This window comes from Gordoniibacillus kamchatkensis (assembly GCF_000829455.1).
GTDB classification, from domain to species: Bacteria; Bacillota; Bacilli; order Paenibacillales; family NBRC-103111; genus Gordoniibacillus; species Gordoniibacillus kamchatkensis.
Genome location: NZ_JXAK01000054.1, coordinates 1 through 47,665, shown reverse-complemented (window position 1 = coordinate 47,665; position 47,665 = coordinate 1). Strand labels below are relative to the sequence as shown.

The 47,665-nt window shown below is 41.3% G+C and carries 49 protein-coding genes; 7 read left to right on the top strand and 42 right to left on the bottom strand.

Annotated elements, in window-relative coordinates:
• Positions 1–351: 351 nt before the first annotated feature.
• The 14 genes from SD70_RS24985 to SD70_RS24910 all read right to left on the bottom strand — a co-directional run bounded on the left by SD70_RS24985 (position 352) and on the right by SD70_RS24910 (position 14,761).
• A complete protein-coding gene (locus tag SD70_RS24985; protein ID WP_052487857.1) occupies positions 352–750 on the bottom strand; it encodes a hypothetical protein in 399 nt (132 codons plus the stop codon).
• A gap of 443 nt (positions 751–1,193) precedes the next feature.
• Positions 1,194–1,514, bottom strand: coding sequence for a hypothetical protein (locus tag SD70_RS24975; RefSeq protein WP_041050688.1), 321 nt, complete (start codon positions 1,512–1,514; stop codon positions 1,194–1,196).
• A gap of 11 nt (positions 1,515–1,525) precedes the next feature.
• Positions 1,526–1,948, bottom strand: coding sequence for a toxin-antitoxin system TumE family protein (locus tag SD70_RS24970; RefSeq protein WP_041050686.1), 423 nt, complete (start codon positions 1,946–1,948; stop codon positions 1,526–1,528).
• Complete coding sequence (locus SD70_RS24965) at positions 1,945–2,634, bottom strand: hypothetical protein (RefSeq protein WP_041050684.1); 690 nt, start codon at positions 2,632–2,634, stop codon at positions 1,945–1,947. Before SD70_RS24965 ends, SD70_RS24970 begins: the two co-directional genes overlap by 4 nt.
• A gap of 223 nt (positions 2,635–2,857) precedes the next feature.
• A complete protein-coding gene (locus SD70_RS24960) occupies positions 2,858–3,493 on the bottom strand; it encodes a hypothetical protein (protein ID WP_041050683.1) in 636 nt (211 codons plus the stop codon).
• Positions 3,494–3,807: 314 nt separating this feature from the next.
• A complete protein-coding gene (locus SD70_RS24955) occupies positions 3,808–4,023 on the bottom strand; it encodes a DUF4250 family protein (protein ID WP_041050681.1) in 216 nt (71 codons plus the stop codon).
• A 99-nt stretch (positions 4,024–4,122) separates the two neighbouring features.
• Positions 4,123–5,967 carry a TnsD family Tn7-like transposition protein gene (locus tag SD70_RS24950; RefSeq protein WP_041050679.1) on the bottom strand — a complete coding sequence of 615 codons (1,845 nt, stop codon included), beginning with the start codon at positions 5,965–5,967 and terminating at the stop codon, positions 4,123–4,125.
• On the bottom strand, positions 5,964–7,592 hold the full coding sequence (locus tag SD70_RS24945; RefSeq protein ID WP_041050677.1) for an ATP-binding protein: 1,629 nt from the start codon (positions 7,590–7,592) through the stop codon (positions 5,964–5,966). The genes SD70_RS24950 and SD70_RS24945 overlap by 4 nt, the downstream gene beginning before the upstream one ends.
• On the bottom strand, positions 7,576–9,729 hold the full coding sequence (locus tag SD70_RS24940; protein WP_041050675.1) for a Mu transposase C-terminal domain-containing protein: 2,154 nt from the start codon (positions 9,727–9,729) through the stop codon (positions 7,576–7,578). The genes SD70_RS24945 and SD70_RS24940 overlap by 17 nt, the downstream gene beginning before the upstream one ends.
• Positions 9,713–10,585, bottom strand: coding sequence for a heteromeric transposase endonuclease subunit TnsA (locus SD70_RS24935; protein WP_052487856.1), 873 nt, complete (start codon positions 10,583–10,585; stop codon positions 9,713–9,715). Before SD70_RS24935 ends, SD70_RS24940 begins: the two co-directional genes overlap by 17 nt.
• A gap of 9 nt (positions 10,586–10,594) precedes the next feature.
• The gene (locus tag SD70_RS24930) at positions 10,595–11,479 is read right to left on the bottom strand and encodes a tyrosine-type recombinase/integrase (protein WP_041050674.1); all 885 of its coding nucleotides are present in this window, start codon (positions 11,477–11,479) and stop codon (positions 10,595–10,597) included.
• A 359-nt stretch (positions 11,480–11,838) separates the two neighbouring features.
• The gene (locus tag SD70_RS24920) at positions 11,839–12,234 is read right to left on the bottom strand and encodes a four helix bundle protein (protein WP_041050699.1); all 396 of its coding nucleotides are present in this window, start codon (positions 12,232–12,234) and stop codon (positions 11,839–11,841) included.
• 761 nt (positions 12,235–12,995) lie between these two features.
• Positions 12,996–14,102 (bottom strand): hypothetical protein, encoded by a 1,107-nt coding sequence (locus SD70_RS24915; RefSeq protein ID WP_041050671.1) that lies wholly within the window; start codon positions 14,100–14,102, stop codon positions 12,996–12,998.
• Positions 14,103–14,263: 161 nt separating this feature from the next.
• On the bottom strand, positions 14,264–14,761 hold the full coding sequence (locus SD70_RS24910; RefSeq protein ID WP_082053639.1) for a helix-turn-helix domain-containing protein: 498 nt from the start codon (positions 14,759–14,761) through the stop codon (positions 14,264–14,266).
• 491 nt (positions 14,762–15,252) lie between these two features.
• Between SD70_RS24910 and SD70_RS36355 the strand changes: the two genes are divergently transcribed.
• Positions 15,253–15,513: a hypothetical protein gene (locus SD70_RS36355; protein WP_156158181.1), complete on the top strand. Its 261-nt coding sequence runs from the start codon at positions 15,253–15,255 to the stop codon at positions 15,511–15,513.
• 49 nt (positions 15,514–15,562) lie between these two features.
• Here the strand turns inward: SD70_RS36355 and SD70_RS24905 are convergent, their stop codons facing one another.
• The 4 genes from SD70_RS24905 to SD70_RS38610 all read right to left on the bottom strand — a co-directional run bounded on the left by SD70_RS24905 (position 15,563) and on the right by SD70_RS38610 (position 20,279).
• Positions 15,563–16,420 (bottom strand): hypothetical protein, encoded by an 858-nt coding sequence (locus SD70_RS24905; RefSeq protein WP_041050667.1) that lies wholly within the window; start codon positions 16,418–16,420, stop codon positions 15,563–15,565.
• 165 nt (positions 16,421–16,585) lie between these two features.
• Positions 16,586–19,588, bottom strand: a complete 3,003-nt coding sequence (locus SD70_RS24900) for a UvrD-helicase domain-containing protein (RefSeq protein ID WP_041050665.1) — start codon at positions 19,586–19,588, stop codon at positions 16,586–16,588.
• Positions 19,589–19,676: 88 nt separating this feature from the next.
• Positions 19,677–20,030 (bottom strand): hypothetical protein, encoded by a 354-nt coding sequence (locus tag SD70_RS38615; protein ID WP_231571519.1) that lies wholly within the window; start codon positions 20,028–20,030, stop codon positions 19,677–19,679.
• A 93-nt stretch (positions 20,031–20,123) separates the two neighbouring features.
• Positions 20,124–20,279: a metallophosphoesterase gene (locus tag SD70_RS38610; RefSeq protein ID WP_269432530.1), complete on the bottom strand. Its 156-nt coding sequence runs from the start codon at positions 20,277–20,279 to the stop codon at positions 20,124–20,126.
• A gap of 697 nt (positions 20,280–20,976) precedes the next feature.
• On the opposite strand from SD70_RS38610, the gene SD70_RS24890 reads away from it, so the two are divergent.
• The gene (locus SD70_RS24890) at positions 20,977–21,174 is read left to right on the top strand and encodes a hypothetical protein (RefSeq protein WP_041050664.1); all 198 of its coding nucleotides are present in this window, start codon (positions 20,977–20,979) and stop codon (positions 21,172–21,174) included.
• 391 nt (positions 21,175–21,565) lie between these two features.
• Here SD70_RS24890 and SD70_RS24885 read toward each other — a convergent pair whose 3' ends face one another.
• From SD70_RS24885 to SD70_RS24865, 4 genes are all read right to left on the bottom strand, one after another.
• Positions 21,566–21,907 (bottom strand): hypothetical protein, encoded by a 342-nt coding sequence (locus SD70_RS24885; protein ID WP_041050663.1) that lies wholly within the window; start codon positions 21,905–21,907, stop codon positions 21,566–21,568.
• Between the two features lie 294 nt (positions 21,908–22,201).
• Positions 22,202–22,435, bottom strand: coding sequence for a hypothetical protein (locus SD70_RS24880; RefSeq protein WP_041050659.1), 234 nt, complete (start codon positions 22,433–22,435; stop codon positions 22,202–22,204).
• Positions 22,436–22,454: 19 nt separating this feature from the next.
• Positions 22,455–22,832 (bottom strand): DUF6075 family protein, encoded by a 378-nt coding sequence (locus SD70_RS24875; protein ID WP_052487854.1) that lies wholly within the window; start codon positions 22,830–22,832, stop codon positions 22,455–22,457.
• 1,013 nt (positions 22,833–23,845) lie between these two features.
• Complete coding sequence (locus SD70_RS24865; protein ID WP_041050657.1) at positions 23,846–24,061, bottom strand: DUF4250 family protein; 216 nt, start codon at positions 24,059–24,061, stop codon at positions 23,846–23,848.
• A gap of 399 nt (positions 24,062–24,460) precedes the next feature.
• Here SD70_RS24865 and SD70_RS24860 point away from each other — a divergent pair, with 399 nt between their 5' ends.
• A complete protein-coding gene (locus SD70_RS24860; RefSeq protein ID WP_041050656.1) occupies positions 24,461–24,814 on the top strand; it encodes a hypothetical protein in 354 nt (117 codons plus the stop codon).
• Between the two features lie 248 nt (positions 24,815–25,062).
• Here SD70_RS24860 and SD70_RS38605 read toward each other — a convergent pair whose 3' ends face one another.
• From SD70_RS38605 to SD70_RS24845, 4 genes are all read right to left on the bottom strand, one after another.
• Positions 25,063–25,350, bottom strand: a complete 288-nt coding sequence (locus SD70_RS38605; RefSeq protein WP_231571516.1) for a hypothetical protein — start codon at positions 25,348–25,350, stop codon at positions 25,063–25,065.
• 237 nt (positions 25,351–25,587) lie between these two features.
• The gene (locus tag SD70_RS24855; protein WP_041050654.1) at positions 25,588–26,091 is read right to left on the bottom strand and encodes a hypothetical protein; all 504 of its coding nucleotides are present in this window, start codon (positions 26,089–26,091) and stop codon (positions 25,588–25,590) included.
• A gap of 236 nt (positions 26,092–26,327) precedes the next feature.
• Positions 26,328–26,969 carry a hypothetical protein gene (locus tag SD70_RS24850; protein ID WP_156158180.1) on the bottom strand — a complete coding sequence of 214 codons (642 nt, stop codon included), beginning with the start codon at positions 26,967–26,969 and terminating at the stop codon, positions 26,328–26,330.
• Positions 26,932–27,981: an OmpL47-type beta-barrel domain-containing protein gene (locus SD70_RS24845; protein WP_041050650.1), complete on the bottom strand. Its 1,050-nt coding sequence runs from the start codon at positions 27,979–27,981 to the stop codon at positions 26,932–26,934. The genes SD70_RS24850 and SD70_RS24845 overlap by 38 nt, the downstream gene beginning before the upstream one ends.
• A 227-nt stretch (positions 27,982–28,208) precedes the next feature.
• Between SD70_RS24845 and SD70_RS36350 the strand changes: the two genes are divergently transcribed.
• The gene (locus tag SD70_RS36350) at positions 28,209–28,355 is read left to right on the top strand and encodes a hypothetical protein (protein WP_156158179.1); all 147 of its coding nucleotides are present in this window, start codon (positions 28,209–28,211) and stop codon (positions 28,353–28,355) included.
• A gap of 371 nt (positions 28,356–28,726) precedes the next feature.
• Here the strand turns inward: SD70_RS36350 and SD70_RS24840 are convergent, their stop codons facing one another.
• From SD70_RS24840 to SD70_RS36340, 9 genes are all read right to left on the bottom strand, one after another.
• Complete coding sequence (locus SD70_RS24840) at positions 28,727–31,816, bottom strand: hypothetical protein (RefSeq protein WP_041050648.1); 3,090 nt, start codon at positions 31,814–31,816, stop codon at positions 28,727–28,729.
• Positions 31,817–32,072: 256 nt separating this feature from the next.
• Complete coding sequence (locus SD70_RS24835) at positions 32,073–32,702, bottom strand: isochorismatase family cysteine hydrolase (RefSeq protein WP_052487853.1); 630 nt, start codon at positions 32,700–32,702, stop codon at positions 32,073–32,075.
• A gap of 252 nt (positions 32,703–32,954) precedes the next feature.
• Positions 32,955–34,127, bottom strand: coding sequence for an S-layer homology domain-containing protein (locus SD70_RS33940; protein ID WP_052487852.1), 1,173 nt, complete (start codon positions 34,125–34,127; stop codon positions 32,955–32,957).
• 165 nt (positions 34,128–34,292) lie between these two features.
• A complete protein-coding gene (locus SD70_RS24825) occupies positions 34,293–36,197 on the bottom strand; it encodes a copper amine oxidase N-terminal domain-containing protein (RefSeq protein WP_041050647.1) in 1,905 nt (634 codons plus the stop codon).
• 66 nt (positions 36,198–36,263) lie between these two features.
• Positions 36,264–36,698 carry a hypothetical protein gene (locus SD70_RS24820; protein WP_041050646.1) on the bottom strand — a complete coding sequence of 145 codons (435 nt, stop codon included), beginning with the start codon at positions 36,696–36,698 and terminating at the stop codon, positions 36,264–36,266.
• Between the two features lie 3 nt (positions 36,699–36,701).
• Entirely contained in the window at positions 36,702–37,088 is a 387-nt protein-coding gene (locus SD70_RS24815) for a hypothetical protein (RefSeq protein WP_041050645.1), read from the bottom strand.
• A 96-nt stretch (positions 37,089–37,184) separates the two neighbouring features.
• Complete coding sequence (locus SD70_RS36345; RefSeq protein WP_156158178.1) at positions 37,185–37,370, bottom strand: hypothetical protein; 186 nt, start codon at positions 37,368–37,370, stop codon at positions 37,185–37,187.
• Between the two features lie 261 nt (positions 37,371–37,631).
• Positions 37,632–37,832 carry an AbrB/MazE/SpoVT family DNA-binding domain-containing protein gene (locus tag SD70_RS24805; protein WP_041050643.1) on the bottom strand — a complete coding sequence of 67 codons (201 nt, stop codon included), beginning with the start codon at positions 37,830–37,832 and terminating at the stop codon, positions 37,632–37,634.
• 218 nt (positions 37,833–38,050) lie between these two features.
• Positions 38,051–38,227: a hypothetical protein gene (locus SD70_RS36340; protein ID WP_156158177.1), complete on the bottom strand. Its 177-nt coding sequence runs from the start codon at positions 38,225–38,227 to the stop codon at positions 38,051–38,053.
• A 158-nt stretch (positions 38,228–38,385) separates the two neighbouring features.
• On the opposite strand from SD70_RS36340, the gene SD70_RS24800 reads away from it, so the two are divergent.
• On the top strand, positions 38,386–38,736 hold the full coding sequence (locus SD70_RS24800; RefSeq protein ID WP_041050642.1) for a helix-turn-helix domain-containing protein: 351 nt from the start codon (positions 38,386–38,388) through the stop codon (positions 38,734–38,736).
• Positions 38,737–38,857: 121 nt separating this feature from the next.
• On the opposite strand, the gene SD70_RS24795 is transcribed toward SD70_RS24800, so the two are convergent.
• Entirely contained in the window at positions 38,858–39,277 is a 420-nt protein-coding gene (locus SD70_RS24795; RefSeq protein WP_041050641.1) for a hypothetical protein, read from the bottom strand.
• Positions 39,278–40,387: 1,110 nt separating this feature from the next.
• Between SD70_RS24795 and SD70_RS33935 the strand changes: the two genes are divergently transcribed.
• The gene (locus SD70_RS33935) at positions 40,388–41,347 is read left to right on the top strand and encodes a hypothetical protein (protein WP_052487851.1); all 960 of its coding nucleotides are present in this window, start codon (positions 40,388–40,390) and stop codon (positions 41,345–41,347) included.
• Positions 41,348–41,453: 106 nt separating this feature from the next.
• Here the strand turns inward: SD70_RS33935 and SD70_RS24785 are convergent, their stop codons facing one another.
• Positions 41,454–42,512, bottom strand: a complete 1,059-nt coding sequence (locus tag SD70_RS24785; protein ID WP_041050640.1) for a hypothetical protein — start codon at positions 42,510–42,512, stop codon at positions 41,454–41,456.
• Positions 42,513–42,598: 86 nt separating this feature from the next.
• On the opposite strand from SD70_RS24785, the gene SD70_RS24780 reads away from it, so the two are divergent.
• Positions 42,599–43,321 (top strand): hypothetical protein, encoded by a 723-nt coding sequence (locus tag SD70_RS24780; protein ID WP_041050639.1) that lies wholly within the window; start codon positions 42,599–42,601, stop codon positions 43,319–43,321.
• A gap of 45 nt (positions 43,322–43,366) precedes the next feature.
• On the opposite strand, the gene SD70_RS24775 is transcribed toward SD70_RS24780, so the two are convergent.
• The 5 genes from SD70_RS24775 to SD70_RS38595 all read right to left on the bottom strand — a co-directional run bounded on the left by SD70_RS24775 (position 43,367) and on the right by SD70_RS38595 (position 47,422).
• Positions 43,367–44,527, bottom strand: a complete 1,161-nt coding sequence (locus SD70_RS24775) for a hypothetical protein (protein ID WP_041050638.1) — start codon at positions 44,525–44,527, stop codon at positions 43,367–43,369.
• Positions 44,528–44,543: 16 nt separating this feature from the next.
• Positions 44,544–45,146 (bottom strand): hypothetical protein, encoded by a 603-nt coding sequence (locus SD70_RS24770; RefSeq protein WP_041050637.1) that lies wholly within the window; start codon positions 45,144–45,146, stop codon positions 44,544–44,546.
• A 561-nt stretch (positions 45,147–45,707) separates the two neighbouring features.
• Positions 45,708–45,962, bottom strand: coding sequence for a hypothetical protein (locus SD70_RS24765; protein WP_041050636.1), 255 nt, complete (start codon positions 45,960–45,962; stop codon positions 45,708–45,710).
• Between the two features lie 111 nt (positions 45,963–46,073).
• The gene (locus SD70_RS38600) at positions 46,074–46,337 is read right to left on the bottom strand and encodes a hypothetical protein (protein WP_231571514.1); all 264 of its coding nucleotides are present in this window, start codon (positions 46,335–46,337) and stop codon (positions 46,074–46,076) included.
• A gap of 302 nt (positions 46,338–46,639) precedes the next feature.
• A complete protein-coding gene (locus SD70_RS38595; protein WP_052487849.1) occupies positions 46,640–47,422 on the bottom strand; it encodes an SIR2 family protein in 783 nt (260 codons plus the stop codon).
• Positions 47,423–47,665: the final 243 nt, after the last annotated feature.

Genomic DNA, 47,665 nt, shown 5'->3' with positions numbered 1-47,665 from the left:
TGTCAGGAAATAATCCTGGATCTGCTCGGCTTCCATACGGCTTTTAATTGCTCAATACGAGTTTAATTTGCTGGCAAAGGACTTTATTTGCTGGCTACACAGAAGAGCAGGGCGTTGGCGAATGGGGTTTGGGTAGTTAAACCATTGATACTCAACCGTTAATCAGATCGAGCGACCTCAGCAGATTTTTTAAATGTTCTGGACTAAGAACCTCTTTTGATGAAGAAATGTTGCAACACAATCATTTACCTTATCTTCATCTAACCAAAACGGATCGGGTTCTCTTATATTCTTGTGTAACACAGGCATGTATTTCAACTCCCAACAGATTGCTTACACCCCAATTAAATATCAAAGAATCTCGGCATAATATGAACCATCGCTCCGCTTCCCAAATTCCACTTTTGCTGGGAGCATCTTTATCCCCATCACACTTGCCTCACGCAAATGATTAATCCAATTAACATAATCTTGAGGCAATCTGTAAACTTGAACCAAATCCCCTACTTGCACTGTTACAATCGGATGCCCTTCCTTCTGAAGACCGACAGAAAGAACCTCATAAACTTTACCCTCCATAGAATCAGGAATTTCAAGAAATGAATGCTTGGTAATGTCATGATACACTTTCCCGCCGCGAGCATTAATGATGTGATCGTTGTCATTTGAAGCGTGGACCAAATCAATTCCGCCTATTTTCCCAGAGACAGCTTCATTGTAGCGTTGTTTCCGATTTTTTCTGTTAGCCATTGTTGCAACTCCTTTTTTCATACTGTATCATCTGTCGGAGAACGTTAATAACGTGTTCAATGAATTCAGGAGACATCGTTTCAACTTCTCTGAAAACTTCGCTTAAATTTGTTCTCTCTGATATCAATCCATTTATGTATGTAACCATATCCAATAACAAAGAATCCTTCTCCGTTTTAGAAAAGCCTTCCGATAGTCGTCGCAGATATTTTGTCGGCACTGCTTTAAAAAGTGAGGTTAGCTCTATCCCTGATTGCACATCCATCTCGATAGGCTCAAGTAACTCGACCCCATACAAATGAGTCCACTTTCCCTGCATAAAATCGTCTCCAAATTATTTAATCCCCGAACGAATTGCCGCAGAAATATGCGATTAAAAACAAAAAATAAGCCGTCATCTCCAACTTTGAACGGAGAATAGTGCTTATTTTTCTATTTAATACTTATGCAAAGCTGAAGTCGGTCAGATTCTCTTTAATCTCATCAAGTGACATCGAGGAGATTGACGAATGCCTCAGCTTATACTCATCCCACTGCTCGTTTAACTCCTTGTTTTCGTTCACACAGCTATCAACAATCATCAAAAAGATCCCGCTTGTAAGAAAGCTTAAAAACATTTTTTTCAACAACCAAGCAAATACATCAGACTGGGTACGAGAAACAGCGTACATCATAGCGAACATCGGTACGACAAAAATGCTTACAAGAATTTGTTCACATAACCACATTAATGAGTTAAACAGGAATTTTCCGACAACTTTCATAGAACCCCTCCTCATTTTCCTTGCTTCGGCAATAAATGAAAGAAATGAATCCCCTCTACAATTGAAAATAAATCATTGTAGAAATAGTTAGGATATCTCTTGGCGTTATTAAGTTTGGCATGTTCAGGCGGATGAGTGTGATAAGGCTCAGTATCCGTTTGGTAATCCTTATCAGTATGAGGCTCTGAATGGAACTTGGCGAGCACCGTTGTTTTATCTGGTGATATCCAATCATAATTGAATCGTTCAATTAACTGTTGTTTCGACAAATATTCTGTTATGTACAACAGGGAACCGTCTAAAAACACGATGGTCGCTCGTTGGACGAGAAATGAGCTGGTTAGACCCGTGCTGTCGGTTTCCCTAATGGTTTGTATGGCTTCCCCAAATATCCTTTGAAGCTCAATGAGGTTTGTTTTTGGATTGCCAATCATAAATCTCCGATTTCTTTCAGGAGATAATACCACTCTTTACCTTCTCGTCCCCACTGCCAATCATCCGTCAAATAAGGATCGCCTTTTTGCTCCACAACCTTTTGATACGTACCGCCATAACGTTCTTCAAAGAAGTTAATTGTCTTGACAATTTCTTTGACTCGTTCAATCTTATATTCCTGTTCGTCCATTTGAGATGTCTTCACATCTTGATTTTGAATATATCGCTCGACAACTTCTCGGACGGGAATTTGCTCTCCAGTTGGAGATATCCATATTGTATTCTCCGATATACGTGCTTGCTTGTTACGAGCGGAACGTTCAATCCCAACTAATCTTCCCGTTGCAATCCATTTATTAACCGTTGTAATACTTACCCCAAAGAATCGTGCTAATTGACCTGTAGAATACGATCTACCTACTTCTTCTTCTTGAGCAACAGAAGCAACAATGCTCCAACATTTTTTCAGTTCCTTGAAAACATCAGTATGATTCTGGTTGTATACGTGTTGTTCAAGAATGTTCCGAACATCACTTTGAAGCTCAACCTTAAAAGGCGTTGTTTTTTGCAAGAAAGTAAACAACACCTTTAAAACGACACCAGTTTCTTCAGGCTTTCCTTTCAAAGTCTCCAGCACTTGTTCAAATGATTTTCGATCTTCTTGGGAAATTGCCATATATTTCACCCTCTCTTCACCTCCATTATATCAGACATGACATGAAACTGCAACTAAACTGAAACCCCCCATTAAAAGTTTAGTCAGATTTCCTTGAAAGTATACTTAGTGTTTGACATTGAATTTTATTTAGTCTGCATACCAAAGATGCAGGGGGCGATTACACTACCTCGCTCCAACAAAAAAAGAACTGGTTTTTCGCCAGTTCCTTTGTCGGTTTTACACTTGCTCCTTACTTGTGCTTCATCTCATCAACACAATCAATCAATGCCAAATCTTTTTCATAGACCCTGAATACGCCTGGACTATTTGGAATAGTTATGAGTTTACCAGTATATTGTTGCCTAATCGTTAACATCTCAATCTTCGCGTTTGCATTAATCATTACTATCTCTTCATTCACCACATCATAATGTCCCTTTTCAATGACTCCCAATATCTCTCCTTTGAATGCAACCCTATCTTCGAAGATTTCAACACGTTTCACTCGAACCGTTTTCTGTACATCAAATTCGCCACAATAATCATATTCGTGTTTCCAGATATCCCATCCGAACGCTCCTTCTTTGCAGATAAGCAAATCATGATTACTTTTCCCAATCGAGTCCTTTAGTCTTGGTCCTTCCAAGAACTCATCATGTTCGTCCTCTTCAAATATTACGAACCCATATTGTTCATTCAACTCTTTTTTAAGTGTTTCAATACTTGCAAATTCAAGACCTGGAATAATTGTAGTTGATTCAAATAACCCCGTTTCAGGAGTATCATACATGTACAGTACGTTCTCGTAGCCACTGTAATCAATTATTTCTTGTGACCCGTGGTTACTCGTGTTCTCCGCCTCAATGTTACTCTTTATGTTGTCCATTTTTCTTCGACCTCCAGAAGTCTTTGCAATTATTTTGTCGGCGTTTTCAAACATCAACTTAATATTAAGGTATCCCCAACCTCTCTACAACCAGCCATGACATTGAACAAACCTGCCGCTCAATTATCCTTGGCATTCGCCTCATCCTGCTCTACATAGCATAGAAGCCTGCCTCCTGTTTTCTAAAGAATTTTTATGTTATATGCGTCAGTACAGGGGAAAATAAAAGATATGGGAAGGGCATAAGAACCTTCACCCTCCCCCCGTTCTTCACATTCTGATAATTATAAAACCGTCAAGAAAGTGGCGGCTCGTTACCCCGCCTGCCCCATTTCAATCCTTACAAACTGATTCAAGTCTGGTACAAAGAAATATCCATCCTTCCTCAGCTCTTCTTTCAGATCTTCGATATCAATAAAGATATCCGCCGCTAACTCATTTAGAGAATTATATCGACCTGTACGCAATTTAGCATTCAAAAACTCAATTCGTTTTTTGATCGGATGCTGATAAAACTGATGACCATACATCTATTTACGCCCCCCCCTATGTTCATTTCGTAGTTGCTATCATTTTACATAGAGGGCGTTTGAGTGCCTACCCTTTTGAAGTCGAAGGTAGGTTGAGCTTTAGCACGATAAAGTGGTTGAGGTATAGTCTTGTATTCTTATCAACTCTTCGATGTCAGGCGGGCAATGCTCGGTTCGAATAGATGCTTTCCGCAGTACCCTCCAAACCGAAAGTTCTACACCATCTCTTCCCAGTTCCTTTATTGCCCAATTTATTTTTCGAATACGAAACTGCTCTTCCGTTTCTGTCACAAGGTTAAGATACGCCTTGGTTTCGGGTAATCGATCCAAATGTTTCTCCAGTAGAGCCTTTGCTCCGCTTAAAGCTCCAATTTTGCTCATAGTCAATCGTCGCGGCTTCCCTGCGGCATTCATGATTTTATCAACAGCAGTTTGAACCCTCTGCAAAATGTCCTTGTCTCTTTGGCTCCAATCCACTCGTTGATTTGGGGTCACTATCTTTGAAGCAGGAGAATTTTGCTCTAACCAGCTTCGGTCATTTCTATACAGTCGTGCATATAAGCCAGGATTCAACTTCCGCAATTCCGTTTTGGACAACTCTGGATGCTCTTCTTGAAGCTGAAGCCAGTTCATGCAGTCAGTCGCTCTTTGCTCACTCTGCTTGTTTTCCCGTCCCTTTCCACTCCCTTCCATCCCATTCTCCAGGCATTTCTTCACCGTCATCGGGTCAGCCTGTAGCCTTCTGCCGATTTCCCGCAAACCAAAGCCTTCGGCGGCTAATCGTTTGCACTCACTCTCCCACAGCTTTCCAAATTCCTTGACTCTGGATTTATTAAGTGGGTCGTCGCCAAGCTTTCGCGTATAAATGAAACCGCAAGAACAAGCAAATGTACCGATTATCTTTTTGGTTTTTTCACAGGTCGTCAAGGTTATGTCAGTGATCGCCTTCTGTAGATAATGCTCCGCCGCTGGGTTGAGACATAACCAAGGGGGATCACCAAATGGTTTGAATGATTCTCTCCGATAGAAGATCTCCTCCAATGTGACATCAAGGAAATTCATTAACAACAGATGCCGCAAAAAGGAAAAACTTTTCCTATGAAATCTGGTTATATCCGATAACCAATGATGATTACCCGCCAAGTCTGACTGTAAAAGACTAAGAAATTCATTGCCGTAAAACAATACAAAATCCTGCTCAAGCCTTAGCTGATCCACCCTGCCTTTTTGACTGGCATAGCCCCGGTTTTGAAGCCTACTCACATAAAACTTCCCAAACCATTCAAACGGTCGGTTGGGAAATGTATAGTTAAGTAGGCTTTCAATGTTCTTGCCAAGAAAACGATATTTCTCCAACAGTGCCAATGGTGTTTTGGTTATAACGCTATCGACTTTGCAATTTTCTTCATTGGGCGGGATATAGACATGCTTGTTCAATTGATTGGTTGGTACTTTGCTGTCCTGGAGCCATTCTTCATGCCTCATGCAGATATCCAGCCCAGGAATCTGATGCATACGATGCCAGTAATACTCCCCGTACACCGACTTGTCGATAAGATTGCATTGGCGACAAAACCTTAAACGACTGTTTATCTTAATGGAGCTTGCCATAATTCCAGCAGTCGTATGAATCCCCTTTCCATCCAAACCCTTCATTCCTTCATAAACCTTTTCCCTTTGTTTGGGTGACAAGAAGGCTGTTAGGAGGGGAAACATGGTGTGTTGAAAAATCAGTTGATCGGATGTGATCGTTGAGCTTGGCGGCAAATTAGACACCAGATTATCGATGCCTGATGGCAGGAACACACTTGCGGAAATCCCGCTATGACCAAATGCATCCAAAAGAAATGCTTTGTGACTTAACGTTCCGTTTCGAATACGACTACGTGCCAAAACGGAATAAAGCAATTCGTCTTCATAGGGCGTGGGCAGGTTGGGAATCATCCAGCCACGCTTCTTCCTGTGTCATAATCTGCTTTGATATATCCAGCTTGTCTTAATGCGTCATACGCACTTAGCCCCTTTTCTTTCCCCGCTTTTACAATTTCCCTCAAATCATTCCCTCTGTTAACCAGTTGCATTTTTTCGCATTTTGGTTTTTCGGAAATATGTAATTTGTATGCTTCTTGCACAATATAACTTACATCGGTTTGTTCAGGATTTTCCAACAAGACCTGTTCAACCAGATTTTCCGCATCCTTTTCAGGAACCCCTAAAAACTTTAACCGAAGAACCGTATCCTCTTTCAACTTCGATAATTGCTGAATACGGGAGGTAGTTTCTTTTCTCATGAGCATGCCAATGTCCACCTTGATTTGTTCCTTGGCAACAAAGTCGGAAATGTCGGGGATCACAATATCTTCATATGCCGCTAATTTCGAGAGTTTTCCCGATTTCAATGCCTCCATCATCGGCTTGAGTAATTTGAACTGTTCGTCGGCTACTTTACGAATCAGTGACGGTGTTAATTTTTCTTTGCCTGTCGAAATGCTTCTCATCTGGCTTGCCGCGAAAATTTTGCAAGCGAGATCAACAATCCCCATTGAAGTCTCATATAGAGCGGCACTAAGTTCTTCATCAATTTCGACCACATGTTTTGTCCATTGATATCTCCCCAATCCGTGCACAAGCAAAGACCATGCATCGTCTTTTGGCAAGCGATCCATCATTACATCACCTTGCCCCGAAGATCTTCGAGCTTGCCGAAATTCCGATTGGAGAATTCCCATCCCTTTCGGTGTTGATATTAGGATAATTGGGATACCGACCTCATTTACGAGCGTCACAAAGTAATTGAGCACTTTTTCTGCACCACTGCTTGATGTCGTAAGATGTTGGATCTCATCTATGATAAGAACGCCCAAATTGATTGAACGTGCAATTTGTCCCATGAGTGGCAATAATACATTTGTGCTAAGTCGGGATTTTTTCCCGTACTTCCCGAAGTAATTGGAGCCTATAAGCTGATCTACTTTTGCCATAAAATCGAGGGACAGCGATTTCAATGACCCGTCAAATGGCGTTTCCAGTTTGATCCACGGAATTTGTATCATGCTCAGTTCTTTTCCTTGATAGCTGGAGTGGACAATCACTTGTGGAATTAATCGTATGATCCGATTGACAGAGGTCGTCTTTCCCATGCCTGAAATTCCTACGATTGACATGGCAAATGCCGTTGCGTTTCGTACATAGTTTTGGAACACCCCTCGCTCAATATCTCTCCAACCTTGTTGAAAGGATTGAGCATACTCTGGAGAGAATGGATTCCGCCCCACATAAGACTGCCGTAAGATTCGTGATATCCGTTGCTCCAGCTCCAAATGTATAGGAAGAGGTTGAAAGTATTGAAAGATACGCTGAACCAGATGCATCCGATACAAAGCATCAAGATTTCGCTCTTCTTCACCAATATAGGGATAATTACCGATCTTCTCGGCAACTTCAACTTTGTTGTAAATAAGCGGGAGTGCCTCAATGAGCGGATTATTTTGATACTCCAAAATTGGCTGTTCTTTGTACTGAGCGGCAACCGCCAATGTTCCGTTTGAAAGCTTAATCATGGTTTCCATGCAAGCCCTCCTTTTGCTTCTTCCTCAACAACTGAATTTCATCAAGCATGAAATCGTCCTCTTCGGAATCATTTGGCTTCCTTGAATTCTGAGGCTCTTCACGCCCCAATACGAACATTTCTGATTCTCTGTTCCTCTGCTTTTCAGCATCCCGATTCGTTCGAATTCCTTTTAATCTGGCAGTCTTGGATTGAGTAGTCTGTTCACCACGTGTTTTTCTTGTGGCGTCCTGAACAATGGATTCAATCTCGGCGGCAAGCGAGATCCGATCCCCTAATTCTTTTTCTTCATATGCCGCGTGTTCTTTCTGTTCCCATTCCAATAAGTAACTCACATCATCCAAGGTCTGATCTTTATAACGAGATTGTGATTCCAACAAGTAGCAAACTTCGAATTCCGTTCGGCTCAGACGCAAATATATATTCGAAACGTTCCGAGGATCGTAATTAACAGGAACTTCCCATAGCCCACTTGACCGAGCCTTTGTAAACCACCTCTGCTTGAGGGCGTTTTCCGATCCATAATACATACCGTTGAAGCGGATTCCCCTTTGAGTCACTACTGCAAGACCTTGGGGCATTAAGTTGAAACGAAGCACATCTTGCGGTACATGACGAAGTTTTCCAGAATGATTTTTCATGCCGAATTCCCAAAGTCGAATGGGGATGGGCGGAACATTTTGTGCAATTTGCATGGCATCTCGTTCATAACCAGCCATATGATGTTGCGTGTTAAAATACAGAACCGTCTTAATGACGATTCGAGAATACTCAAATAATGTCAATGTACTGTGCAGTCTGTAATCGGTTGCCCCGCGTTCTCGGAAGTCGCTCTGAATGCCGCCCTTTAAGAAAGGGGCGATGTGCGATTGGATCAGGTCGAATTGCTTCTCGACGACGGATTTAAACTCAGGACGGTAACTGGGGGTATTTTTCACAGCAATATTGAGATTTTCGATGACCGATAATGCTTTATTATTAGAGAGTAATTCAGCTCTGTCGGCAAGAATGGCGGTCGGGATTCCACCAGGCCAGTCTTCTTCCTGAATATCAATTCCATAATTGCGACAAAAGTCAACTTTCGATTTGGAAAAAGCATTTTCCATTGCCATCATCGCCCCACTCCACGAGGCATTTTCCAGCCCGATATACACACCGACCACAAGCCTGGAGTACGCATCGCATATGAAGTAGATCGTCGGACGACCGATTATTTTTGTGCGGTCGTAGGAACTCACCAGATAGATGTCGCCTACCGTGCTGTCTATTTGGTACAGCGAGCCAGGTCCCATAACGTCTTGCTTTGTCGAACCCAAGACGGGACGATATTGTTGTTCATATTTTTTCTTTCCGTCTCGCAGAATGACTTCTTTCTTTGCATCCCGCCAGCTCTCGAACCAATAGCGAAACTGCCCAAAACTCGGAATTTCAGTACCGTTTTCAATAACAGGAATCTTTACACCGTCTTCCATTCGATATGCAGTAGCAAAATTCTCCCGTATCATCTGTTCGTAAGTATAGCGAAGAGAAGGACGATTCTTTTGATAATAATGCTTGTCCAATGACCGCCTAAAAATATGTTTGACCTCTTCATTGATATTCATTTCGCAGTAAATGGAGGGGGTTTTCCGTTTACGCCCCCTCTTGCTCCCCTGTCCATCCCCGCGTCGTTTCCCTCTGCCTCCACAGTTTGACAGATCGGGGAGCAAAGCATATCTCGATAAACCCCTGGCATAGTATCTCTTTACGTATTTACTGATCACTATCTCCGATAAACCAAAAACCTGCGATGCCTGCTTAATTATTTGTGACCGCTGTTCTGGAATAAAGATGCTCGGTTCGAACCGATTCTGAATCATCCATTGCATCACTTTCCAAGCCCGATCCCAGGCATCTTTTTCCGATCTTGATATTGATTCTTCATCAATAATCCGCACCCACGGATCAGTTTCTTCTATTATATATGTGCCACAATTCAGACCTTCGAATATCTCCAGGAGTGACATATAGGTTGGATAGCAGTTTCGATTTATATCGGCAATAAAGCTTGCTTGATTGCTTTCATCAAGCCAAACAATTCGTTCAATTTTTGTTGGATCTTCTCGATGTCGAAACAAGGTGTTAACCGCTACGTACATCTCGACCAACTCCCGTGCTTTCCCTGACAACGACTTCCATTTGCTCAGGTGTATGGATTATATTGATTTCTTGATCCAAATTGATTTCGATTTGCTTACTCGCAATGAGATAGCGAAACAAGAATAACCCCAAACCCTTTTCCCGTTTCGTTTCGCGTTCAAATGCATCCAATATTCCCCTTACAGGCTCCCTTTTTGAACGTAAAGCTTCCATTATATATGTGCTGTAATACTTAACTTCTTGTTCTGTCAAACCAGCATCTTCGATATATAAGGCAGGAAGAACCCACTCAATATTTCGTGATCGCTGATACGGAATCTCTTCGGAAGTCACGATTGCATATTCCATTTTCAGGCTTTCGTAGTACCGCCGCTGTATCTCCAGGCGTTCCAACGTATCTTTTTTCTCCAACTCAGTCCGATCTTTTATAGACCGTGCATATGTGCGAAGTTGCCCTTTTTCGTCCTTGGCAGTTATCAGAAATGTCGTAACAAGAACATGCGGGGTGCCATCCCGATTTTTCAATCTTTTCACCAATGATTCGTCAAGTTGATCCATGATATCTGCAATATTTAACAGCGGATATTGCTCCTTAACGGAAACCACACGATCATCAAATTCCAGAAGGTAAAAGTACCTTGTTTGCGAGTCAGTGAGCAGGTGAATGGTTCGGTTAAGCTTCCTGGAATAAAGCCGCGTCACCCTTCCTTTTGAGGAAATGTCCGAGACTTTGAGCCAAGGCTTATAATCTTCTTCACCCTGTCCTCTTCCTTCATCCAAAAATCTCTTTAATGTGGAGTCCTTCCACTGCTGGCTTCTCCCTGCCAAAATCATCGCCCCCATTAACCCAGCCATATCATCTGATCAAATTTGCAATCCATCGACCGCCCGTTGCTTATCTTCGGCACTTGAAGACACATAATACTGATAGATGGTGTTGACGGAACTATGCCCTGTCAACAATGCGACAGTCTTCGGGTCACTTCCATTCTTAATGAGGTCTGTACAGAAAGTGTGTCGGCAAAGGTGTGGTGAAACCCTCTGTTCCAATTGAGCTTTTCTGCTGTACTTGTCTAAAATCTTGTTGATAGCCAATCTCGTTAAAGGACCACGTTGACCGATGAGAAGTTTATTTGAACCTGTATTGGGGCGAACATCTAAATATTCTTTGATTGCAGTAACAGCGGCGGCGTTGAGATTAACCTTACGTGATTTATTGCCTTTTCCATTCCGTATGAGTACGTAACTGTAATTGTTCTTGCCATTCCTATCGGTCAAGTGGATATCATCAAGTTCGATGGATATCAATTCTGAGCATCGAATCCCTGTTCCAAATAGCAGGTAATAAATGCAAATATCCCGCTTATTGTTCTCCGCTTCGATGGTTCGTTTTAAGCGATACATATTTTGTTTATCTACGACTTTGATTTCGTGATTCAAATCGATGGTATGTTTCAGCAACACCTTCTGCAACTTGATTTCTTCTTTGCAAATTCCTTCCCTTACCAAAAATCTTTGGTAAGCCACTACGCTCTTCAGCTTTCGATTAATACTGGTCGGTTTAAGTTTCTTTTGCAAATTCAAATATTGTCGAAATTCCCGTACATCGGTTTCGGTAATCGAGTCAGATTCAAAACCCAGGGAATCCTTTAACCAATTAAAGAATTGCCGAATATCGTTGATATAAGCCTGAATCGTCAGCACGCTTTTTCCTTCTGCTAACAGGGCTTTCTCAAATTTGTCGATCATTCCATTCCCTCGCTTTCCAAAAGTTTTTCTTCCTAACACCAATCATTACTCATTGCCTTTCAGTCAATAAAAAAAGTGCCTTTTGCCAATAGTGAACGTGATTGCTTTTTTTGAAAGCAAAAACGTTTCTACGAGCAAAAAGCACCTTATGTTCATGTAGACTTGGTTCAATAATCTATTATAGTGATTAGCCCACCGCATGACAAGGCATTTTTTTGCTCGGTATATAACCTGTATTCAAAACTGTTAGTTATGCTATCAGTTTCCTTCGCTTCGATTCCAAAAACCCATCTTTTCGTCGATTTAGCTTTGAAAAAACTGGTGACGTAACTTTTTAAGCCGATTTTCATGACGCTTCCCTAACCTGCCCTCTTGTTTTCACCTATTTCCAATTTGATTTTTCGTATCATGGCAACAAGCATTTTCCTGATTTCAACCGCTTCGTTATCCAAGTGCTCGAACATCTGCTGGTCAATCAGTTTTGCGTTACGGGCTTCCTCTAACCACATTTGACTCTCTCCAGCCGATCCGAGTGCATTGTTGAGAAATGAGATTTCTTTTTGAAGATATAACTGCGAGTTCGATTCTGAAATATTAGCGGCCACAGATGTTGAAGCCCTCAAAATCTGATTGCCGATTACCTGCCTATCCTCCCATTTCCATGCCTTAACGATCTCCCTGATTTTCCCGATCCATTCCATTGCTTTTTGATATACCATCAGCCTTCGAAAATCCCGAACTTGCGGCTCCCGCATTGTTTCCACTAACATCTTCCCCTTTCAACCTAACCCCTGTCTCAATGTTACCCTGCATTGCAATAGCTATGTTGCAATTTTCGGTCGAACCACGTTTGAGCTAAGTCCATGTGTTTATTCCACATCTGTGCAAACCGAACAGTCTTGCTTCTGCCGCGTTATGAAATGTGAATTATTTCACTTTCAACTTTCGGAATACATATACCTATATTATTAGCGACAAAAAGTTTTCGAAAAGCAATGTGGACTTGCCACATCGCTTGTAGATTGGCGAATCTCTTTGTTTCCGCATCATTCGGCTGACTGACAGTGACCAAGATAAAGTTTCATTAAACGCCCTCGCTAAAAGAAAATGTGATGCCACTACTTTCGGCAACGAGTGAAAAGTTTTGTTCTTCTGTCGATTTCATGCAACAACAACTTTCGGAAAACATAAGAAGAATCCTGCTATTTGTAAATTTATGGTTGCATTTATTAAGTGTCTTAAATTATTGCTCAAAATCATCAGAGCGACATGCGATTTTGCCAATTTGCTCGGTGCGTGCCGTCGCACGCCTGACAATAATCATGGAATTCAATGTTTCGCCTTCGCTTTGGCTTTAATGCGAATACTCATCGCGACAGGCATTTGCAATATCACTCAGCTTTTAGGCAAAAATCAGGTGATTTCACAAATTCGCTTGGCAATCAGAATTCGATTTTAGTGCGTTAAACCAAGAAAGACAGTCGGCATTAAAAAAGCGAAGTTTCGCGGCTTCGCTTTAAAAGGGTATGTAATCGTAACCGTTTGCCCACTCTTTATCGATCTGCATGTCTGACTCATCTTCTGAAGCGGCAATATCGACTTCTTTTATTACGTAATCAGCAAGAAACACTTCTTTCGCTTTTGCTTCACCAAAGAATTTGATAACTTTTTCCTTTGTGATGAGACTACCCCAACTTCCAGCGTCTTGAAGCTTTTTCACAACCTCTTCAGCCGATTCCAACGTTTCTTTGTTGTACTCCGGCACCCCATAAAGAGTGATTCTTTTGCCGCCCTTGTACCCTTTGCTTGCCCGATGCTCCAAAATTCGACTTGAAATTCCGAGCAATTGAACAGGAAGCTTGTCATGCGGAATCTTTTCAATCATGCCGATTAACGTTAGCATATTGACCGACCTTGAAGCTGTTGATTGACTGATCCCAAGTTTTTCTTTTAGGCGATATGTGGAAGCAAAGAAAATGTGTTCGCCCTGGTAGCTGAAAACTCGAAACAACCCTTCTTCCTTGTGGCTGTTCATGTATTCCAAAATTGGTCGATATCTTTGAATAAATTGAAAAACTTCGGGATACTCTTGTTCCAGTTCAGCTCTTCCGCCGCGAATATACATCAAATTGTTTTGGTACTTTTCAAATTGTTGAACTCTCCATTCATCCCTCAAATCCTCAAGCCCTGCTATTTTTGCAAGTCTGTTTCGTGCATTTTGAAATGCATCCCCATTCTCTTTTTCGTCGCAATAAAGAATTTCAATGACATCAAAAATGTTTAGCCCAATTGTGCCGCCAAAATGTATTTTCGAAAAGTAGCGGTAGATCCCACTTTCATCCTTCGAAATCCAGGCATCGTTGCCGAATATTAACTCGCAATGATACCAAACTTGTTCTTCCATATCCAGATTGATGAATATTTCACCGAACAGCTTTCGTGTCTGGACATACCGATCAAACTCTTGGATCGTCTTGATGTTCTGGAAGCTCTCTTTGTTTATGTTCTTCTTGAGTTGGAAGCGATGTATCCGGCCAGTCTGAATCAGATATTGTCTTATTATTCTCTTCTCATGGGTTTGCGGCTTTACGTTGCCGCCGCTGAAGATGCTGTATATGTTCATCTTGCGGAACTCCTGCGATTATAGTTGCTGTTACTACAATGATAATCGTTTTTCAGGTCACAATAAACAAGTTATGTATCGAGTGACTTTCAATGCGGTTTGCTTGTAAACAAAAATGAACGAAGGAGCAATAACAACTCGCTCCTTCTCCATCCCCTATTTTATTGCATGGCCTCTTTTAGCTGATCGATCAATTCCGACAGCTCATACATCTCCCGCATTTTACTCCTCGGCGACCATTCCGCTTCTGCAATATATTCGACAATTTGGACAAGCCTCTCTTTGACCTCCATGCTGATTGCTTTTCTGCCAACAAAATATTGGTTTTGGATCAATACCTCCGAGAGCGACAATGTTTTCTCCTCTTCGTTGGCATCTTCGACAGAGTTTTTGATAATCGTCGAGATCAATACCGAATCGGGTATTCGCAATGCTTTTGACAGTTGCAGGAGTTTCCTGATCGTCGGACTTGTTCGTTCGCCGCTCTCCAGTCGATGAATATACGCCGAACTGACCTCGCCCCCGCTTGCATCCTCCAAATCTTTAAGCGACATATTCCTCAGCTTCCTGTAATACTTGAGCAACAAACCAAAATCTCCTGAACTATTTCGCTCTTTACCTTCCCTGCTCCGACTATCCGCAACAGCTCTCTTATTCATTCTGCCCCTCCTCGCCGATATTTCTCAAAATACGAGAATCCTGGTTGTATTTTTTTGTATTATAAGCACATCAGCACTCAAGCATAATTGACTGGAGCGAGCACAATATTTATCAACTTATACCTTTCCCCGATGTTCCTGCCCTTTCAATACGGCAAAATCAAAATGTAAAAAGGGCATCGTCCATTATAACGGAGGCGATGCCCTTGCTATTGCTATTTGTACTGATGCAGTTATTCAGAGGTTATCCACACGTTCTTTTGTGAACTTTGTGGATAACAACATTATCCCCCACTTGCTTGAACTCAGCTTCATAGCGTTGCTTTCCCAATATGAAGGCAGTAAACTACAGGAAGGGACGCAATACATTGAAGGAGAGAACCAAGGTGCTACATTTTAATCTCTCTTCCATCACGCTTAGCCTGTAAAAGTTAGAACCATCCCTTGGAGCTTTTGCAGGCTAAGCCTCTTTCCAAGGGAGCGTGATGGAGTTGAAGCCAAAAAGAACTAACCGAAGCCGCGATTACTATCGGCATCATCGCAAACGTGTAATCAATCGCAAACGCAAGATCATCAAGCATTTCTGCTGGAATGTAAAAAAGAATGAATATGGAAGATTAGCGAAAGGGAAAATCCACTGTTCCTGCTGGTGGTGTAGTAAGAAAACGCAACGTTTAGGATTTCCAAAGTCAGAAAAAACAAGAATTGAAGGACTTGAGGAGCAATTACTCGATCAGGATTTCGGATTCTAAGAAAAAGGGGAGTGGATAGCTATCCACTCCCCTTTGTTTATACCCGAAATCATGGATCTATTTTCTGGACTGATATTATTTGATCAGCTTGAACACTGTAATCATCAATTAACCGTATGATTGGATTATCATGTTCACTCCAAGAACGGCAATACTGCTTGCTCAGGTAATGCAAGCAATAGCGAATAATTCGAAATCGAGTCTGCTTGACTGTCAGTTTTTTAGATCCGTCAAAAATGATTTTTCCTATAGGAGCCGCAAATGAAATCATGTACGGCTTAAAAACCTTGGTCAATTCGTTAATTGCCTTTTGCTCACCCAAGACACGAAGCATATTTTCAACAATCTCTGGAAGATAAAGAATATGTCGTACATTTCCATTCTCATAGATCTTTCCGCCGAATAGAAATCCATTCACACACTTATCGGCAGATGAAAAACGATTGCCTTCGAATCGGTTTATGATCATTTGGGCTGTTGGATATTCACTACCATTTAAGAAGGATTTCCAATCCACAAGGTTTCCCCGAAACAACGTTCTCAGTTTACCCCCTGCCTTGAAAAAGGTTAAGCCGACCCGCTCCAAATGATACTTCATTTCTGTATTTTCAGTCAGAGCATCAAACAAATTGTAAACTGGCTCCTTCTCCAAGTTTTCTCCCGTTACTCTTGTTGTCAAATGCGAGATCGCAACCGACTCGAAATCTGGTATCATTACAACCTGCTTAGTTTTATCGGAAAGGAAGTTGAGAAAGTGGGGAAGGTCTATATTAGAAGGATGCTGGTCTTTTAGAAGGAACAGGTGTCTAACGACATAGTATTCAATGATCTCTTTCTTTACTCCAAACAAATTTTCAAGTGAAACATACAAAGTATCCTGATTTATACCATTTAGGAGAGATTCCATTTACTTTCCCCCCGAAAATAAATAAAAGTCCAGAGGTGCTTCCTCATGGACTTCTTCTGCACGGGTGCTTCCCGATACAAGGACAGTATAACACAGATGGAAGGAGTTTACAACAGAGTGCAAGGAAATACAAGAGTATAGGGATAAGTTTTGTTCTTACAGCTCCTATCTTATCTGTTTTACTCTTTTATAAGCGTTTCCGATATTTATTGTATTCCTGCAATGAGGGAAATTTGAACAACCATAAAATTCTTCGCCGTTGCTCGTTCGCCTTACCATATACCCGTTGCATCGATTACAAATTACCTGATTGTTAAGCAGGCGAACATCGCTATAAGTTTGGTTGCATTGCGGGTAATTACTACAACCCAAGAAACTTTTCTGAAGTTGATTCTTACGCTCAACTAATAGTCCAGTTTTACATTTTAAACACCTTGGGTTATTGGAAATCGAATTTTCTATAAAGGTTGTTTCAAATCGTATTCCATGGTCTTTCATCAACTCTTTTACAAAAATCGATGCATCCTTTTCAGGAGCAAGAATATACAGGTTGTTTTTAGTCCGTGTTAGTGCCACATAAAATAACCTTCGTTCCTCCGCAAATTCAAAAGCATCCTGATCCGTGAGAACCCAAGATAATACCGGATCATCCGAGATACGGTTTGGAAATCCCAACAAGCTATTTTTTGCATTAATCAAAATGACTTGATCCGCTTCTAAGCCTTTCGATTTATGGGTGGACATGAAACTGATGTTTGCCGACTTATATTTCTTATACTCCACCTTTACCAATTTCTTGCCCTCAATGACTCTAAAATCTGCCTGATCTTTTAGGAAATTGATGTCGAAATTATTTCTCCCTAAAAGCATAATGTCCTGATCCTGACCACCCTTTTCAATTATTTCATCAAGGATCGCTTTTGTAACCTCTACCATATTTTGGGCGTAACCAATAACCCGGATCGGCTGCGGATTGTCTTTGCCTGAAACCAAATTCTTTCTAAATTGACTCTTGTTTTTCATGACAAAATTTCCGGCGATATTAATCAATTGCTGCGAATTTCGATAAGTCCGCTCAATTCGAAGCAACTCGTACTTCCCGAAATAATCGCCGAATTTGGTAAAGAGCTGTACGTCACTGCCTGCAAAACGATAAATCGACTGCCAATCATCGCCAACACAGATTACCTTTGCATTGGTCTTATCCTTTATTGCTTTAATAAGCTTGTAGCGGCTCTGCGAAATATCCTGATATTCGTCAATGATGATGTATTTGTAGTTGAAAGTGGCCGATTTGCCTTTCGCAATATCGGTTGCTATATTAATCATATCATTGAAATCAATTTTATTTTGTTTCCGCAAAGTATCCTGATAATACTCATATACCGGTTGAACCAAGGATAGGAAAATTTCATTTCGCGTTTTCAGAAATGTATTTTGGCTATATAAACGTTGGTTTTCTTCTGCAAATTGAGAGAACTGCTCCTGTTTGTAGCCGTTCGACTTAAAAAGGTTGATAAAGCTGCTGACAAGCTTAATGAACTCCTCAAAATAATGATCGCTTTCTTTGATGCAGATCGCTTCATAAACTGCCTTCACATCGATTTTCTTGAACTGAACCCCGTGCTTCCGCAAGTTTTCTTCCAACTTCTCAAATAATACCCCGTTCTTGTTATAGTACGAATAAGATTCAATCAAAACGGTGTTCTTTTCTTTGTGCAAGGCCCTTTTCCATCGGATCCCTTGCAAATACTTTTCTTCCTCAATACTGCTAAGCCACGGGGTTCGAAAATCTTCTGTGATTCCGAAGTGCTCAATATATATACCGTAGTCTGGCAGATAAAAGTCAGGCTTGTACTGCCGATAATATTTCGAAGCAGTAGGGTACTCATAATCGTTTTCGTATATGTATTCAATACCGTTCAGGAAGAGAAAGTTTGCAATAAGCGTTTCTTCCAGGCTTTTCATCGTCTCCCCTTTCAGCGATTGCAAGTTTTTAGTTACTCTTTGCAGTTTTCCTTTCAACGTTTCAAAATCAAGGCTTTTTTGATTCTCGTGATATTCCCCCAAGCTATCAAACTGTTCGAGATCCTTCGGGATGTTTAAATATACACCGAAGAACGTGACGATTTTTTCAAGTTCCTTCGGATTCGAGTTAATGACGGAGCGGAAATACTCCTGAATAATTGGTTTGCTATCGTCTAAAACATCCGGTTTTACATCCGAATGCCTTGTAATGATCCCCATGCCAAGCTTATGAAACGTCTTGACATCGACCTTTACACCAAGCCTTTTTGCAATACGCTCATGCATCTCTTCCGCCGCTTTGTTCGTGAATGAGATGAGCAATATTTCATCGGGGAAAATCCCCCTTTTTTCGGTTAGAAATTTCACCTTGCCCGATATCGTTAACGTCTTGCCGCTTCCCGCACCTGCTAACACCAAGTTATTGTCCTCATCGGTTAGAACAGCAATCCGTTGTTGTTCATCCAGTGATTTTCCATCAATATTGTCAAAGAACTCTTTGTTGTTGATTAGCTCACGCTTTACATATTCCTGATTCCATAAAACCACATGCTTATCAAAATCGTTCATCAATGTTAAATAAGATTGGACTGACGGATCGTCTATCTCGTTTAAAGCTGCATCTTTATAAAACAATAACGGTTCCTTATGTCGCTCGACAAAATTGTTCTTGGTGGATTCAGCTATGTAATCTTGCCTTAATGTAGCGAGTTCTTCGAAGAAGTGCTGCACTTTAACATTGATTTGCTGTACCAGCTTCGCCATTTCAGCGGCACGAGTTTGAATGCTTCCGCATTGAACTTGGAATTGGCTTTGAATCGATGCGTATAGTTGGCAAAGCTCATCATATTGCGGCAATGTAGCAATTACAGGAACGAGTTTTTTATACCGCAGCTCAAAGTCAGGGGTTATCCGAAACGGAAAATCTCCCACTAAATAAGCCCGATCAATATCGCATTTTTGAAGCAGCCCTTGAAAGTACGAATTGGGAACATAGCGATCCGCTGTAACTTGATTTAATTCAAGAGCAATTTTTTTGTATTTTTCTTGTAACTGCAACAAATATATTTCGATTTTATGAATGAGCTTCAGTGCCTTTTGTTTTTGGAAATATCTCGTTATCTTTAGAATCCATGCAAACATACCTATAAACTCCTATGAATAGATTGGTAATAGTAATATTGTACCATGTTTAACCGAATAGGAGCCAAAATATGACAAAACTATTCGCTTAATAACGCGATATCTTCCTCCGTTCGACCTTCTTAGAGGGCTGCTTATAGACGAAATAAACCATCTCTGACAGATTCACCAGCCCTAACCCTCGCTCTTCCTCCACCCAATATGTATTCGCTCCCATGTCGGCATTAAGCCGAACACCATCAAAGTAGCTCCGTTCAACTGGTGTATGGCCGTGGATTACAGGTTTGTTTTGGGTAAAGGTGCGGAGGATTTGTTTCGGAATCGAATAGAATTCGCACTCGGTCATCCAAAGGATATCCCTACTCTGCGAATCGAGCGGCTCAAAAGGATTTAAGCCCGCATGCGTATAAACATATTCGTCATCCTTGAAGATCAGCGGCAAGGAAGTTGCCCAATCTATATGAGTTTGCCGATCAGCTTCAATTGAAAAGGTCTTATTAAAACTTTGAATGGTATCATGCCCACCGTGGCTGAGCTACAGCTTATCTCCTCGCTGATAATGCCAGCCCATCATCTCTTCGTGATTGCCAATGACGGCATGAACGTTGTTCGGATACTGTTCACAAAGCAACTTGATTGACTTAATGACTTCGCCGCTATCCTTTCCCCGATTAATCATATCTCCGCCAATGACAAGCTAATCTTTTGTAAAATCCACTTCTGCATGCTTCAGCAATAATTTGAATCCTCTGTATTCCCCATGGATATCGGTTATAAAATACTTCAAAAGTTTCACCACAAAAACATTAAAACAGCCAATCTCGTTGGAATATTCAGGAAGTCCCCATTCTGTATTTATTATAGCATTGAAGGGATTAGCTTTCTCCCAAATCACGGTTTGTACTAAAAGTTCCAGACAGGCTTGCTATCTTCCTGCTCTATAATATGGGTTTGCGGCATTTTCTTGATATTATCGGACTAAGTCAATCCTCACATTAAACAATCCATTCTGAATACAATGGGTATACAGTCATCCCTTCTTTCCCCTGCCCCTTCGCATGGGGCTTTTTTTTGTTACGTATAGGTAATGGCAAAAATGGGGAAATTGTAACCTGTTAATTTTTCCAGTATGGGAGGAACATTCAATTGTCAAAGCAAATGATTCCAAATTATGAGTACAAGCCAAGACAGCCGGAGCTGTGCAAAAATTGCATATGGGGCTGTTGGGATGGGATGAAACAGTTTTGTTCCAAGCCCGAGTGTATTAAGAAATCCTTAAGCCCAAACGCTGAAAAAATGGGTTTACGCCGTGCTTCCCTTGTGCCAATGCACATAGACTGTTGCTGTGATTCAAATATCACGCATAAACAAAGTTCAGGAGGAATGATATGAGCAACTTCACTTACTATGCAATGCCAACGTATACCCGTGACCATGAAACGTATTGCAAGCAAATGTACGATTGGCACATGAAGATGCACCATTATCGGGAGCAACAAAGAGCGTATCACCTTGAACAAGCAAAACATTTTCAAAAGCTTACTGGCGAAAAAGCTCACGTCTCCGACAACAACAACGTTGCCTGAAACGGAACGGTTGTCATGGAGCGATATTCTGAACTGGAACATTTCCGGTTAAGGTTATGGGATATATTTCTCTCGATTCGTTCAATGTATGGCAATATACATGTTCCATTTGATGACCTTTGGACTGAATTTCTTGCACGTCATGCAGTATTGAAAGAAGCTCCGGCTGAAAGGATTTACAATGATATTTGTAATAACTTTGAAAAGGAAGTGATAAGCCGAGTCAAACGAGTTCAATAACAAAGGCGGGGAGAAATCCCCGCTTACGTATTTTGAACGTAAACATGCGTTCTCCCTTATTCCCACAATCGATTTTTCGCAAACTGACTTGGCTATACTGCGAATACTTGGTAGGTTTGAGTTAATGTTTGCCTAATCCCAATCTCCTGCTTTACCTGCCCTTAATTGGGGTTTGGTTGATCGGGAAAAGTGAATTTCGTTTCGTTTGTTCTTGATGATAACGCTCGATGCAATTAAGGATCCGTTCAAAACCTTGGCGACATGGCTCGTTTGAATAGGCTTCCTCATGCAACTGTTCAACCAGATCGGCATCTTTGATCGCGTAAAGCAGATCGATATATTCCAATTCGATCTGCCTAAGCCGAGTATCAAAATATTTGGCAAGCCCCAGACACATGCCAAATGCCATCGCTTTCCTCCGCTCCCCCTCTTCAACTCCGACATTTCCAGCCATCTCTTCTGTTAAACTTACTTCGCATCTTTTCGCAGTCATTGCCATTCGCCTCCCTTTCTGTACCAAATCCCCCAATCCCCTATAATGTTCTCTTGTGAACACGATTCAAAAAATGAAAAACACTCAGTCATTTAGACCGAGCGTTCGCAAAATCCAGTTATACAGTTATAGGATTGATTTATAATTGGTAACATATTATTCGACTCCTGATTGGTATCGTACAATTATCATACTGCCCAGCACACATGTTCGTCAACAAAAAATGCTACTTCCCAAACAATATATTAATTGGGAATGGACAAAAATGGGTTAGGAATCCTAACCCGCGACTGTTTATTTCTTGGAGATCGTAACCCAATTTCCATCTCCATATTCGAACCCGATATTATCATATCCGTTTTGCTTCAAACGCTCCTGAATGGCTTGTTCCCATTCCACTCCATTGATTTTAAAATTAACGTCTTTTAGGTTGACCGTGACGGAGTTATAGTAATATTCCTCAGCTTCCACAACTTCGTCGCCCAAAAAATCGAGCACCAATGATACAAATTTTTCATGCTGGTCCATGCCTGTTCCCCCCTTTATATTATATTGGCTTTGCTTCCTTGCATGATGCGATCTGAAATCTCAGCTTGATTGCTTCAATCGCCAGCATGCTATTTCTTTTATCAAGTGCACTGAACAAGTGATGAACTGAACATTCCGTACTTGCCGCGTTATACAGATTGAATGCCAAGTCAATGAGACTGCGAGTGCCGCCAGTGAGGAAAGGCTCGTTGAATGCTTCCAATCGGATTGCATTTTCTTCGAAATCGTAGATCGAATCTACATTCCTATATAGCGATTCGTTTCCTGAAATCACATAAAAAAGTGATCGTCTTTCAATGTCCTTGCTGTGCGTGTTATCTCTTTTGCAAAGCTCTTCAAATCTTGATTCATGTTCGCTTGTCAGAAATTGATACATGCTAAGTACCTCCTTTTTTGTGCTTTTTCTTTGTGATATGCGGATTCGGTCTATATATGCAATCTAAAGCAAAAACAAGTGTTCGTCTGCACATAATTGGTCGAATACTGTTTGAGTATCTATGACTGTCATTTCCTTTAGGTTGTTTGCCTTGCCCCTTCGTTCGCCGTTTGTCTTTTGTTGTTTGGCAATTGCGAATTCACTGGTTGATTTTGCAAAAGCGAAGCCGACATGGTAGGTGGTGAATTAGGCAAACGGCTCGCTCCCCCCCCTGTTACCGAAGAGATGAAAAAAAACTCTTCGATAACAGGAGGGGGATTAAATCACAACGCATGGCAGTATGGAGCCATCAGGTATCCGTGTCGAATTTAACCCCTAAGACTTATTTATGTCTTACATCGCTCGTAGCTTTTTATCGCTAACACGTCCAGGTCTGCTATTACCGTGCTGACAACCAACGTCACTTACGATGCCCCCCAAACAGGACAGGTCAATCACCGATGTTTCTGGAATTTCCCGCTATGTGGTTGTTACCCCAGATAGCGGGAACGCCACCCTCTTACGGCCAGTAACACTCGATGGTCAGTCGAGCAGTTGTTTTAATGTGATCCTCCTCAACACAGAGGTTTTTTAGTTTTGCGTCTGAAAGCTCTTAAACAGACTATTGAGTTTTTCGAAAATAAAAATAAGCCCCCCTTTCTTGGAGGCTTACCACTCGCAATGCTTATTCTCTTTCATCCACTTTTTTATGTCTCAAGCATCATTAAACCGATTTGGCGATTATATTTTCTGCTCATACAGTATAATATGAAACATAAGATTTTTCTGTGGAGAAAGAGAGCTTGCATGTACACTAACTTTGGTCGGTTGGGTGTGGTAAGCTCTCTTTTTTTGTTTTCATATCTTAGTTAAGATAAATCGATTTGATAACCCGACAAGCCTTTTAGACTTGCTTAATCAAAAAAGAAAAAGACAGACCCGAATTGTTGGGATCTGCCTTTTTCAATTTTAGCTTACAAGGAAGCTTGTTCTGCTTCGACTTTTACGAAGCGATTCAGTTCAATAATGTAGTACCAACCGTGCTTCGCCATGTCCTCTCTGATTTCCGATTCATCGGTTTGTAAATGATCTGCCAGATACTCAAGGATTTGAAACTCGTCCTTCCGCAATTCAGTGTTCAAAACCTTTGCTCGTTCATCCGCCGCGAGCTTTTTAAGCTGATGGTACACATTGCACCTCCATGGTTTTTAATCCCTTTATGATATGCGGAATGCAGGGCTTCATTAATTGAGAGCAAAATACCATGGAACTAAGGGGTTAGGGGATAAGCAGTCTCGTCAATATAGTTTTCTTGATAACACTATTGGGTTTTATTTTCTTTTATGGCTGTTTTTGATTGAAAATCGTTTGTTCTTAGCGTAAAATAAGAACGAACGTTTGGAAAAAGAGAGGGTCTGTTATTTTGTCATGAGCAAATGCCTATGATACAGCAGACCATATAATAAAACAGGTTGAGCGAGCAAAGGGCGATGTTAAAATCTCTAAACAAAGGAGAATGCCTATTCGGTCAAAATCAAAACTGGATGTCCATCAATCGGATTTCTATCTTTAGTAGGAGGCGTTAAGCTGTGGAGAAACTGATTATGTATAAAAATTACTTTTTCTTCCTTCGTCCAGTGAATCTCGACATGTACGACACGGAATTCGAGATTTATGACTTGGGTGGCACAAACATCGGAAGCACGGTTTGGGGAATCAAGAATGGAACAAAGCTTTTTTCGTCTGAGGCGGAAAAGGACGAGTTTATGGATTGGCTCCAGATCGAAGCTCATAAACTTGAGGCAATGATGAAATTTACATTAGAATTCAATTGTCCGGTCGAAAATGCCGATCAACTCGGCATTTCAACAGAAAAAATCGTCCAGATCATGATGGAGAAATGGTCTATTCCAATGGAGATCATTGACGCGGTTTTGCCGTAGAAATGAAAAACAGAGCTGATTCGCGGCTCTGTTTTTTGTTTGCTCTTTTCGTAAATTTTGTTGCTAAATAAGCTGACCAGAGGCTAATTCTTGTCGAGATTTCGAATGAACTTGACCACATTCCCCAAACAACAGGCTCCTTGTGGGTTATTTACATCACAACCACAGCGATTCGCTTGAACTTGTTCACGTATATCTTCAATAGGACGTTGATTTTCTTGAACCGCTTGTATTAAGCGTTTTCTCGTTCATCCAAAACAGTAGCCAACAGGCACATCCAATGAATCGTCTTTCTGAAATACCGAAACTTTCAGCGTATCTTTACCATAGGTCTGCATATCGCTAAAATAGACCACTTCACAAGATGGGTTAGAGCAAAATGCGTAAGACGATTCAGGATGAAGGGATTCTAATGCTGTTGGTTGAAGTAATGCTTTGAGCGTAATTAGTTGAACGCTTTTGCCCTTTTGATGATAAGTAGGGCATTGGGGAATCGGTACTTGCTTTTCAGCGGGCGTTTGACAACAACTATCCATTTCTTGTGGGTCAGCTCCTGCAAGCATTTTACTACTATTATTTGAGTTTACCCGAAATAGCAACAATCATTAAGAAAACAGTCTTTTTGTTTGTATGAAATGATTCGTGGCAACAGTTGTGTACCAAATCATAACTGTTTCACAAACTTTTTGTGTATGAGTTCATACATTAATCACAACTCTTATGTAAAAGTTATGCAACTGTTGCATAACTGTTGTGTACAACATGCACAATAGTTACACAATATCGAATGTAACAGCAAATGGATTAATCGGATATTCAAAAAAAGAAGACAGATTCCGCAAAATGTTTCGGATCTGTCTTTTTTGTTCACCAAGCATTCCGGATTGCTTGGTAAAAGGTACAATATAAATTGATTTCCACTTTTTCAGGACAAACCTGACGATTTCCCATAATACATATGTTGCCACCGCTCCCCCAATAGCGTACAGCAACGTATTTACCAATGTCCAGAATATCGTCTTATGCATCATCACGATGACAACACCAGTGACCAAAACAGAAGTCCCCGACACTTTTTTGATGCGAGGCATTTTCAATAAAGATGCCATGCCTATTTTCCAGTTTTTTTGCTGTCTAACCGCACCAAAAATCGGCATAATCAGAATCACAACCAGCATTAATTTCGGCACATAATGTAATACAAAGGAAACGATAACCCCTGCAAGCAACGATATGAGCAAGAGCCCGACAAACTTACTCATTAATTTTCCGATCATTTCAAATCAGTCTCCTTTTTCATTAATGTCCCTGCAAATATTCTTCCTTGTTCTCAAAATGAATACTTGGATTCGCCTGTGTATTCGTTCTGAAATATTATAGATTTGAATCGCCATCGTAATAACGGAGGAAATCAGGGAGTGGGAGTTTGAGGAATGGGGTTTAGAATGTAACGGCATTAAAAAGAGGAAAAATTAACCCCCTGAAATATCCATCCAGGAGGTTTAGTGGGACTTTATTTTAACGTGACAGCATCAATGCGAGCCTGAAGAGCCGTTTTTTCAGGAGTATCCGGCAAGGCATTGACCGCATCAATGGCTCTTTGCTTGTAGATTGCTTTCGGGAATCGCTCAAACAACTTCACCGCATTGGTTGCCTTGTTCAATGCGAGCTGTGCACTTTGATCGGCTACGTTTTGGTTGAAATTGTTTTTCAGTTTATCAGCTCGTTCCTGCAAATCGGCTACATTGCCTCTGTTCACCTGATTCGCTTTGATATCCGTTGGAAGAGCCGCGAGCTTGTTCAGTGCAGTCAGGATGTTCGAGCGACTTGGATACTTTTCAGCTCGAACGACTGCATTTGTCACATCGGTTAAGAGCGAGTTTGCCTTTGCATCTTTGATCGCTTGTTCAATAGCATCCAAGCGAGCTTGCAAATCGTTCTTAGCTTGACCATCGGGTAATGCATTAACCTTCGCTCTCGCGGCATTGATTATGGATTGCGTTTTCGCTGTTTCTGCAAAATCAATAGCGGCAGTCGCACGATCCAAAGCGACTTGTGCGTTGATTGCTTGCTGAACGGCATCCAAGCGATTAAGCAATTCCGTCTTCGTTTGACCATCAGGCAAGGCTATTGACCATTGCTTTCGCGGAATCAAGAGCCGCCTGCGTTTTCACCGTTTCCACATATGCGACGGCGGAAGTCGCATCGGCAGGAAGTGTGATAACGACGACTTCTCCATCAACTGATTTCGAGATTGACGTATCGATGATTTGCTGGATAGCATCCAAGCGACTTAGCAACTCCGTTTTCGTTTGTCCGTCCGGCATTGCATTGACTTTGGCTTTCGCCGCATCGACAGCCGCTTGCGTCTTGACGATTTCGGCATTTTCCACTGCGACAGTCGCATCATCTAACGCCGTTTGTGCGTCGATCTCTTGTTGAACCACATTCAGACGATTGAGTAAATCCGTTTTCGCTTGGCTGTTCGGCAGTGCGTTAACCAACGCGAGAGCCGCATCCACATCGGCTTGCGTGGCGGACGATTCAGCTTTGGCAACCTCGTTTGTCACATCGTTGGTAACAGTTTGGTTTAACATCGTGAAAGCTTGAGCCGCGACCCCGCTTGTATTGCCTGCATTGTCCACGGTTTTCACCTCTACCGTATAACTGCCATCCGTTAACGTGAGCGGTGAGACATATGCTGTCCAAGCTCCCCCATTCACAGAAACAAACGTTTTGATCACTCCGGACTGTGCATCCGTCCCTGGTTGAATCGTCAACACATTGTCGCTGATCGAGATGATCGGTGTCGTTGGCGGCGTTTTGTCGATATTCGTTACCTCATAAGAATCTTCCGCATACCAGTTGCCAGAGGCATCTTGCGAGCGAGCGTATACAGTTCCGTTTTGCGTCATCGTCACCGTGCCGCTGTAATTTTGCCACGCTCCGTTATCGATGCGGTACTGCCTAACAACTGCATCATTCGGGTATTGAATCGTGACATGGACATCTTTGTTTGTCAGAAAGAATTGATCGAAAATAAATCGATATTGTGTTGTAGCCGCATGAGACGTAACGGCAAATTCGGGCATAATCGGGACAATTGCACTAACTATCAGTGTAGCTGCGGCTACGTGCAAACTCCATTTTTTGAGTTGTTTTATCATGTTTTTCTCACTCCTTCGCTTTTCTATGTTTCTTTGGATTATAGCTTTGTCCGAAATGAAATATTCTTGAAAGGCAGGGCTATGGGGAGTATAGGGATAGGGTTTGAACTGTAACGGTATTGATTGGGTAAGTTTGTGGATCATTTTATTGCGGAAAATCTTTGATTGGCTCACTCTTCATGATATAAAATGAAGCTTATGGCTACATCAAACAAAGGTGTGTGATAGTGATGAAAAGAGAGCCAAAACAAGACACCGAAAACAAAATGACCAACGCTAACAAAAAACGGGCGTTGCTGGCTGGAGGTTCAGTTAAAACGAAGCACAATATTGATGCACAGGCAATCTGTCGCCAGGTGCGAGGAAAAGAATAAGAGTGCCGAAAAATCCATTGGACATCATCGACACTCTGAGGAGATTATTTTCTTGCTTTTTATACCTTTTTAATTCTCTTCGTCTTTTTCGAGTTTCTCTATCTCTTCCAAATCCTTCAAATCATATTATTCTTCGCCGCACTGAGAGCACCTAAAACCTTTGACTTTAACGTGTCGGACTTCCAGTTCAGCAGGAGGAACATCGGTGCAACCGCAAAATACGCAATGCTTTATAACATTCAAAACTCACGCCTCCTACAATCAATTTTCATTAGTTTAACACAGAAGCCGACGAGTATGGTAAATCCAAAGAATGAAAAGGGGTTAGAAGCTTTTTGCTCCTAACCCGCTTAAACCTATTTCCAATTTTTTTACTGAACCAAGTGACTTTTCACGTCATCGTGATAGCTCCCCTGAACGCGAATCGTGACCTGCTTGCTGTCACACAAGAAATAAGGCGTTCGAGGTTTATCATAGCTTCCGTAGAAATACGGATAGGTATTGACCTTTATCTGGTAGTCGCCGTCTCTTGCCGTTTCATTCACAAATACTTCTCGGGTATTCTCCAGATTGAAGGCATTGTGATACGGCATTTCATAGGTTTGCGTCAAGTTGTCCCAAGATCCAGAATTGGAACCATACAGCGTGTACGTTACGTTGTCTCCATAATTGTCTTTGAATGGCATCGTCACGTACAGGATATTGGGGGCTGAAACGTAACTGCCGTAGACCGGAGATACCGATTTTCCGCTACAACCGCTGTACCAAGGCTTCGGCGAAGCAGAGTAGGTGTTCGTCTGGTATTGGGTTATAAACTTGATTTCGAAGCCATAACCCGCCTTGACCTGTCCAGGTTGATTCGTAATATCAATCCAACCATCGCCACCGTACTTGTCTTTCGTCAGTTTGCTACGGAAAAGTACCTTTGTGATTTGGTAGCTTTCGTAGTAGTTGACGGTCTGCGTATAATAGTAGCTATACGTTGTTACACAATAACTGTAAGAATAACAACCAAGCTCACCGCACCATGAAACAGTCTGTAAATAACCGTACCATTCATGAATGTAATGAGTGGTTGTCCAGTTATTTTGCGTATGAACCGTCAGACAAGCATGCGATTGAGCACTCGCTTGGTGTCCCATGACTGAATTGTAAGCTACGTTATCGAGATAGGGGTCAGTCCCATCCGTTGACGTTTCTACATACTGTCTTGGAGCCGGATTGATCTCAAGCATGAACTGATTTTCCGTGCCGTTGGAGCTGTTTTGAATAGGAACATTCGAAACGGTCCATGAGATCGGATATTCTTCATTCGCAGGCAAATTTACAACTTGGCTTTTTACAATCGATCCGTATTTGTCCTTGATTTGAATCAAAACGTTTTTAGGTTGAGACTCAGGGTTCTTGTTGTTTGCAATGAAATCAAACGTCAACGTTTCATAGGACGTAGAATTCGGCGAAATCACGGATGAAGGTTTGATTGTAAAGTTGCTCACACTGAAATTGTTTACAGATCTCCATGTCTTCGAAGCGTCATCGTTTGTCGGGTCGGAACTTTGATTCGCATATTGAGGCGATCTGTTGAACCAGTAAATGCCGTAATCGACATGAATGGTCGGAACGCTTGGAACAATCGCATCTTTGAGTTCAATGACAACCTCATCGCCTTCTTTGTACAACGTTTCCGTTGCTTCTACCTTATCATATCGCTTGTAAACGGCGGCGTTATCCGTAACGTTGACATACAATGCCGCAAACGGGTTGTAGTAGTTGCCAGGTTCACCAACAGGCGTATTGCCTTTGTATTTCCTGACCGTAAACCGGATCGTGTAGGGAACGCCGGGTACAACGTCATTGGTCACATTCCCGCTTGGATCGATCAATTGGATCTTCTCAGGCACAACGCCAATGTCTTCCGGCTTAACATGGAAACGCAGTCTGCCGATGTTGTCATCCGTATACGAATCGTCGCCTTTGAGATAGAAACCTTGCGAAAGAGCGGCGGCATAAACGAATTCATTTTTCAGCTCCGCAGGGGAATTAGGAACGGTAAATTCCCAGGTTTGGACGTTGGTATTGTTTGAATCGTTGTCGTCCTTGGTTTTATCAAATGTGACTGAACCGCCGTAAGAAATAGAATATATTCGCGTTGCCGGATCGACGTTGATTCCAGGGATGACGTTCTCGTTGGGTTCGGTCGTCCACTTGCCGTCGATGTGCGAATCATCATCGTTGGCGACCATGGAACGCATGCGTATTGGTGTCGTATAATTCGTTGGATGATTACCTAAGCCATCCACAACCATGTTTTTGACGGTTGCTGTCACGACATAGGTCTTGCCTCGTTCAACTTCCTGATTGTTGATTTGCCAGTAAGTTGTTGTATCACTGTTGTCGTCTGCATTTCGTGTCATTAAGCCAACGACTTTGCCTGTATCCTTTTCTGTGACCTTAAATAAAGTTAAACGCAAATTCGGCTGAGGCGGAGATTTTAGTACAAAACTTGCATAATAGCCGTTGGTTTGGAACCCCGTGACTACTCCGGTGCTAACGCTCGGATCGTTATGGAGCGTGAACTTTCTTGCCCAATCTGCCGCGTCATCCCATAAATCCATATCTGGTCTTCTTAATTCAGGATTTGACGGAAAGAGGTATTTGATGAAAAGTTGTACTTTTCGTTCGAATTTTGCCCATTCTATAGGATCATTTGGGTCGTAATCAGCATCATATTCCGTCTTAATTGTTTTTCCGTGGTTCCAAGGTTCATCAATCCAAGCCAAATTAGCGGGTCTCCAATCCGAATCGAATTTAGTTGGGTAGTCTGCGGGAAAGTACGGATTCGGGATCGGGTATCCACTTTCACTCACTCCGGCATATCGGAATTCAAGCATCTTTCCATATAAATCAGGTGCTACTCCCTGGTTCGTAAATTTTGTTGTACCTGATGTACCAAGAACACCACCAGATTGAGCAAGAACACGATTGAAACTCTCAATGGACTGCTTTCCAGGTTCTACAGCACCCCACTTCACATTTTGCCAAAGACCTTTTATGCCCGGTTTCACAAGTTGATAATAGTTCGTATTATTACGATAAACATTATTCTCATACATTTGGGTGAGATCCATATTAGCATTGTTTCTAAGCACAGGATCCGGTTCAGTAATGGAATACCAAAGGAACTTATTTTGGAAGTTTTGCTCCCAAATTTTACGATCACCGTATCCAAATTGGTATTGTTTAGTCTCCGGCTTAAACGTGATGTAAGTTGGTAAATCCCCTTTTGCTGGATCTCGCACTTGATGTCCATTGCCATCGTCATAGTGTTTTGTTACCAAAGAATTACCGATATCCCCTATTCCAGCCGCATGAGATGGTACAGATACTTCGCTTTTGCTAAAAAAGCAAGTCATTAAAACTAACACAGCTATTGCAATTGTCGTAATAACTATCTTCTTCACAGAACCCCTCCCTTTTGCTTGTTTCCATTAATTATGTTGTGAAAAATCGAATTCGGCGACAGCTTTTTGGTTCGAGCCTGTCGAAGTCTATAGCATTATATGCAACTTTTTTGTAAAAAAAGAGAGAGGCGATATTCACCTCCCTTGTAAAAAATCCTTTTATTTTGGCTCTGTTAAACTTCATTGTTGTTTTTTAAATACGACTGAGCAGGAAAAGGGAAAAGAAATCCATTATGGTATAATCATATTTATACTTTTATAAATATGAAATAGCTTCCTGTGTTGTCCAAGTAGCACTGGCAAATGCTTTGTAATTGGTAACGGCTGCTTGGAAATCCCTTTCACTTGTCGCTGCTGTGGCATCGTATACAACAGCTGTTTCAAACCCATTTTCGATTAAATGCCTCATATGGGACTCTACACAAATGTTGGATAGGACCCCAGCAATAATCGTTTTCTCTTTTCTCTGTTGTCGTAGCTGGTAAATCAAGTCATTTGTTTGTGGACCAGCAACCTTGTGTGGGGTTGAAACAATTGTTCTCCTATCAAAAATGTAAGGTTTGAAAGAATGAACAAAATCAGCTCCTACTGACGGTGGTGTGTACGCATTTGTCACTTGATACATTCTAAGACCTAATAACATATTTTGTTCATATCCTGTAAATTTCCAGCCATAATCATGAGGGTATAAATAATGGGGTGACATGAAAAGCTGATACCCTTTATTCAGGGCAGTGCTCATTAAAAGTTCAAGGTTTTGTAAAGTGTTATTTTGCTCAATATTATCTTTTGTTAGATGATAGCCTCTTCCCCCTGGACTCAAGAAATCATTTTGTGGGTCTGTGATTACAATGGCGGTATTATTGGGATGTGGTCTAAACAACAAAATACATACCTCCCTCGCGGCTTAACTTATATATTGTTATGAACCAAACACGCATTTAATGTTAATTTTTCCAAGCAGTTCTAAATCGAGGGCTCTCTTCCTAACTTTCATCCCTTTTAACAAGGGTAAAATCCTTCGAATAAGCGAGCATGCGTGAGAAAACAGAATCGTACCGAGGGAGTTCAATAACCGCTCTATTCATGGGCGGTTTTTCTTTTGGTCAAAAATCAACAATAAAAGATAACAGAGCCTTTATTTTAGATCGAGTTTCTTGCCCTTCCAACCAATGTACACTTGAACGCCTCCAGGGGGCGTCTGAATTAAGACTTCGTGGTCGTCAATCACAAATTTTTTGTTTAGATACTCGTTAATGTCTTTCCCCATAAATCCGTCATCTAAGATGTGAAACAGCTTGTCATTGGTGTCGGGAAGGTAAAAACGCAGAATTTCTCGGACGATATAAGGTGTTTCATTATCTACGTCAGCTTCCGTCTTCGAACCATACCAATAATGCAATACAATGGTCGAGCGTGGCTGATTTAATGAACCGTTAGTAACGCTTATTGAGGCTGTATCTTCTTTACCGCCGTAAGGACTAAAATACCATCCTTCTCCGAGTCCAAGTTCATTTTTGAATATTTCGTAGTTTTTTGCCGGATCGCTTGTAAAAGTGGACTTCAGAACGGGCGGCTTCCACCCATCCGGCGTTTTGTAGGGCAAATCCAGTTCACCATAGACCATCGTCGAATCCGATGGAGCAGGGGAAGGAGCTGACGATGGCTTTGACGTTGTTTTCTCATCTCCACTCGTCGGGATATCGGGTAGGCTGGAAGTATCAGAAGACTCTCGTGGTCTTGCCAACAGTTCCCCCTTGCCATGCTCAACAAGATTTTTGATGAACTGCACCGCCTCCGCACGAGTCAGAGTGCTTTCTGCGTTGAACGAGGCGATGGTTTGCTTGTTTGGATCAGTTCCTCCGGCGAGCTGATTACCGTACAAAAACCGAATCGCATCGTTGCCGTCAAAGTGAACGCCCTGCGTAGCCGAAATCAACTCAGCGACCCGAAGCCGTGTTATTGGCTTCCCTCTCTCTCCTATCTCCTTCTCCCCTATTACGGGATAATTCATTTTCGCCGCGAAATCATAATATACGTCTGACCAACTCCCTGTTTGGCTTGCCGCGATATCTGTCTTGTATGAACGGATCAGCATGGCGAGAAACTCCGCTTCGGACACGTTTTGATTCGGCTTGAAAGTGCCATCTTCGTACCCTTTCACAACGCCTTTGTCGATAGCCCATTGTACGGTAGCTTCCGCCCAATGACCTTTGACATCAGGGAATCCGGTTCCCTTCGCGTATGTCGCTAATGCTGTCGTAATGCTGATTATGGTGACAAGTGCAATTGATATTGCTTTTTTAAACATTTTTCTCCACTCTCCTTCTCGTTTTTGTCAATTTTAATACTGAATTTTATTGGGACATATAGCTTTTCAGTCGAACCTTGTTTTAATTGCCTTGCACACAAAGCAATCCTATTAGAAAGAACAAAAAGAGAGGCATAGCCACCTCTCTTTTTTGCTATTATCTGTTTAATTCAGATTTAGCTTTTGCCCAGGCCGACTAATGTAGACCTGAACTGTTGTGGGAGTGGTCATGATTTCAATTTCTTGATCCCCGAGTTTAAAAACTTTGTTTTCGTATTGGGAAATATCTTTGCCTTGAGGACCGTAACCATCATCCATAATTTTAAAGAGAGTTTCATAATTATCTGAAGTGTAAAATTTAAACAATTCTCTTGCGATGTACGGTACTTTATTGCTCGGATTCACTTGATTTTCTATTCCATACCAACCGTAAAACACAATTGTACTGTAGATTCCGCCCCCGGTCACACTTAAAGCGGCTGTATTTTCTTTGCCGCAATAAGGGCTAAAATACCAGCCCTCTCCAAGGCCAAGTTCCTTTTTCAAAGTTTCATGGTCTTTCGCAGGATCCCAAGTCGCTGTTGACTGAATCAGTGGCGGCTTCCAATCATCAGCAACCTTATACCGCAAATCCTGTTCTCCCAAAACCATCGTAGCCATCATAGATGGGGTAGGGCAAGGAGTCGGCTTAACTGTAGGAAGTATTCCTGGCGGCATGACTACCGGAGGTTGTCCAATGAATACATATTCCCTATTTTCTTTTTTTTCCTGAACCATTGGATATTTTAAGATTTCGCCGACAAAATAAACTGAAACATAGAGTTTCTCATTGATTATTTTGGCGTTCGGAATTTTCTGACCGAACTCATTTGAAAAGGAACTATTCACGGTAATTGAAATCTTCCTACCATCTTTTAGCCTTATGATCCCCGACTTGTTTGTGTCATTCCATTCGAACTTATCGCCCATGCCTTCAACCACAGTTTGAATAGGCACATACGGAGAATCGTCACTGAAATCTGGTTGATTCTGATCGTCTGTTATTAGGTGTCCATCCACATAAAACCAGGAAGTGCGTTCTTGCGAAGGAGCATCCGGCACTGTGGACGTTTCTGGAGGTTTCTCAGTGAACTCTCCATTTGCCCAATGAAGAGAATAGTTTTTATACCCGACATTTGGTAATTGATATTCTTCGCCTCTTACGGTCACGTTTGGTTTAGAATATGCGATACTGTTATCTTTTGAAACAATAGTGTCAAGAAGGTTCTTAATTGTTTCTTCCGATTCCGGCATACCCACCATTTGCAATTCTTTGACAAAGAATGCAAGATCTTTTTTATCCGGTGTACCAACAACATCAAATGACCAGGTATCCCAAGCAAACGGACTCCCAATAAAAATTTCATCGTAACCATATGTGCTAATAATTTTTCCATTCTTCCACACGATGATTCCATATTCCTCATCCGAGGCGGTAAATTCATAAGATGTATGCATTTGCTTGTTAAGCGACTCAAAGCGATCGAGCAGTGTACTCTTAAAACCTTGCGATGTGCCTAAGTTCTCACAGGGCGTTAGTTGTTCGCCATTTTTTAAAGCCTTTGCTCTCTCGATAAGGATACTCGCAGATTCTCTGGTAAGTTTCGCGGTCGGGTTGTAGTTCTCCATGTAGTCGCCCTTATCGTTGTAAGCACCGCAAGCCAAGTTCTCCTGATAAAGAAAACGAATAGCCTTTAATTTCGTTACACCTATTTCTTTATTGAGCAAGAGATAAATGACTCTGGCCGCTTCGCCGCGTGTAATCTCAATGTCACGGTAATTTAATGGCGACCTGCCACCAAAAGAGCCAAGGTTAATGATACCAAGCTTTGTCGTATAATCATAATACGGATCTGCCCAATGTTGTTTTGTAGGCAAAACAGGTTCGCCGTATAGGGCTACAACTGCATCCCTCACAAATTCGGCGTGGGTAACATACTTGCTTTCGTTGGTACTTGTTGCGTGGACATTAGCAAGCGGTTCAACAAAGAGTACCACCGCCATTAATAGCAACAAACCAAGCTTTTTCATCGATAAGTCTCCTCCTGCTTGTAAAATAGCACGTCTAATCTTTATACTCGACTGCGTTCGAGCTACTCATGCATCAAAGCTTTGTTGTTTCAGCTTATCGACCATTTCCTCAATTTTCCCCGTTCGCTTTCGCCAAAAAAATAGGAAGCTGTTTAAGTCTTTATTAAACTCCTTTATCGCATAGCCCTCGACTCTGGTATGGATCATTTCCTCGCTAATGCCAAGCAGATCAATTAACACTTGTTTTGCTGGCTTCTTGTTCGTATCGTGAAACAAAGCGGAAATCACTGTATCTACAATTCCCCCAATCCCAAACTCCTTTCGTCTCTCGAAATAGTGGTGAAAGGTTTCTCTATCTTGAAGTAAGTACATTGCAACGAATCGCCTTGCCTGATGATGGTTATCGACCATTGCAATGATATCTTCGATTAATTGATCCGGAAATAGATGGTTTTGCAATTCCTGCAAATAGCCCACAAAGAATTTCTGGTCGAATTCCACTGTTTAAGCCACCTCATGAATAATGAATCTCTCCAATGGTTCAGCATCAATCTTTTGCAAAGACAACACTCCGAGAATCAGTTCAAGAACGAATTTTAGTGTCACGATCCATGTTCTGCCTTTACGATAATACCAGTTATCGCTTTCTTTCATGTTGTCTGCGATTAATATATACCTGTAGTTTAGCCCCGATTCCTGCTTGTAGGCTTGAAAAGTCTCGACAACGAAATGGGAATATGGCATTTTGGTCAATATTTCTTTGACCCGTTCGTTCTCGCACCAGATTTCAAGTTTTTTCGATTTTTGACCGAGGATTTGGAACGAAATCAAACGATTATCAATCAATATTTCGCGTTTTCGCAGAAACAATCGATTGAACAACGCTGGCAATGTCGGCACCTCCTTCGCATCCAACTATCTACTCGATCGCAACAAAAATTATTGAACAAGGTAGCTCTTTTTCAACATCATTCCAGCCCCCTCAGTTTATAGAACTTTTTCAATGACCCGCTCGATTTCAACCAAATCCCCTGTACTGATTCCTAAAACCGCCTTTTCATCAACAATCACCGTAAATTCTTCGCCATCTACGATCTCGTCAACTTTTCCCTCAACAGCTCGCTCTATCTCTTTCTTCACTTCATCCGAAACGTCAATTTTAAATGTAATCATGCTAATCTCTCCCCCTTTCTCATAATCGACTTCGGTTAGCCCTTGCTTATATGCGTTGCTCAAAATAGATACCAATCTGGTATCGCCGTCGAATGAGACTCTCTTGCAAAAGTCGCAGAAGAAGTGCGGAACATTGTTGACGACAATTTTGGATTCAAAGACGAATTGTTCGGTTGTACCAATCCGATGCTCCGCTTCCTTACCACAAATGCAAGGCGTTCTTTTCCTCATCTCAACCATATTCTAATCTTCATAAAAATCTCATTCGACTTTGGATCTGGCTTTTTGCTTCAATTTCTTGATTACAAGTCCATTTTGCCTTGGGACGGCAATAAACTCATCGCCAACATGGAGATTAGCTTGATTCAAGATAGCCGTTGGAACAACAAAAACGCATTCATCTGTAGTGTCCGCAATCGGAATAATCCGATGGTAATAATCCACCTTTTGCTCTTCATTCATTCTTCTTTCTCCCTTCCCGTAATGGATTTAGAACAACATGGTTCTAAGGTAGTAGCCTATTACAAGACCCCCAATAAGCATTACCAGATCGGCAATAATTTCAATGATTAAGTTTTGAACGAAACGTTTTTGTGTGAATTTGTTTAGTTGATCTTGAAAAAGTTTTCTCAAGAGTGTTTGCATCTTAATCGTCTCCTTTTTTGTGTGCGAGTGCCTGACTATTTTTCTGAGGTCTTTTTCATGTCCTCTGGAGAGGAGGAGTTGCGTTGACTTGTTTGAGCAAACCTTAATGTCTGCAATAGCGTTAATGCATACTCTTGATTGAGTTCATCCAACGTCAAGAAAACAGAGTTTAGTTCAGCAATTTTGTCCACTTGTCTTTTCAATTGTGTCATGAACGCTTAACACCTCCGAAAAATGTGTTACTAACACAATTTAACACTATATTTCTGAGTTGTCAACTCATTTGCGGCAAGTCATTTGTGTTGACTACGTTATTTTTGTGTTGTACAGTAAATATAACCTTAACTTTAACACAGGGAGGGAGACGAGCTTGCATGACAGGATCAAAGCCATCAGGGAACATCTCGGGCTATCACAACGAGAGTTCGGCGAAAAACTTGGCGTTAGCAGAGATGTGATCAGCAATTTAGAATATAATCGAGTCCAGCCAAAGGAACTATTGCTCAAGCATATTTGCGAACTTTTTTCGGTAAATGAGAAATGGTTGCAAACAGGCGAAGGCGATATGTTTTTGGATCAAAAACCTCATAACAAGAAACTTGATGAAGCAATTGCCATATTCAAGGACTTAGAGCCAGACTTTCAAGATTATGCTCTCGAACAGATAAGGAAACTGTCGGAATTACAAGCGAAGAGGCGAGATTCCATTCAAGACAAATAGTTTTTCAATGGTGTTGCAACCCTAACGAAATTGAAAAGGTCAGCCGAGAGGCTGACCCTTAATTTTGGAAAGCTATTAACTTATAATAGCTTGTTGTTCGTTTCATTGCGTTTTCACCCTTTCAGTTCGATTCTTCCAAGACAACAAATCGTCCGGCATGCCATAAATATATAAGCGAGAATTCATCATTATCATCGATGATAAGGTGTTCATCGTCAGCTTTATCGTAAAGTATACGGTAAAGCTGGTATGGCGTAACCTCACATTCTTCCAAATCTTCGTCAAAGGTTGGCAACCAATACGTTGCCTCCTCTATGGTTTGAACTACCCTGCAAACATACCCCTTTGGTTCGATTCTGAATTGTTTGAGTTCGTCTTTGCTTAGTGGCCCCTTGATGTTATTTTCTCTCATGTATTTCGCAATTCTTCTTATGCTATATCGCGGCAGACACCGTGGGGTCGGGACTGCATATATCCCTTTTGGAAATGCATCGTCAAACTCGTCGTCACTAAATTCCTTCAACAGCTCATCGTCGTTCATACAAGCCCCCTGCTCATCCACCTTTCGTGAGCATATGATATCGCCGAAAACGGCTGTTGTCAACCAATATTTGGATGCTGTTACCTTGAAAACAAGATCGGGAAAAAGGGCAAGGATTTAGGGAGGCTAAAGCTTTGTGTACATATACGATAACTTTTGCGTAAACAGCTTCAATCGCCATGACATGCAGACCGAGCAAGATATGCCAACCGAAAATGATGATGACGATATTTCATTCTAAAGCGAAGGTTCGATGCTTCGATAATTTAATACCGACTTGCTTTCTTGGTTTAACGCACTAAATTCGAATTCTGATTGCCAGGCGAAATTGCGAATCGCCTGGTATTTGCCTAAAGACTAAGCGAATAAGCAAATGCCAGTTGCGATGAGTATTTGCCCAAAAGCCAAAGCGAAGGCGACTTTGAAAGCCTGTTTTCGACAGGCGTGCGGAGGCACGCACCGAGCGAATTGGCAAAAATGCATGTCGCTTTTAGGATTTTGAGCGATAATTTAAGTCTATTAATATATGCAACCATTAATTTACAATTAGAAGATTCTTCTTATGTTTTCCGCAAGTTGTTATCCGAATACGCCAGCAGAATAAGGCTTTTCTCTTGTTGCCAAAAGAAGCGGCAACACACTAAATTTTTTACGCGAAGGCGAGAGTGAGCATTAGCTGTCATTGTCATTCAGCCGGAAGATGCGGCAACAAAGAAATTCGCTTATCGACAGACGACTTGGCAAGTCCACACTGCTTTTCGAAAAGTTTTGTCGCTAATTTATAGGTTTATGTTCTCCGAAAGTTGAAAGTAAAATATTTCACATTCTATAGAGCCTGGCATGCACTTGAAAAGGAAATAAGTATCCTACTCCTTCTACGCCCCCTGGCATTTTAAGCATTTTGAAGCAATTTCGCTCAAACTTTTTCTAAAAAACTGCGAAAAGTCGGGCAAAATCAGGTCGTTTGAGGATTGAGGTTTAGGGCATAAGGGTTTCCCTCTACCCTCCCCTGATTTTTTCCAATTCTGTTATATAACAAACTGCAATGAAGTTTCCTAATTTTTAAATGTGCATTAAAATGATTTCCAAAAGGAAGCGAGGGGAAACGACATGCTTAAAGATACCATTGAAAAACGCATTGGGCGAAATGAAACCTTGCCACATCCCGAAATGGATGTCATGTGGAAGGGAATGTGGCGGTGGCTGTTTCAATTGCACATTCCGTTTTATCTCTTCTTGGTATTTTACCAGGAGTATTTTCCGTTTTTGGCGACGATGGACGCGGCAATCGTTATGTGTTTTGTCGTTTATCACCTTACGATTCGCCAGTTCATAAAAAGAGGCGTAGTGCAAGCATTTTACCGTCAACGCTATTCGAATGCCAGCGGCATGTTTTGGTCATTTCTGCTGATTGGATCCTTTATTCGAACCATTATGCTCGGCTTGTATTACGGTATCAGCCTCGGATGGGTATCGGGAGACGCAACGAAAGAACGCTGGCACTATTACTTGGCTGATTTGCAAAGCAACCTTTCCAGTTTGACCGGAGCTATCGTCGGGATCGGGCTTTGCCTGTATCTGCTTTACAGTTTATTCTACAAGGAGCGTTTCATCTCGGTGGCTGAGTATTCGGAGCGTGTTGTAAAGGCTATGAGGCAACGGGGCTTGGCATTTAACGAAGCCGCGAGAGCTGTCTTGAGCCTGCGGGAAAAAGAACTGGCTCCTGCGGTGAGAGTGAGCGAAAAAACGGAGAATAATGATGGGAATTTGTTTGCGAAGTTCTTTGGTGATTTCATTGGGCAACCGCAAACTGAACGGAGAAACGTGAGTGATAGGGATCAAGGATTCGAAAAATGTGCTTGCGGTAACAAGCGAGAATTGAGATACCTATCTAAGCTTGGTAGAGTGAGGGACAAGCTCGTAACGGTGACAGGAGTTCCTTTTCATTATTGCGTAAATTGCGAAAGGGGATTAATGACGGAGATTGATCGCTTGCGATTTACAGAACTGGTCAAACAGGCTGTTGAAACAGGCAGGAATGAAATAGAATTCCAAGTGAAGGTTTATTAGAGGGCAATCCTTTATTGAGCATTGCCCTCCGTTTGGTTGGATTAGATGTGCTCGTAATAATTCGCATCGGAATACATGCCAATCATTTCGTTCATTTTCTGCAAAGTCAGTTCGATGCAGGGTATATTTTGATATATTCTATGCCAACGGGTTTGTCCTCATACTCTTCTTTTCTTTCATTCCATACCTCTTCAATGATGTAAAAAGACGACCACAGTTCATCAATATGTTCTGGAACCTGAATCTTCTGAAGTATTTCTAACATATTGCTTTTCCAGTAGTGGTTCTCGTTCTCGATTAACAATATTCGTTTATATTCACTCGTCGTATAATCGGAAAATTTTAATTTGCAATCTTCAAAATGCTCATTCATTCTAACTTCTATGGCTTCCTTTTTAGGAATGAAATAATCCCTTACGCCAGATGGATACTCAATGTACTGAACATAAAAGTCGCTATCTATATCAGCTTTCTGAAGCATAAAGGATAACTTATCGATTGTATACTCATGATAAAAACTGAATCTGTCTGCTCCGTTCAATCCGCAATCAATGATATTTTTAACGAGGCATTGAACGTTTTTTTCTACAATAGCATCAACCAATCTTTTTTCTCTTTCACCTTTGTACGATAATATTTCTTCAACTACCGAACGGCGAACTCCAAATCTTTTTCCCAAAAACTCTACATTTTCTGGAATTCTTGAGATGCTTAGAACATAGCCACGTAAGAAAATGCTTTCAAGATCGGTTGGCAATACAATATTGAGCTTCTCTAATAATTCATTGGCTTTTGCAAATGTATTTTTCGCAATATCATTGATAATTTTCTTCTCAAATCTTTTTCTCCTACTTGTCTCTTTCTCATCCTTTTTAATATCTGTGGCGAACATTCGATGCTGTGACTTAGCTTCTATAACAATTTTTTCATTTGGATTGGACTTGTTTACGAATATAGCTTCTGGCTGTTTGCCTCTATTTTTTATCTCAACTTCACAGCATCTTTCCAAGCGAAAATCTTTATAGTGCTTATTCATGAAAACTCTCAGTGAAGTGAAGTATTCGCATTTTTTGCACATGTTTTTCAAAAGACTCGTATCGCCTTTATAAAAGATATGATCTTCATTCCCTTTGAGACAGGGAAGTATTAATTCTAAATTAATCATTGCGATCCCCTTTCGACTGCTGTAGAAAAACCATTTCCATAAGTGTGAAAAGTAGCTTAAAATCTGTTTAAAGGGAGGAATAGATCGTGTTTATATATATGTTGTCCAGTATCGATACTCATGCCGACAAAGGGTTTGGCGTTACCGCCGAATCCTTTAAAAAAGCGGCAGATCATTTAAGCAATTCCGACTTCAAAGAGGGTATGCTTGTACAAGGGGAAATGCCCGTTCTGTATTTATATCGTCATTCTATTGAATTATTTTTAAAATCACTAATAATGCATATACACGAAGAAGTGAGTATTCCGTATATGAATGTGACTGCCAGCGGGAATCATCAATTCATGGTTAACGATAAAGGAACCCCTCTCTATATTGAGAACTGTCATTCATTGAAACTTCTTTTCGAGTACCTCTGCAAGTTGATAAAGGAGAACGAAGATCGGTTGAAAATGCAAGCACCTAATGCAAGCTGGCTGATAACGGGAAGAATTCGGGGTTACATGAAATCAATTTATGAACTTGACGACAAAAGCGACTATTTTCGCTATCCTATCTCCCGCGATCAATCCAAAGACAAAGCTAAATATACGATGAAAAGGATCAAGGATAAAGATTTAAGGCGTGTGACGAACAACGTAGAGGGCAAAGTAATTCTCGCTACTAAAAATCGAAACGGTGACATTCAAAACATCTATATGAGGGACGAGAATATTCTCAAGGAGATTACTACTGCTTTAACTGAAACCGCAGAATATTTTAGCGGATTTCATATTATGACTCGAATGGAATTATGTAATGGATGGTAATCCACTTTCGAATATAATCGAGTGATTGCCATCCGTCGTTAACAACTAACGCCTCATTAGATTCGCATGCTTAATCCCGTCCATAAAGTCGTTAGTGATGTTGTAGTCGGTAAATTGTACTTCTATCCGTTCTTGCATAAGAGCATCGACTCCCCAATCGCTTAGAATCGCCGAAAGCCGCGTTCCTTTTCGTTCCTTGGAAATGAAATCAATGAATGTAGATTCAGCCTGGGCTTTCAGATTTTTTGAAGCGAATTCATCGATTGAGACGATGCCAACCCTCAAGAAAAGATCCTCCTTGAAATAGCGACGAAACATAAGGTACATACATGCGATATGAGTCACCATTCGATAAATATTGGTCTTGTTGTGGATATCAAAAATTAACACGGTCACGTTGGCTCTATTTTGAATGAACTTGATTTGTGCGACATGTGCATTGAAAGCAAGCATCGTCTCGACCGTATAATTATCAAGCTTCTCTGCCTTCGTCAAACCTCTTTCAGCTTGTATGACTGTTTCGTTTTTAAGATCATCAATCGGCGAAGTGGAAGAGGAATATAGTCTGCCCTTCCCCTTACCTTCTGTTGATTCCGAACCCTTTCTTAGCCCTTCGGCAAGTTTTTGTTTGATCTCCTGTATTCTTCTCATGTCATAATCGACATTTGAAACGTTGAGTAAATGTTGAAGCGTAGTATCGTTCCTTAATTTAGTCATGAAGAAGATTGCTTGATTTTTGTTGAGAAGGATTGTGCTGTAGTCACGCTCCAACATGTTTTTAATCGTATCAAACGTAACTTTTTTGCCTTCTTTTTGGATTCGAGGGACAAGCTTTTTGAGAATATAGCAGTTTTTAAAGATGCTAACCAGAATGCGTTCGTTTCCGTTTGATCGCGGAACCGAAGCGACACTGTAGCTATCCTGTTTTCCTTCGATGAAGCGGATGCCATATTTCCGCAACGTTAGCATTTGCAATTGAGTCTTTTTGCCGAAAGCGGTGAAAGTTTCTTTTTTTAGAACCTCGTTGTGAACAAGTTCGATGATTCCGCTGTAAAACGTCGAAAAGTTTTTTGCTAAACCCATTAACTCGGCATATTGATACAGTTGCTTCATCAGCATAACCTTATTGCCGAAATGATAAATGATTTCGAGATAAGATCGGTACTTCTCACAAACCGATTGCTTGTTTGCATTTGAAATGCTCATAATTGTATCGCCTCCTTTAGATTCGGGTGGTGTCGTACTTGTAATTCATAATTTGAACAAGTGCTTCTTTGGCTTGTAGTTCCGCCTCGCCATACGAATTTGTAATGACTTCAAAGGCTATCGTCGATCCTTCTTTGTTGACATAAACGGCATCTGGCATCGAAATCAAGCCTTTGTTAAGCATATCTTCATATAACTTGGCTTCTGCTTCCTTGCCTTGATCTCGAAGATCGTTCAATTGCTCAAGAAATTGATCTCGAATTTGACTTTCTGTTTTCCAGTATTCTCGCAATTCCACTGGTAAGCTAAAGTATTTTTCTGCAATTGCTAAGTCATGGGCAGGACTTTGAGCGTGGTACGCTTGACTTAAACCGAAAATACAAGAAGCCGTTTTTCTTCCGATTTTCGTCAATTTATAGCACTCTTTAATGTGATTGCCCCGCTTATATACAACTTTTTCGATATAGCCATCACTTATCAGATTTTTAATCCGCCTATCCGCCAAACCACACGCTTGCAGATGCTTATGACTTACGTGTCCGGCTCGGGCTAAGGCAGAAAAGGCTAAGCGATCTCTGTTGAAAAATTGTGCGATGTACGGTTTCTTTCGTCGTGCCATATGTGACAACACCTCCTTTTGCTGAATGATTGTTCGCGGCGGCAGTAGATTGGTTTGTGCGACCATCGTAGATGGGCGAATGAGCATTTTACGTCTCGCAGAGACGTTTGCCGCGTGATGCGGCAACATGCATTTGCGGCTCGTCAGAGACGCTTGACCATCGGCAGATGGTCAACAATGCTTTTGCGTTTCGGCAGAAACGCTTGACCCATCGGCAGATGGGGCAACATGGTTTCCCCAGAGGGGCGAGTTTCAATGGCTCCGTTTTGCAGTGAGTGCCGAAGGCCGAACGGTCGCCGATAGGCGAGCACAACGGAGCATGGTGGTTCTTACTGAGCCGATTTTCCGTAGGAAAGAGGCGAAGTTAGAACCCACCCATTGAAACGAAGCCCCTCTTCTCGCTATTGATATCGTAGATAGACCAAGGCGGTAATATAACTGCTCCTGAATTTTGCCAACAAAAAAGGCTCCACGCACAAGGCGTAGGAGCCTCTTCCCGCTTGCGGGAAGCAAAAACGCCAGGTCGGGGGATGATACCGAGCTGGCTTTTTGTCAGTATTTTCACTGATATCGGAGCAAATCAAGTGCACGTTTGTTCATCTCGCGGAGATCAGCAAAGCCGCTATCAATATTGACTTTCGTTTCAAATCGCTTCGAAGGATTGTTTGAAGCTTGCTTTCGTTTGATGCCTCTACGTGGTTTATGCGGCTGATCTGCCATCGATTGTTTTCGCTCAAGTATATCAAGACGAAGCTGTATGTCGGCAACTGACTGTTTCAATGCGTTTATTTCAAGTTCGATCCGTCTCGAATTCATAGCTGTATCAACCTCCTCAATTAGTGATAATTGTAACAATACGGCGAAGTAAAAAACAAGACTGCCGTTTGTCTGTCGCAAATTGTTGGTAAATGTCAAGTGCCAATTGAATTAAATATCAACATGATAATCATGTCCGTCTTTTACCTTAGCCAAGAGCTTAACAGCTTCGTGCGAATATTTATTCATTTCGGACTTGTTAGTCTTTATGGTTACGTGATACTTATTGTCTGAAGCTTTGATATTAATACCTTTCTCCAATTTGATTTGATTAATCAGTTTGTCTGCCCCGTGCCATCTCGGATAGCCAAGTTGTTCTCCAACTTGCGTTAGTGTGAACGGATACTGAATGTTAATTTGGCTCGGTTTGTCCAACAATGCAACTCCGTACAAGTTAGGCAGACCCTCATCCTCATGTAACACCTTCTCTATCATTTCAAAGTTTACATCAACACTTCTTCTCGGAATGTCACTCCGCACAAGCTTATATGTCCGAGCTAATAAAGCCCTCAGTAACTTGGGATGCACATTCTCAACGGCTTTGTTGGCTGAAAAGGTTTCTAATATCCAATCAAAACTGTTACTTTCAATGTATTTAACACGAATTTCTTTACCATTGACGACAAATACCTTTTCCTTTGGCGGGTTGGAATTCTCCGTAAGGTTTTTGTTGTAAGCTAAAAAATAAATGTTGGGAATAAGTTCGCCTTCGTTAGAATAATCTCATCAATATCAGATAAGATCGAGAGGATATTTTTGTCATTCCCGCTGTATCCAATGAATAGCAGTGGGTGTTCCGCAAAAAATGTCAGCAACTTCGCACTAAGATATTTTTTCTTGTTTATAAACACTTCATAATCTTCATTGTTAAAGACCAACTCACGGTAATCTGTAATACAACCATGAATTTTGAATATTTCACCGATTGCCATCGTGTCAGGTTTCAATACCTGCTGACCAATGACTGGTTGATAATCTGGAAATATCTTTTCGAGAAGAGTATCATAATTGGTCGTAATAATGGCATGAGGCTGAATATTTCTAAGTAGCCTAATCTCCTTTTGATACTCAACATTCTCGATTTCATCTACACTGCCAGGTGTAATTTCCTCAAACAATTTTTTTATTTGATATTTGATATACGATGATTTTGGCACTCTTGAATCAAATAATTCAGAAGGAAACTGTTGCTTGTTAGCCCATGCCCACTCCCGATATGAATTTGTATATTCTGTCCCAATATCCTCTAATCTAAATCCATCTTGAAGATAAAATCCCACTTCATTTTTAATCAACGGGCATCGCCTTTGTAGTTCCTCTAATAAGCCGATCCAACTTGGTCCATTAAAAAATCTTTGCGACAAGCCTGAACCAACAAATAAAATAGGCTGTGTTCCCATTTCATTGAGACAGTCCTTAATGTCTGCACTCACATCAGAGATATAGTTCATATACTCCATGCTTTCACCCCTCCCCATCAAGGCATCATCCACATTTTGATATTAACAAAACGCCAAAAAAAGCGGCTGTACTAAACATTCGCGATTCAATTCCACAACTGAATAAGGTTTTTCCCAATCCCCAATCTTCCAAAACCCTGTACTATATGCACCGAAAATAAAGTCGTATAGCCCCAATCCACATTCTCCACATCGCTCAAACCCTTACCACGACTGGATTCCCGTCCCCTCTCCCCTGTATTT

Excerpts from the sequence above, each read along its gene's own strand:
- SD70_RS24985 (WP_052487857.1), bottom strand. The coding sequence starts at position 750 with ATGGCTAACAGAAAAAATCGGAAACAACGCTACAATGAAGCTGTCTCT.
- SD70_RS24975 (WP_041050688.1), bottom strand. The coding sequence starts at position 1,514 with ATGAAAGTTGTCGGAAAATTCCTGTTTAACTCATTAATGTGGTTATGT.
- SD70_RS24970 (WP_041050686.1), bottom strand. The coding sequence starts at position 1,948 with ATGATTGGCAATCCAAAAACAAACCTCATTGAGCTTCAAAGGATATTT.
- SD70_RS24960 (WP_041050683.1), bottom strand. The coding sequence starts at position 3,493 with ATGGACAACATAAAGAGTAACATTGAGGCGGAGAACACGAGTAACCAC.
- SD70_RS24955 (WP_041050681.1), bottom strand. The coding sequence starts at position 4,023 with ATGTATGGTCATCAGTTTTATCAGCATCCGATCAAAAAACGAATTGAG.
- SD70_RS24950 (WP_041050679.1), bottom strand. The coding sequence starts at position 5,967 with ATGATTCCCAACCTGCCCACGCCCTATGAAGACGAATTGCTTTATTCC.
- SD70_RS24945 (WP_041050677.1), bottom strand. The coding sequence starts at position 7,592 with ATGGAAACCATGATTAAGCTTTCAAACGGAACATTGGCGGTTGCCGCT.
- SD70_RS24940 (WP_041050675.1), bottom strand. The coding sequence starts at position 9,729 with ATGTACGTAGCGGTTAACACCTTGTTTCGACATCGAGAAGATCCAACA.
- SD70_RS24935 (WP_052487856.1), bottom strand. The coding sequence starts at position 10,585 with ATGGCTGGGTTAATGGGGGCGATGATTTTGGCAGGGAGAAGCCAGCAG.
- SD70_RS24930 (WP_041050674.1), bottom strand. The coding sequence starts at position 11,479 with ATGATCGACAAATTTGAGAAAGCCCTGTTAGCAGAAGGAAAAAGCGTG.
- SD70_RS24920 (WP_041050699.1), bottom strand. The coding sequence starts at position 12,234 with ATGCGGGAGCCGCAAGTTCGGGATTTTCGAAGGCTGATGGTATATCAA.
- SD70_RS24915 (WP_041050671.1), bottom strand. The coding sequence starts at position 14,102 with ATGAACATATACAGCATCTTCAGCGGCGGCAACGTAAAGCCGCAAACC.
- SD70_RS24910 (WP_082053639.1), bottom strand. The coding sequence starts at position 14,761 with ATGAATAAGAGAGCTGTTGCGGATAGTCGGAGCAGGGAAGGTAAAGAG.
- SD70_RS24905 (WP_041050667.1), bottom strand. The coding sequence starts at position 16,420 with ATGGAATCTCTCCTAAATGGTATAAATCAGGATACTTTGTATGTTTCA.
- SD70_RS24900 (WP_041050665.1), bottom strand. The coding sequence starts at position 19,588 with ATGTTTGCATGGATTCTAAAGATAACGAGATATTTCCAAAAACAAAAG.
- SD70_RS24890 (WP_041050664.1), top strand. The coding sequence starts at position 20,977 with ATGAGCAACTTCACTTACTATGCAATGCCAACGTATACCCGTGACCAT.
- SD70_RS24885 (WP_041050663.1), bottom strand. The coding sequence starts at position 21,907 with ATGACTGCGAAAAGATGCGAAGTAAGTTTAACAGAAGAGATGGCTGGA.
- SD70_RS24880 (WP_041050659.1), bottom strand. The coding sequence starts at position 22,435 with ATGGACCAGCATGAAAAATTTGTATCATTGGTGCTCGATTTTTTGGGC.
- SD70_RS24875 (WP_052487854.1), bottom strand. The coding sequence starts at position 22,832 with ATGTATCAATTTCTGACAAGCGAACATGAATCAAGATTTGAAGAGCTT.
- SD70_RS38605 (WP_231571516.1), bottom strand. The coding sequence starts at position 25,350 with ATGGATAGTTGTTGTCAAACGCCCGCTGAAAAGCAAGTACCGATTCCC.
- SD70_RS24855 (WP_041050654.1), bottom strand. The coding sequence starts at position 26,091 with ATGATCGGAAAATTAATGAGTAAGTTTGTCGGGCTCTTGCTCATATCG.
- SD70_RS24845 (WP_041050650.1), bottom strand. The coding sequence starts at position 27,981 with ATGATAAAACAACTCAAAAAATGGAGTTTGCACGTAGCCGCAGCTACA.
- SD70_RS33940 (WP_052487852.1), bottom strand. The coding sequence starts at position 34,127 with ATGTTTAAAAAAGCAATATCAATTGCACTTGTCACCATAATCAGCATT.
- SD70_RS24825 (WP_041050647.1), bottom strand. The coding sequence starts at position 36,197 with ATGAAAAAGCTTGGTTTGTTGCTATTAATGGCGGTGGTACTCTTTGTT.
- SD70_RS36345 (WP_156158178.1), bottom strand. The coding sequence starts at position 37,370 with ATGATTACATTTAAAATTGACGTTTCGGATGAAGTGAAGAAAGAGATA.
- SD70_RS24805 (WP_041050643.1), bottom strand. The coding sequence starts at position 37,832 with ATGAATGAAGAGCAAAAGGTGGATTATTACCATCGGATTATTCCGATT.
- SD70_RS36340 (WP_156158177.1), bottom strand. The coding sequence starts at position 38,227 with ATGACACAATTGAAAAGACAAGTGGACAAAATTGCTGAACTAAACTCT.
- SD70_RS24795 (WP_041050641.1), bottom strand. The coding sequence starts at position 39,277 with ATGAACGACGATGAGCTGTTGAAGGAATTTAGTGACGACGAGTTTGAC.
- SD70_RS33935 (WP_052487851.1), top strand. The coding sequence starts at position 40,388 with ATGCTTAAAGATACCATTGAAAAACGCATTGGGCGAAATGAAACCTTG.
- SD70_RS24785 (WP_041050640.1), bottom strand. The coding sequence starts at position 42,512 with ATGATTAATTTAGAATTAATACTTCCCTGTCTCAAAGGGAATGAAGAT.
- SD70_RS24775 (WP_041050638.1), bottom strand. The coding sequence starts at position 44,527 with ATGAGCATTTCAAATGCAAACAAGCAATCGGTTTGTGAGAAGTACCGA.
- SD70_RS24770 (WP_041050637.1), bottom strand. The coding sequence starts at position 45,146 with ATGGCACGACGAAAGAAACCGTACATCGCACAATTTTTCAACAGAGAT.
- SD70_RS24765 (WP_041050636.1), bottom strand. The coding sequence starts at position 45,962 with ATGAATTCGAGACGGATCGAACTTGAAATAAACGCATTGAAACAGTCA.
- SD70_RS38595 (WP_052487849.1), bottom strand. The coding sequence starts at position 47,422 with ATGGAGTATATGAACTATATCTCTGATGTGAGTGCAGACATTAAGGAC.